Source organism: Nocardiopsis sp. SBT366, assembly GCF_001083815.1.
Taxonomy (GTDB): domain Bacteria; phylum Actinomycetota; class Actinomycetes; order Streptosporangiales; family Streptosporangiaceae; genus Nocardiopsis; species Nocardiopsis prasina.
The window spans coordinates 1-57,671 of record NZ_LAVM01000010.1 but is presented as its reverse complement, the minus strand read 5'-3'; the positions used below and the strand labels follow the sequence as shown (position 1 = coordinate 57,671).

Annotated in this window: 46 protein-coding genes and 1 tRNA gene (1 of these 47 running past the window's edge); 30 read left to right on the top strand and 17 right to left on the bottom strand. The window is 70.4% G+C overall.

What is annotated here, in order from left to right:
• A protein-coding gene (locus ADX84_RS04835; RefSeq protein WP_049568135.1) for an inositol-3-phosphate synthase crosses the window boundary here: on the top strand, positions 1-575 show its 3' portion. It extends 496 nt beyond the left edge of the window; 575 of the gene's 1,071 nt are visible here — the last part of the coding sequence; its start codon lies beyond the left edge, outside the window; it ends in the stop codon at positions 573-575.
• A gap of 682 nt (positions 576-1,257) precedes the next feature.
• On the opposite strand, the gene ADX84_RS04830 is transcribed toward ADX84_RS04835, so the two are convergent.
• Positions 1,258-1,800, bottom strand: coding sequence for a GNAT family N-acetyltransferase (locus ADX84_RS04830; protein WP_049568133.1), 543 nt, complete (start codon positions 1,798-1,800; stop codon positions 1,258-1,260).
• 173 nt (positions 1,801-1,973) lie between these two features.
• Here ADX84_RS04830 and ADX84_RS04825 point away from each other — a divergent pair, with 173 nt between their 5' ends.
• A complete protein-coding gene (locus ADX84_RS04825; protein ID WP_049568243.1) occupies positions 1,974-2,711 on the top strand; it encodes a class I SAM-dependent methyltransferase in 738 nt (245 codons plus the stop codon).
• 35 nt (positions 2,712-2,746) lie between these two features.
• Here ADX84_RS04825 and ADX84_RS04820 read toward each other — a convergent pair whose 3' ends face one another.
• The gene (locus ADX84_RS04820) at positions 2,747-4,270 is read right to left on the bottom strand and encodes a CCA tRNA nucleotidyltransferase (RefSeq protein ID WP_049568131.1); all 1,524 of its coding nucleotides are present in this window, start codon (positions 4,268-4,270) and stop codon (positions 2,747-2,749) included.
• Between the two features lie 343 nt (positions 4,271-4,613).
• Here ADX84_RS04820 and ADX84_RS04815 point away from each other — a divergent pair, with 343 nt between their 5' ends.
• From ADX84_RS04815 to ADX84_RS04790, 6 genes are all read left to right on the top strand, one after another.
• A complete protein-coding gene (locus tag ADX84_RS04815; RefSeq protein WP_049568128.1) occupies positions 4,614-7,193 on the top strand; it encodes a DUF6049 family protein in 2,580 nt (859 codons plus the stop codon).
• A gap of 80 nt (positions 7,194-7,273) precedes the next feature.
• Positions 7,274-9,079 carry a murein biosynthesis integral membrane protein MurJ gene (murJ, locus tag ADX84_RS04810; protein WP_049568126.1) on the top strand — a complete coding sequence of 602 codons (1,806 nt, stop codon included), beginning with the start codon at positions 7,274-7,276 and terminating at the stop codon, positions 9,077-9,079.
• A gap of 161 nt (positions 9,080-9,240) precedes the next feature.
• A complete protein-coding gene (gene murJ / locus ADX84_RS04805) occupies positions 9,241-11,037 on the top strand; it encodes a murein biosynthesis integral membrane protein MurJ (protein WP_049568124.1) in 1,797 nt (598 codons plus the stop codon).
• 246 nt (positions 11,038-11,283) lie between these two features.
• Positions 11,284-12,855 (top strand): protein kinase family protein, encoded by a 1,572-nt coding sequence (locus ADX84_RS04800; RefSeq protein ID WP_049568122.1) that lies wholly within the window; start codon positions 11,284-11,286, stop codon positions 12,853-12,855.
• 31 nt (positions 12,856-12,886) lie between these two features.
• Positions 12,887-13,513 (top strand): RNA polymerase sigma factor SigM, encoded by a 627-nt coding sequence (gene sigM, locus ADX84_RS04795; protein ID WP_049568119.1) that lies wholly within the window; start codon positions 12,887-12,889, stop codon positions 13,511-13,513.
• Positions 13,510-14,376, top strand: coding sequence for an anti-sigma factor (locus ADX84_RS04790; RefSeq protein ID WP_369801054.1), 867 nt, complete (start codon positions 13,510-13,512; stop codon positions 14,374-14,376). The genes sigM and ADX84_RS04790 overlap by 4 nt, the downstream gene beginning before the upstream one ends.
• A 33-nt stretch (positions 14,377-14,409) precedes the next feature.
• Here the strand turns inward: ADX84_RS04790 and ADX84_RS04785 are convergent, their stop codons facing one another.
• Positions 14,410-15,102 carry a response regulator transcription factor gene (locus ADX84_RS04785; RefSeq protein ID WP_049568115.1) on the bottom strand — a complete coding sequence of 231 codons (693 nt, stop codon included), beginning with the start codon at positions 15,100-15,102 and terminating at the stop codon, positions 14,410-14,412.
• A complete protein-coding gene (locus ADX84_RS04780; RefSeq protein ID WP_049568112.1) occupies positions 15,099-16,328 on the bottom strand; it encodes a sensor histidine kinase in 1,230 nt (409 codons plus the stop codon). Before ADX84_RS04780 ends, ADX84_RS04785 begins: the two co-directional genes overlap by 4 nt.
• 171 nt (positions 16,329-16,499) lie before the next feature.
• Between ADX84_RS04780 and ADX84_RS04775 the strand changes: the two genes are divergently transcribed.
• The 3 genes from ADX84_RS04775 to trxA all read left to right on the top strand — a co-directional run bounded on the left by ADX84_RS04775 (position 16,500) and on the right by trxA (position 18,383).
• Entirely contained in the window at positions 16,500-16,943 is a 444-nt protein-coding gene (locus tag ADX84_RS04775) for a hypothetical protein (RefSeq protein WP_049568110.1), read from the top strand.
• A 134-nt stretch (positions 16,944-17,077) separates the two neighbouring features.
• The gene (trxB, locus tag ADX84_RS04770) at positions 17,078-18,010 is read left to right on the top strand and encodes a thioredoxin-disulfide reductase (protein WP_049568107.1); all 933 of its coding nucleotides are present in this window, start codon (positions 17,078-17,080) and stop codon (positions 18,008-18,010) included.
• Between the two features lie 49 nt (positions 18,011-18,059).
• Positions 18,060-18,383, top strand: coding sequence for a thioredoxin (gene trxA / locus ADX84_RS04765; RefSeq protein WP_017545709.1), 324 nt, complete (start codon positions 18,060-18,062; stop codon positions 18,381-18,383).
• A gap of 440 nt (positions 18,384-18,823) precedes the next feature.
• On the opposite strand, the gene ADX84_RS04760 is transcribed toward trxA, so the two are convergent.
• The 8 genes from ADX84_RS04760 to rpmH form a co-directional block, all read right to left on the bottom strand.
• Entirely contained in the window at positions 18,824-19,783 is a 960-nt protein-coding gene (locus tag ADX84_RS04760; protein ID WP_049568241.1) for a ParB/RepB/Spo0J family partition protein, read from the bottom strand.
• A 92-nt stretch (positions 19,784-19,875) separates the two neighbouring features.
• On the bottom strand, positions 19,876-20,703 hold the full coding sequence (locus tag ADX84_RS04755; protein WP_199776472.1) for a ParA family protein: 828 nt from the start codon (positions 20,701-20,703) through the stop codon (positions 19,876-19,878).
• 209 nt (positions 20,704-20,912) lie between these two features.
• On the bottom strand, positions 20,913-21,644 hold the full coding sequence (rsmG, locus tag ADX84_RS04750) for a 16S rRNA (guanine(527)-N(7))-methyltransferase RsmG (protein ID WP_049568105.1): 732 nt from the start codon (positions 21,642-21,644) through the stop codon (positions 20,913-20,915).
• 417 nt (positions 21,645-22,061) lie between these two features.
• The gene (locus tag ADX84_RS04745) at positions 22,062-22,550 is read right to left on the bottom strand and encodes a R3H domain-containing nucleic acid-binding protein (RefSeq protein ID WP_017545704.1); all 489 of its coding nucleotides are present in this window, start codon (positions 22,548-22,550) and stop codon (positions 22,062-22,064) included.
• A gap of 143 nt (positions 22,551-22,693) precedes the next feature.
• Complete coding sequence (gene yidC, locus ADX84_RS04740) at positions 22,694-23,632, bottom strand: membrane protein insertase YidC (RefSeq protein WP_049568100.1); 939 nt, start codon at positions 23,630-23,632, stop codon at positions 22,694-22,696.
• A 28-nt stretch (positions 23,633-23,660) separates the two neighbouring features.
• A complete protein-coding gene (yidD, locus tag ADX84_RS04735; RefSeq protein ID WP_017545702.1) occupies positions 23,661-23,975 on the bottom strand; it encodes a membrane protein insertion efficiency factor YidD in 315 nt (104 codons plus the stop codon).
• Positions 23,972-24,463, bottom strand: a complete 492-nt coding sequence (gene rnpA / locus ADX84_RS04730; RefSeq protein WP_049568097.1) for a ribonuclease P protein component — start codon at positions 24,461-24,463, stop codon at positions 23,972-23,974. The genes yidD and rnpA overlap by 4 nt, the downstream gene beginning before the upstream one ends.
• Before the next feature lie 124 nt (positions 24,464-24,587).
• The gene (gene rpmH / locus ADX84_RS25275) at positions 24,588-24,731 is read right to left on the bottom strand and encodes a 50S ribosomal protein L34 (protein ID WP_014909187.1); all 144 of its coding nucleotides are present in this window, start codon (positions 24,729-24,731) and stop codon (positions 24,588-24,590) included.
• Between the two features lie 614 nt (positions 24,732-25,345).
• Between rpmH and dnaA the strand changes: the two genes are divergently transcribed.
• The 12 genes from dnaA (at position 25,346) to ADX84_RS04670 (ending at position 41,775) form a co-directional block, all read left to right on the top strand.
• Positions 25,346-27,598 carry a chromosomal replication initiator protein DnaA gene (gene dnaA, locus ADX84_RS04725; RefSeq protein WP_255352547.1) on the top strand — a complete coding sequence of 751 codons (2,253 nt, stop codon included), beginning with the start codon at positions 25,346-25,348 and terminating at the stop codon, positions 27,596-27,598.
• Positions 27,599-28,872: 1,274 nt separating this feature from the next.
• Positions 28,873-30,012, top strand: a complete 1,140-nt coding sequence (gene dnaN, locus ADX84_RS04720) for a DNA polymerase III subunit beta (RefSeq protein ID WP_049568092.1) — start codon at positions 28,873-28,875, stop codon at positions 30,010-30,012.
• Positions 30,013-30,117: 105 nt separating this feature from the next.
• A complete protein-coding gene (gene gnd, locus ADX84_RS04715; protein WP_049568090.1) occupies positions 30,118-31,017 on the top strand; it encodes a phosphogluconate dehydrogenase (NAD(+)-dependent, decarboxylating) in 900 nt (299 codons plus the stop codon).
• A gap of 115 nt (positions 31,018-31,132) precedes the next feature.
• A complete protein-coding gene (gene recF / locus ADX84_RS04710; protein WP_049568087.1) occupies positions 31,133-32,263 on the top strand; it encodes a DNA replication/repair protein RecF in 1,131 nt (376 codons plus the stop codon).
• A 79-nt stretch (positions 32,264-32,342) separates the two neighbouring features.
• Entirely contained in the window at positions 32,343-32,822 is a 480-nt protein-coding gene (locus tag ADX84_RS04705; RefSeq protein WP_017545697.1) for a DUF721 domain-containing protein, read from the top strand.
• Positions 32,823-33,294: 472 nt separating this feature from the next.
• Entirely contained in the window at positions 33,295-35,232 is a 1,938-nt protein-coding gene (gene gyrB, locus ADX84_RS04700) for a DNA topoisomerase (ATP-hydrolyzing) subunit B (RefSeq protein WP_082206293.1), read from the top strand.
• 53 nt (positions 35,233-35,285) lie between these two features.
• Positions 35,286-37,895, top strand: a complete 2,610-nt coding sequence (gyrA, locus tag ADX84_RS04695; RefSeq protein WP_049568079.1) for a DNA gyrase subunit A — start codon at positions 35,286-35,288, stop codon at positions 37,893-37,895.
• 101 nt (positions 37,896-37,996) lie between these two features.
• Entirely contained in the window at positions 37,997-38,578 is a 582-nt protein-coding gene (locus ADX84_RS04690; protein ID WP_049568076.1) for a DUF3566 domain-containing protein, read from the top strand.
• 184 nt (positions 38,579-38,762) lie between these two features.
• A tRNA-Ile gene (locus ADX84_RS04685) sits at positions 38,763-38,836 on the top strand.
• Between the two features lie 358 nt (positions 38,837-39,194).
• Positions 39,195-39,518, top strand: a complete 324-nt coding sequence (locus ADX84_RS04680) for a hypothetical protein (protein ID WP_017545693.1) — start codon at positions 39,195-39,197, stop codon at positions 39,516-39,518.
• A 20-nt stretch (positions 39,519-39,538) separates the two neighbouring features.
• Positions 39,539-41,242 (top strand): alpha/beta hydrolase, encoded by a 1,704-nt coding sequence (locus ADX84_RS04675; RefSeq protein WP_049568073.1) that lies wholly within the window; start codon positions 39,539-39,541, stop codon positions 41,240-41,242.
• Between the two features lie 35 nt (positions 41,243-41,277).
• Complete coding sequence (locus tag ADX84_RS04670; RefSeq protein ID WP_049568070.1) at positions 41,278-41,775, top strand: hypothetical protein; 498 nt, start codon at positions 41,278-41,280, stop codon at positions 41,773-41,775.
• A gap of 360 nt (positions 41,776-42,135) precedes the next feature.
• Here the strand turns inward: ADX84_RS04670 and ADX84_RS04665 are convergent, their stop codons facing one another.
• From ADX84_RS04665 to ADX84_RS04655, 3 genes are all read right to left on the bottom strand, one after another.
• On the bottom strand, positions 42,136-42,810 hold the full coding sequence (locus tag ADX84_RS04665; protein WP_049568066.1) for a YoaK family protein: 675 nt from the start codon (positions 42,808-42,810) through the stop codon (positions 42,136-42,138).
• A gap of 243 nt (positions 42,811-43,053) precedes the next feature.
• Positions 43,054-45,165: a HAMP domain-containing sensor histidine kinase gene (locus ADX84_RS04660; RefSeq protein ID WP_049568063.1), complete on the bottom strand. Its 2,112-nt coding sequence runs from the start codon at positions 45,163-45,165 to the stop codon at positions 43,054-43,056.
• Positions 45,155-45,853: a response regulator transcription factor gene (locus ADX84_RS04655; RefSeq protein WP_049568060.1), complete on the bottom strand. Its 699-nt coding sequence runs from the start codon at positions 45,851-45,853 to the stop codon at positions 45,155-45,157. Before ADX84_RS04655 ends, ADX84_RS04660 begins: the two co-directional genes overlap by 11 nt.
• A 205-nt stretch (positions 45,854-46,058) precedes the next feature.
• Between ADX84_RS04655 and ADX84_RS04650 the strand changes: the two genes are divergently transcribed.
• On the top strand, positions 46,059-46,820 hold the full coding sequence (locus tag ADX84_RS04650; RefSeq protein ID WP_049568057.1) for a L,D-transpeptidase family protein: 762 nt from the start codon (positions 46,059-46,061) through the stop codon (positions 46,818-46,820).
• Positions 46,821-46,864: 44 nt separating this feature from the next.
• Positions 46,865-47,185 carry a hypothetical protein gene (locus ADX84_RS04645; protein ID WP_049568053.1) on the top strand — a complete coding sequence of 107 codons (321 nt, stop codon included), beginning with the start codon at positions 46,865-46,867 and terminating at the stop codon, positions 47,183-47,185.
• A gap of 89 nt (positions 47,186-47,274) precedes the next feature.
• Here the strand turns inward: ADX84_RS04645 and ADX84_RS04640 are convergent, their stop codons facing one another.
• On the bottom strand, positions 47,275-47,958 hold the full coding sequence (locus ADX84_RS04640; RefSeq protein ID WP_049568049.1) for a TetR/AcrR family transcriptional regulator C-terminal domain-containing protein: 684 nt from the start codon (positions 47,956-47,958) through the stop codon (positions 47,275-47,277).
• 39 nt (positions 47,959-47,997) lie between these two features.
• On the opposite strand from ADX84_RS04640, the gene ADX84_RS04635 reads away from it, so the two are divergent.
• The 4 genes from ADX84_RS04635 (at position 47,998) to ADX84_RS04620 (ending at position 53,819) form a co-directional block, all read left to right on the top strand.
• Positions 47,998-48,891, top strand: a complete 894-nt coding sequence (locus ADX84_RS04635; RefSeq protein WP_049568046.1) for a CPBP family intramembrane glutamic endopeptidase — start codon at positions 47,998-48,000, stop codon at positions 48,889-48,891.
• A gap of 101 nt (positions 48,892-48,992) precedes the next feature.
• On the top strand, positions 48,993-51,323 hold the full coding sequence (locus tag ADX84_RS04630) for an excinuclease ABC subunit UvrA (protein ID WP_049568042.1): 2,331 nt from the start codon (positions 48,993-48,995) through the stop codon (positions 51,321-51,323).
• Positions 51,323-52,129 carry an LLM class flavin-dependent oxidoreductase gene (locus ADX84_RS04625; RefSeq protein WP_049568235.1) on the top strand — a complete coding sequence of 269 codons (807 nt, stop codon included), beginning with the start codon at positions 51,323-51,325 and terminating at the stop codon, positions 52,127-52,129. Before ADX84_RS04630 ends, ADX84_RS04625 begins: the two co-directional genes overlap by 1 nt.
• Positions 52,130-52,445: 316 nt before the next feature.
• Positions 52,446-53,819 (top strand): MFS transporter, encoded by a 1,374-nt coding sequence (locus ADX84_RS04620; RefSeq protein WP_049568038.1) that lies wholly within the window; start codon positions 52,446-52,448, stop codon positions 53,817-53,819.
• Positions 53,820-53,947: 128 nt separating this feature from the next.
• On the opposite strand, the gene ADX84_RS04615 is transcribed toward ADX84_RS04620, so the two are convergent.
• A complete protein-coding gene (locus tag ADX84_RS04615) occupies positions 53,948-54,616 on the bottom strand; it encodes a triacylglycerol lipase (RefSeq protein ID WP_049568035.1) in 669 nt (222 codons plus the stop codon).
• Positions 54,617-54,734: 118 nt separating this feature from the next.
• Between ADX84_RS04615 and ADX84_RS04610 the strand changes: the two genes are divergently transcribed.
• Positions 54,735-57,539 carry a LuxR family transcriptional regulator gene (locus tag ADX84_RS04610; RefSeq protein WP_049568032.1) on the top strand — a complete coding sequence of 935 codons (2,805 nt, stop codon included), beginning with the start codon at positions 54,735-54,737 and terminating at the stop codon, positions 57,537-57,539.
• Positions 57,540-57,671: the final 132 nt, after the last annotated feature.

Here is a 57,671-nt window from a genome sequence, read left to right as displayed (position 1 = left end):
CCGACCCCGAGTGGGCCGAGAAGTTCACCAAGGCGGGCGTGCCGATCATCGGCGACGACATCAAGTCGCAGATCGGCGCCACCATCACCCACCGGGTGCTGTCCAAGCTGTTCGAGGACCGGGGTGTGATCGTCGACCGCACCTACCAGCTGAACTTCGGCGGCAACATGGACTTCAAGAACATGTTGGAGCGCGAGCGCCTGGAGTCGAAGAAGATCTCCAAGACCCAGTCGGTCACCTCGCAGATCCCCCACGAGCTGAAGGCCGGCGCGGTGCACATCGGTCCCTCCGACCATGTGCCGTGGCTGGACGACCGCAAGTGGGCCTACATCCGTCTCGAGGGCCGCGCTTTCGGTGACGTCCCGCTGAACCTGGAGTACAAGCTGGAGGTGTGGGACTCCCCCAACTCCGCCGGGATCATCATCGACGCGGTACGCGCCGCGAAGATCGCCAAGGACCGCGGCATCGGCGGCCCGATCCTGGAGCCCTCCTCCTACTTCATGAAGTCGCCGCCGGAGCAGTACAGCGACGCCGAGGCGCACACCAAGGTCGAGAACTTCATCGCGGGCGAGTAGCCAGCGATCCGCCCGGGGCCCGTCGGCCCCGGGCACCCTCTCCGGGACACGTCCAGTCTGTGGGCGTGTCCTTCTTCGTCTGGGCCGAACTGCTCGCGCTCGGCTTCTTCCGGGGCGCCATGGCCACCCCCTGGGAGCCGTGGCCACCCCCTGGACGAGCGCCCGGAGCGGCGAGAGCGGGTGAGTCGCCGGTCTGCTCGCCTCGGCCGCCGTCGCCCCGCTGCTGTTCGGCCCGCCGTTCTCCCCGGCCCTTCCCGATCGCCGCCCCAGTCCTGGGCTTGGTGTCCCAGGCGTTGAGGGTCACTGTCGACACGCTGGTGAGGCGACATGTCGACGTACCCACCGGGGCCGGGGGTTCTCCGTCCACGACGTGCTGTGCGACGCCGCGTTCGCACCAGGTGCGGCGATCACCGCTGGCCTGGTCCCGACGTCCGGGGTGAGTGTCCCTGTGGTGTGCGGGGACGGTCCGGCCCACCTCCCGATGGGCGCGGCCCGGACGGTGCGCGCCCGCCGCCCGCGCGCGGGGACCGTTCGCAGTGTTCGGGCCGGCGCCCCCACCCGGAGAGTCCCGCGCCCGCGGAGGGTTCGCGGCCGGATACCGCCCCGGGCGGGGCAGCGGCCGGGGTGGACGTGTCGACATTTCCACCAGTCGACGAGTCGACTGGTTCCGCCTCCCTCTGACCTATCCCCCCGCGCCCTGGACCACGGGCTGCTCCTCCGTGGTCTCCCGGTACGAGCGCAGCCCCCGGGCCCGGTAGTTGGCGAGGGCGTGGTCCCCGTCCAGAGAACAGGTGTGCAGCCACACCCGGCGGGTGGCGTCACGATCCGGCCGCCGGGTGCCCAGGTCCCACGCGCGGCGCAGGGCCTCGGTGAGCATGTGCCCGCCCAGCCCCCGGCCGAGGAAACCGGGCAGGAGGCCGAAGTAGACGACCTCCACCGCCCCCTCGGGCTGGGCCTCCAGCTCCGCGTAGCCCGCTGGCGTGCCCCGGTCGTACAGGACCCACGTCTCCACGTTGGGGTCCGCCACCCGGTCACGCCACTCGCCGGTGCTCCAGGGGGCGCGGTCGATCCACTGGTAGTCGCCACCGACCGTCGTGTAGAGGAACCGGGCGAACTCGGGTCCGGGCACCTCCGCGCGGACGAAGCGCACGGAGCCCTCGGGCTCGCGGCCGGGCCTGAGCTCGGCGGGGTCGGTCGACTCCAGGTACCAGGTGGTGATCGTCATCGCGCCATCCTCGCACCGGAGGTGTCGCCCCGGTCTCGCGGGTCCTTCCGGGAAAGGGGGGAGGTCAGGCCCCATGACCACGAGTCGACAAGTCGCCATCTCCATGAGTAGTCAAAACTTCACTTAAAGTAGTGTCCCCGCAGGCATTCGCGCACGAGCAGGGGATGGTGGCCATGAGCGGCGGCTTCGGACCGGGCGGTTCTTCGAACGGGTTCGGCAACGGGCCCGGGAACAGAGGGGTCGCCAAACGGATCGGGGCGGTCACCCGACAACTCCCCGCCCGGGGCGACCGGCTCCTCGACGTGGGCTGCGGCCACGGCGCCCACACCGTCGGACTCGCCGCGGGCTACGTGCGAGTGGACGCCATCGACACCGACCCCGCGCTGCTCGACGCACTGACCGGACGCATAGCCGGGACGAGCCTGGAGGACCGCGTGGGGGTACACAAGATGGCCCCCGAATCGCTGGCCTTCGACACCAACACCTTCGACCGGGTCACCGCGTTCGACGTGATCGAGCACCTCGACGACCTCGACGGCGCCCTCAGCGAGATCCACCGGGTGCTCAGGCCCGGCGGCGCGCTGTCCGTGACCACGTCCAACCGCTGGTTCCCCTTCGAGACGCACGGGGTCCTCTGGGGCGATCGGCGGCGCTCCGCCCTCACCGCCCCGTTCCTGCCCTGGGTTCGGCCCCTGCACGTGCGGATGTCGGACACCCGGTCCTTCAGCAGCCAGGAACTGGGACGCCTGCTGCGCGGCCACGGGCTCCGCGTGCGCGCGATCGACTACCTCATGCCGTCCCTCGACCGCCGTCCCCCGGCCGCGCGCGGCGTCTCGGACACCCTGGAGGGCACCCCGCTGCGGGTGTTCGGCGCGGGGATGGCGGTCACGGCGATCAAGCCCGGGCTCTGAGCGGCGGCGCCCTCCGGCGCCCCGCCCCGCGCGGCCTACCCGTCCTGGCGGCCGTCCTGCCCCAGGTGGTCGACCGCCCAGGAGCGCAGCTCCTCGACGACCTTCTCCTTCTCCATGGGGCCGTTCTCCAGGCGCAGCTCCAGGAGGTACCTGTAGGCCTTGCCCACCAGCGGACCGGGCTTCACGCCCAGGATCTCCTGGATCTCGTTGCCGTCCAGGTCCGGGCGGATCCGGTCCAGCTCCTCCTGCTCGGCCAGTTCGGAGATGCGGCGCTCGATGTCGTCGTAGGAACGCGCGAGCGCGACGGCCTTGCGCCGGTTGCGGGTGGTGCAGTCGGCCCTGGTCAGGATGTGCAGGCGCTCCAGCTGGTCTCCGGCGTCCCGGGCGTACCGGCGCACCGCCGAGTCCGTCCACTCGCCCCGGCCGTAGCCGTGGAACCGCAGGTGCAGCGCGACCAGCGTGCTCACCTGCGAGATCACGTCCTTGGAGAAGCGCAGCGCGGACAGCCGCTTGCGGGTCATGGAGGCGCCCACCACCTCGTGGTGGTGGAAGGTCACCCGGTTGCCGCCCTCGAAGGCGCGGGTCCGGGGCTTGCCGATGTCGTGCAGCAGGGCGGACAGGCGCAGCACGAGGTCGGCTCCGTGACCACGTCGGCGCTCCAGGTCCATGGCCTGGTCCAGGACGGTGAGCGAGTGTTCGTAGACGTCCTTGTGCCGGTGGTGCTCGTCGATCTCCAGCCGCATCTTGGGGATCTCGGGCATGACGTGCTCGGCGATGCCCAGATCCACCATGAGTTCGATCCCCCGGCGCGGGTCCGGGCTGAGCATGAGCTTGGTGAGTTCGTCCCGGACACGCTCGGCCGAGACGATGGACAGCCGGTCCGCCATGCCCCGGGCGGCCTCGGCCACCTCGGGCGCCAGGGAGAAGCCGAGCTGAGCGGCGAAGCGGACCGCGCGCATGATGCGCAGCGGGTCGTCGCTGAAGGAGTCCTCCGGGCGGCCCGGGGTCCGCAGCACCTTGGCCCTGAGGTCGGCGAGCCCGCCGAAGGGGTCCACGAACTCCCGGCTGGGCAGGTGCACCGCCATCGCGTTGACGGTGAAGTCACGGCGCAGCAGGTCGTCGTGGATGTTCGTCCCGTAGGCCACCTCGGGCTTGCGGGACTTGGGCGAGTAGGCCTCGCTGCGGTAGGTGGTGATCTCCAGCTGGAGTCCGCGCTTGCGCAGGCCGACGGTGCCGAACTCGATGCCGACGGTCCACACGGAGTCCGCCCAGCCGTCGATGAGTTCGAGGACGCGCTGGGGAACCGCGTCGGTGGTGAGGTCCACGTCGTTGGAGTCGCGTCCCAGGAGCGCGTCGCGGACCGGGCCACCGACGATGGCGAGCTGCTGGCCCTGGGCGTCGAAACGGTCGCCGAGCTCGTCGGCGACGGGTTGGATCGAGTCGACCAACGCGGCGACCGCCGCTCGCTGCGCGCCGCTGAGTTCACCCGCGGGCGGGCTCACCTCTGCGGACGGGTTCTGGGCGGCGTCGTTCTCACGCGAAGGCTCTGTGTTCGGCACACCACGCAGGTTAGGCGGCCGCACGGGGTGTCCGCGAATCAGTTTGGTACCCCTGCGGGCCTGTGGCGGCCCTGGTGTCGGGCCCCGGTGGATGAAAGGGTGGGTCGATCACGTCCCCGAACAACGGTCCGCGTCAGAACCGGGGTTCGGGGAACGCGGTATCTTCGGGTGGAGTGGTGGCATGTCACGGTCAGTCCGAGGCCACCAGCCCCGCTTGGGCCGAGCGAGCCGCGCGGGCACCCCGACCGACCCCGCCCCACCTTCCGTATCCCTGGCGGGACGGACACCTGGACCCGAATCAGGAAACCAAGCGTTGCGTCGAACTGCTTCCGCGGCCGCGGTCATGGCCATGACCGCCGCTCTGCTTCCGATACCGGCCACCCTCTCTCCCGCGTCGGCCGAGCCCGACGAGGAGGGTTCGGCCGCCCCGCTCGTCGTGGACCGGATCACCCCGGACTCCGTGGACGAGGACAGCACCCTGCGCGTGGCGGGCGAGGTGACCAACACCACCGGGGAGACCGTCGAGGACGTCACCGTCCGCATGCGCTACTCCCGGCACCCCTTCACCTCGCGTGACGAGCTGGACGACTTCTCCACCGGCGAGGACTGGCAGCCCAGCGCCTCCGGGCCCGACGAGGAGTTCGAGGGGGAGCTGGAACCGGACGGCACCCTGGAGTACTCGCTGAGCACCGCCGCCGACGACCTCGGGCTGACCTCCTACGGGGTGTACCCCATGGTCATCGAGGCGGTGGACGGCGACGGCACCACCCTCGGCTCGCAGTACACCTTCCTCCCCTACACCGGTGACGACGACGTCCCCAGCCTGGACCTGGCCTGGGTCTGGCCGCTGATGGACTCCCCCCAGCGCGCCGACGACGACACCTTCCTCGACGACGAGCTCCATGGCTCGGTCGGCGCCGACGGGCGTCTCGGACGGCTCCTGGAGTCCGGCGCGCAGGTGCCCCTGTCCTTCGAGGCCGGGGACGAGGACCTCGTCGAGGAGCTCGGGCTGGAGGAGGACGAGGAGGACCCGGACGAGAGCTCCCCGACCGCTGGCGAGGAGGTCACCGCCGAGGAGAGCGCCGACTCCGTCTCCCCCGAGGCCACCGAGGAGGGCGCCGACGAGGACGAGGCCCCCTCCGACGCACCCGACGAGGAGGACGAGGGCGAGGAGGAGGAGACGCCGTCGCGCACCGAGGGGATCCCGGTGACGTGGTCCGTCGACCCCGGCACCCTCGACGACATCCTCCGCATGGCCTCGGCCGACCACGAGGTCCTGGAGGGCGCGTTGGACGACCCGGCCAAGGAGCCGGGCCGCCGTGACCAGCCCGCGGACCCGGCCGCCCAGGTGTGGCTGCGTGAGGCCCGCGGGGTCCTGGCCGCCGACACGGTCGTGGCCTCCCCCTACGCCAGCGCCGACCTGGTCGCGCTCCTCCTCAACGACATGGAGGGTGACGCCGAGGCCTCGCTGAGGCTCGGCCAGGAGTCCGTAGCCCGGGCGCTCGAACTGGAGGCGGACGACCGGTTCGCGGTGCCTCCTGGCGGACTCATGGACGAGCGCGTCCAGGAGCTGTACACGGAGCACGGAGCCCAGCGCTTCCTGCTGTCCGAGGAGGGACTCCCTCCCGCCTCGTGGATCTCCACGACCCCCGGCGCCGAGGCCCCCCTGCCCGCCAGCGGCGACGAGGCGGAGGGTGAGGAGCCCCACGCCCTGGTGAGCGACTCCGGCCTGACCGACGTGCTGTCGATGCCCTCGTGGGAGCCGGGCGAGTCCGCCCTGGCCCTCCAGCGATTCGCCGCGGAGACCGCGATGATCGCCGGGGAGAGCGGCGCGGGCGACCGCGTGGTCGTCGCCGCCCCCGAACCCGGTTGGGACCCCAGCCCCGAGTTCGCCTCGGGCGTGCTGAGTGCCACGGACGAGCTGCCCTGGCTCTCCCCCGAGCGTCTGGACCGGGTCGAGCTCCCCGACTCCAAGGACCGGGAGGAGACCCGCCAGGACCTGGACTACCCCGACGACGCCTACGGTGACGGTCTCAGCTCCACCTACCTCGGCCAGATCGAGGACGTCAGCCGGGACGTGCGCCTGTTCAACAGCATCCTGGTCGGTGACAGCGACCCCTTCCGCCCCGCGCTGGTACGCCTGGAGTCGGTGCACTGGCGGGACCGTGAGGCCCTGGCCGGAGCCACCCGCACCCTGGTGGTCAAGTCGGTCCAGAGCCGCAGAGAGGACGTGCGCGTCATCCCGGGCGAGCCGGTCACCCTGGCCAGCAGCACCGGGACCACCGGCGTGCTCGTCGCCAACGACCTCCAGGACGAGGCCGTCCACGTGTACCTGTCGCTGTACTCGGAGAACTCCGAGCGGCTGAGCGTCGGCGAGTACACGCACCACTTCGAGATCGATCCCGGCGCCAAGACCACGGTCTACGTCCCGTTGTCGGCCCGGATCAACGGCAGCACGAACGTGCACGTCAGCCTCCAGAACGCCGACGGCGAGCCGATCAGTTCGCAGGACACGCTGATCCAGGTGAACGCCACGGGTCTGGGCACGCAGGCGCTGCTGATCAGCGGGATCGGCCTGCTGATCCTGATCGCGGCGCTGGCGCCCCGGGCGCTGCGCAAGTGGGCCCGCAAGCAGACGGCCAGGGCCGGTGCCGCCGAGACCGGTGCGACCGGGGACGGGCCGAAGGAGGGCGAGGAGTCCGCCGGGTCCCAGGACCCCGGCGAGCCCCAGGACGTCGGCGCAGCCGCCGCCACCAGCGAACCCGGGTCGGACACGCCCGAGGGCGACAAGGAGGCCGAGGGCACCGCACCGGGCGCCCCCGCCGACAAGGAGCCGGGCGACGGCGTCCCGGCGGACGACGGCGCCTCCGACGGCACCCCCTCGGCCAAGGACGACCCGGACGACAGCGGCTCCGGAAAGTGACCGCCACACCCTGATCCGCGGCGCCGTCCCCAGGCGCCGCGGCCCGAACCCTCCCCAGACGAAAGGAACCCTGATCCACGGTGGTCACCGACTCCCCGAACGGCGACGAACAGTCCTCCCGTTACACGCCCAAGCACAGCAAGCTCCCCCACGAGGGCGCCATGCCCGGTGACAGCGCCGTACGCCCCGCCGGTGGACCCACACCCTCGTACGAGGAGGGTGAGCTCCCCGAGGCCGAGGCGCCCGCCCAGCAGGAGGACTCCGGCTCCGGCGGCATGATGCGGTCCAGCATGATCATGGCCGTGGGCACCATGGCCTCCCGTATCTCCGGGTTCGCCCGCACCATCGTGCTGGCCGCCGCCATCGGCACCCACCTGCTCGGTGACGCCTACCACACGGCGCACACGATCCCCTTCATCCTGAACGACCTGCTCATCGGCGGCCTGATGGCCTCCGTGGTCATCCCGTTCCTGGTCAAGCGGCGCAAGCGCGACGCCGACGGTGGCAAGGCCACCGAGGACCGCCTGTTCACCTCCATGGTGCTGGCGCTGCTGCTGGTGACCACGGTCGCGATCCTGGCCGCCGAGGCCCTCATCTGGCTGTACGGCTCCCGGTTCACCCCGTTGCAGTTCGAGGCGTCGGTCTACCTGGCCCGCTTCCTGCTCTCCCAGATCTTCTTCGTGGGCCTGAGCGGCCTGCTGAGCGCCATGCTCAACACGCGCGGCAAGTTCGGCGCGGCGGTCTGGGCCCCGGTGCTCAACAACTTCGTCATCATGGGCGTCGCCGCGATGTTCCTGGTCGTGGCGGGCCCGGGCCGCACCCCGGAGAACGTCTCCACCAACGAGCTCACCCTGCTGGGCGCGGGCACCGCCGCGGGCATGGCGCTTCAGGCCCTGGTGCTGTTCGTCGCCCTCACGCGGACCGGCTACCGCTGGCGGCCGCGCCTGGACCTGCGCGGTTCCGGGCTCGGCGAGGCGCTGCGTACCGCCGGGTGGATGATGCTCTACACCCTCCTGACCCAGGCGGGCCTGTGGATCACCACCAACATCGCCAACGCCGCCAACGTGGCCAGCATCGAGCAGGGCCTGGACGTCGGCGCCGGTATCAGCGCCTACAACCTGGCGTACCAGCTCTTCCAGCTGCCCTACGCGATCATCGCGGTCTCGCTGATCACCGTCCTGCTGCCCCGCATGAGCGCGCACGCCGACGACCACGACTGGGACTCCGTCCGCTCCGACTTCTCCCGCACGCTGCGGATCTCCGCGTTCGTGCTCGTCCCCGTCGCCTTCGCGGTGGCGATGTTCGCCGAACCGCTGTCGGTCCTGGCGTTCGCCCGCGGCTCGGTGTCGGTCGCCGACGCGTCCGCCATCGGCCAGATCCTCGCCGTGATGTCGCTCGGGCTGCTGCCGTTCACGGTGTTCCAGCTCATGCTGCGCGTGTTCTTCGCCATGGGCGACACCCGAACCCCGGCCCTGATCGGTCTGGCCAACCTCGCCGTCCACAGCGGTCTGGCCCTGGTCGCCTACCTTCTCCTGCCGCCGAACCTGGTGGTCGTCGGCGTCGCCTCGGGCTTCATGATCTCGTTCCTCTCGGGCCTGACCATCGCCGGCCAGATCCTCAGCCGCCGTATCGGGGGACTTGACGGAAAGCACGTGATTGGAACATTGTTGCGGCTGCACCTGGCCGTCGTTCCCAGCATCGCGGCGGGCTTCGGTGTGCTCTGGTTCTTCGAGACGCGGGTCGGCGACGGTCTGGCCACCAACATCGGCGCTCCCCTGGTGGGCTGTGCCGTCGGTGCCCTGCTCTTCCTGGTCTCCGCCCGACTGCTGCGCGTCCCCGAGCTGAGCGCCGCCGTGGAACTCATCCGCGGCCGCCTGCGCCGTTAGATGCCGTGACCCCTTCCGGCCCCGCCCCCGCCGGAGACCTCCAGCCACAAGAGTCAGAAGAAGAGGACCACCCCACGGTGTCCAGCGATCACCCCCGTCAGTACGCCGACGGTCCGGATCCCGGTCCAGAGGAAACCCGCGAGCGCCCGTCCCGCCGTCACATGGTGATGCCCGAGGACGTGCTCGACGCCTACGAGCGGGCCGAACCCGGCACCGAGCCGGAGACCGGGCTGAAGACGCTCCGGGACCCGAGCGAGATCGGTGACGTCGGCACCGCGGACCGCGCGGGTCTGGAGGACGGCGACGAGATCGGCGGTGCCACGCACACCGGTCCGGGCAACATCGCCAAGTCGACCGCGATCATGGCGGTCGGCACCATCGCCTCCCGGGTGACGGGGTTCGTCCGCACCATCGTCCTCGCGGCGGCGATCGGCACCCAGATGCTGGGTGACGCCTACCAGACCGCCGGCATGGTGCCGTACATGATCTACGACCTGCTCATCGGCGGGTTGCTGGCCAGCGTGTTCGTGCCGTTCCTGGTCAAGCGGCGCAAGCTGGACGAGGACGGCGGGGACAGGACGGAGCAGCGTCTGGTCACCCTGATGCTGCTCGCGCTGTTCGTGCTGACCCTGGTGTCGGTGCTGATCGCCGAGTGGTTCATCCGGATCTACGCGGGCGGGTTCAGCGGGGCCCAGTACGAGGTCTCCGTCATCCTCGCCCGCTACCTGGTGCTCCAGATCTTCTTCATCGGCGCCAGCGGCCTGGCCAGCGCGATGCTGAACGCGCGGAACAAGTTCGGTGCCCCCATGTGGGCGCCGGTGCTGAACAACGTCGTCATCATCGGCGTCTGCCTGTGGTTCCTGTCCCTGGCCGGGCCCGGCCGGACGCCGGACACGATCACCGCCAGCGAGCTCGCGCTGCTGGGCCTGGGCACAGCCGTCGGCCAGGTCGTCCAGGCCGCCGTTCTGGTCTGGGCACTCGCCGCCGCCGGCTTCCGCTGGCGGCCGCGCCTGGACCTGCGCGGTTCCGGGCTAGGCGAGGCGGCCAGCGCGGCCTCGTGGATGATGCTCTACATCGTCGTCGCCCAGGTGGGCGCGCTCGTCTCGACCAACGTCGCCACCCGCGCCGGTTCGATGGCCGCCGACCTCGGCTACGAGACCGGTTCGGGCATCGCGGCGTACAAGTTCGCGTCGATGCTGTTCCAGCTGCCGTACGCGATCATCGCGGTCTCGGTGATCACGGCCCTGCTGCCCCGCATGAGCGAGCACGTCGCGGCCGGGCGCAAGGACCAGGTGCGGAGCGACTTCTCCCGGGGCTTCCGGCTCTCGTCGGTCCTGATCGTGCCCATCGCGGTGGCGATGATCGTCTTCGCCGTGCCGTTCTGCGTGATGATCTACGCGCAGGGAAGCACCAGCGCCGAGGACGCCGCTGCGATCGGTCGCATCCTCATGGTCTTCTGCGTGATGTTGATCCCCTTCACGCTGTTCCAGCTCCAGATGCGCGTTTTCTACGCGCTGGGCGACACGCGCACCCCGGCCCTGGTGTCGATCCCCTCCGAGGCCGCCCACGCCGTCACCGCGATCAGCCTGCTGTACTTCATGGCGGACAGCCCGCAGAACATCGTCGTGTGGCTGCCCGTGCCCTACGGTCTCTACTACGTCGTGGGTTCGATCATCATGTGGTATCTCCTCAACAGGAGGCTGAACGGGCTCGACGGCCGCAGGACCGCGGCGACCCTGTTCAAGCTGCACGTGGCCACGGTTCCGGCGGCCGCGTTCGGCGTCCTGATGATCTTCGCCCTCGGCGGCCTGCCGGGCGACGTGTGGCCCGCCCTCGCGTCGATGGTGGCCGGAGGACTGGTCGGTGCCGTACTGTTCGTGGTTGCCGCCAAGTTCCTCAATGTGACTGAAGTCACAGCGTTCCTGGATTTGGTCAGAACACGGCTGCGACGCCGCTGATCACCTGGAATGGATGACGTTGGGTGGTCGCGCCCGGGTACGCCCCGGAAGATGCGTGACCATCCGGTGTCCTCCAAAGAGGCTGTTCACGCGTCCTAGCATGGACAGACACCGCTTTACCGCCAGAGCATCGTTTATCCGAGCTGCCCGAAGGGAGGCTGGGGACAGCCGACAGCGCCGGACCCCCGCGCGTGCGCCCGTGACGGCGCCACGCGATCCACGGCACTGTCACCCGTCACTCCCATCATGAGCACCTTCCTGATCGAACCCGGGGCGAAGCTGGCCAACCGCTACCGACTCGACACCGTGGTGAGCGAGACCGGTGGCGCGACCCGGTGGAAGGCCACCGACGAGACGCTCGCGCGCCCCGTCGCGGTGTGGACCTTCGCAGAGGGATTCCCCCGCACGTCCGAGGTGGTGCGCGCCGCCCGGGCCACGAGCCGTATCCCGGACGCCCGCGTCACCCAGGTCTTCGACGCCGACGACACCACCCCCGTCCCCTACGTCGTCGAGGAGTGGGTCATCGGCTCCTCCCTCGCCGAACTCCTCGCTCAGGGTCCGATGGAGCCCGAGCGCGCCGCCGGCCTGGTGGCCGAGGCCGCCGAGGCCATCGCCGCCGCGCACGCTGGCGGCCTGCACCACCTGTGCCTGACCCCCGGCAAGCTCATGTGGAGCAGCGGTGGAGCGGTCAAGGTCACCGGAATCGGCGTGGACGCCGCCCTGCTGGGGAACAACGTGCCCCAGCCCGCCGCCGTCGACGCCCAGGGGCTGGGAAACCTGCTCTACGCGGCCCTCACCGGGTACTGGCCCGGCGGCCCGCAGAGCGGCCTGCCCGGCGCCCCCCAGGGCCCCATGGGCCCCTATCCGCCCGGACAGCTCAGACAGGGCGTGGGCGAACCCCTGGCCTCCATCACCACCCGGGCGGCCCTGCCGCAGCTGGTGGGACAGATGGTGCCCGGCCCGGCCATCACCAGCCCGGCCGACTTCTGCGCCGCCATGGCGGAGGTCCCCCGCCTCATTCCGCTGCCGGTCTCCCCGGCGGAGTCCGCGCCGCCCGAGCCCGGGACCTCCCGGCGCACGGGTGAGTTCGACGCCACCAACAACCAGCGCCGCACCAGTCGTACCGCCTCCGCTCCGGCCCGCGCCAGTGCGCGTCCGGCGGCCTCCCGCATGGACCAGAGGGCTGCGACCTCCCGTGAGGGGAGTCTGTCCACCAAGCGCGTCCTGGTCGGCGCGATGGCGGTGGTGCTGTTCGTGGCGGTCGTCGTCGGCGCCTGGTCGTTCGGGTCGATGATGAACTCCGGCACGGACGGCGAGGCCGACCCCAGCGTCAGCGCGACCGAGGACACCCCGGAGGAGTCGGACCTCAACGTCCTCGACATCACCGGGTCCGACGGGTTCGATCCGCTCGGCGACAACTCCGAGCACGGGCAGAACGCTCCCCTGGCCCACGACGGCGACCCCGGCACGGCCTGGAACACCGAGGGCTACAACGACCCGATGGGCACCGAGAAGTCCGGTGTCGGTCTGATCCTGGACCTCGGGGCGAGCCAGGAAGTGCACGAGGTCGACCTGACCCTGCCGCAGCAGGACTACGGGGTCCAGATCCGGGTCGGCGACAGCGACTCCGTCTCCGACGACGCCAGCCTGGACGCCAACCTTCCCTCCGCATGGGAGGGCCAGGTCAGCGGTGAGCAGACCATCACCCTGGACGAGGCCGCCACCGGCCAGTTCGTCCTGATCTGGTTCACCGACCTGCCCTCGGACGACGGACGCTTCCGTGGGACCATTAACGAGGTCGAGGTTCGCGGGACCTAGTTCTACTTTGTGGGGTATGTGATCAGCGCTGATGGACGCGGCCCAGGAGCTTCCTGACACGGAGCTGTTGTCGAGGCACGCTCAGGGTGACGAACAGGCGTTCGCGGTACTGGTTCGCCGTCACCGTGAGCGCCTGTGGGCTGTCGCCGTCCGGATGATGGGTGACCCCGAGGAGGCCTCGGACGCCCTCCAGGACGCCTTCATGTCAGCGTTCCGCGCCGCCGACCGGTTCCGGGGGGAGTCGCAGGTCAGCACCTGGATGCACCGCATCGTGGTGAACGCCTGCCACGACCGCCTCAGACGCCGCAAGGTGCGTCCGGCGACCCCGACCGAGGACGAGACCCTCGACGTCATCTCCAACGACCGTCTGAGCCGTTCTGGGGGCGGGCACGACCACGCCTCCCAGACCGAGGCCCGGTTGGACGTCCACGCCGCCCTGGACCTCCTCCCCCTGGACCAGCGGATGGCGCTGACCCTCGTGGACATGCTCGGCTACCGGGTGGACGAGGCCGCTGAGATCCTCGAGGTCGCTTCGGGCACGGTCAAGAGCCGGTGTGCGCGGGGTCGCGCCAAACTTCTTCCGTCGCTCTCCCATCTAAGGAACCCTCAGCCGCCGCGAGACGTCACATCTGGGAGAGGAGGTGCCAACCCATCGTGACGTCCCATCCTGACGTGGAGGCACTCGCCTTCTTCGCCGAGGACCTCCTGGACCCCGACGAGGAACGCTCCGTTGCCACACACATAGAGACCTGCGCGTCCTGCGCCACGGTCCTCGACGAGCTCTCGGGGGTCACCCGCGTCCTCGCCGAGGAACCCCTGCCGGCGCTGCCGCAGGGCGTCGCCGACCTCCTCGACAGCCGGATCGCCGAGGCCGTGAGCGAACGCTCGGCGACCTCCACGGCCGGGGACGGCCCTGCCCGCGACGCCGAGGAGCCCGAGGCCTCCGAAGCGCCCGCGGCGGACACGTTGGCACCGGTGGTCCCCCTCAACCGACGGCGGGGCTTCGGCCTGCCCCACCTCATGGCGATCGCGGCCGTGACCGTGTTCGTGGTCGGCGGCGGAGCCGCGATCCTCAACGGGATGATGAGCGAGCAGGAGACCACCGCCGCCTCACCCCTGCTGGAGGAGAGCGAGTCCGAGTCCGCCCCCGACACCGCCCAGTCCTACTCCGCGAAGTCGGTGGCGAGCGGCACGGTCTACACCGAGGACGGGCTCGGCGCCCAGGCCTCCAAGGTCCTCTCCGCAGAACGCGAACCGGAGGGCACCGATGAGGAAGCGGGCACCCAGGCGCTCACCCAGCTGACCACCGAGGCTCAGGAGTGCGTCACCCGCTTCGAGCAGGAGAGTGGCGTCCGGGTCACCCTGGTCGACGACGCCCTCTTCGACGCCGGTGACGGCGCCGGACCCGCGTGGGTCCTGTTCACCCAGGACACCGACGGCGCCGGTGTGGTCGTGCTCGACCCGGGCAGCTGCGCGGACGGGAGCCCCGCCGAAGGCGTGCTCGCCCAGCGGCCGCTGTAGACGGGCTCCGCACCGGCGGTCGCGCCCACGGTCTCAGCGGTCGTCTCCGGCGCGCACCAGCCCGCTCTCGTAGGCCAGCACCACCAGCCCCACGCGGTCGCGCACCCCGAGCTTGGCCAGCAGACGGCCCACGTGGGTTCGCGCGGTGGCCGGGCTCAGGTACAGCTCCGCGCCGATCTCCTGGTTGGACATCCCCCGCCCGACCAGACCGAGGACCTCGCGCTCACGAACGGTGAGCCCGTCCAGGCGATCGGCGGCCCCGGGTGGCAGCTCGGTACCGGCGAGGCGTTCGATGACGCGGCGGGTCACCCCGGGCGACAGCAGCCCCTCCCCCGCCGCCACCGTGCGGACCGCGTCCCTCAGATCGCGCGGTCTGGCGTCCTTGAGCAGGAACCCGGCCGCGCCCAGGCGCAGCGCGGAGAACACGTTGTCGTCCTCGCCGAAGGTGGTGAGGACCACCACCCGGGTGTCGACATGTCGGCGCCCCGACGTGTCGACACGTCGACGTTCCAGCTCCCGCAGAACGCCGAGCCCGTCCAGGACGGGCATCTGGAGGTCCAGCAGCACCACGTCGGGTCGGTGGCGGTCGATCTCGACCACGGCCCCGCGCCCGTCGACCGCCTCCGCCACCACCTCGATGTCGCCGTCCCGCTCCAGCAGCGAACGCACCCCGGTCCGGACCAACTCCTGGTCGTCCACGAGCAGGACCCTCGTCGGCGCGCTCACGCCCCGCCCCCGAGTGGCAGCCGCGCGCGTACCCGGAACCCCCTGCCGGGTACCGGTCCCGCCTCCAGGGTTCCCTCCACCATCCTGACCCTCTCCCTCATCCCGGCCAGTCCCGATCCGCAGCGCTCCCCGAGTGCCTCGCCCGGCAGCGGACCCGTCCCGTCGTCGGTGACCGTCACCGTGAGCGATTCCTCAGCGCGTTCGAGCACCACCTCGGCGGCCTCGGCCCGCGCGTGCCGGAGCGTGTTCGTGAGCGCCTCCTGGACCACCCGGTAGGCGGTCGCGTCGACCAGTCCGGGCAGCCCCGGACCCGGCTGCCCGGTCACGTCGACTCCCAGTCCAGCCGCCCGCACGGAGGCCACCAACTCGTCCAGGTGCGCGAGCCCCGCCACGCGCTCGATCCCGTCCCCGGCCCCCTGGCCGCCCCGGGGGTCGCGCAGCGCCCGCACCGTGGAGCGCAGGTCGCGCAATCCCTCCCGCGCGGCCTGCGCGACGTGGTCCAGCTCGGCACGGGCCACGGGAGGGTCCATGGCGCCCTCCTCCAGGGCTTCGGCCGCCACCGAGGTGTGCAGGGAGACCACCGACAGGTGGTGGCCCACCGCGTCGTGCAGGTCGCGTGCGATCCGGGCGCGTTCGCGGGCCAGGAGCTCGGCCGACTCCGCCTCCCGCGCCTGGGCGTCCAGGACCGCGATCAGCTCGCGTTGGCGGGCGCCCTCGGCCCTCTGGCGGACCCCGTCTCCGAACGCGATCGCCGCACCCATGATGGCCACGGTCGACACCAGTTCGAACCCGAGGAGGAAGGCCGGGTCCTGCCCCTCCCCCAGCCTCGCCACGGTGGAGACGACGACCAGCGCCGCCGCCGTCCCCACGGCCCACCGGGTGCGGTCGAAGACGGCCGCGGAGTACAGGGCGGCGGCCACGGGCACCGCCAGACCGATCACCGGCAGGTCCACGACGTAGTAGGCGATGAGGAGGACGGCGGTGAGCAGGAGGACCGCCAGGGGCCATCGGCGCCGGAACAGCATGAGCAGACCGAGGACGGCCGCGAACCCGTAGGCCAGGACCGCGGGGAGGTCTCCTCCGCCGATTCCCGCGCCGATGGCGATGGCCACCACCGCGAAGACGGCGAACCCCAGGAGGGCGTCGACGACGACGGCCTGACGGCGGGCGGGGTCGGTGTGGCCGGACTGGTCCTGCTGGCCTGGCGGGCCGGGGCGGTCGCGCATGCGGCGATTCTACGGAGCCGAGCCCCGGCCGCACCGGCGCTCACGTGCGCGTCCGGCTACGCGTTTCGACGTACCCGGAGGAGACCCGGGACGGACGCCCGGCGGCGGTCCTCACACGTAGCTTTCCGGGGTGTCGGGCGAGCACCGCCCGCGGTCCACGAGGGGAACACCATGAACCGCCACCCGTCCCCGTCCGCCAGTGCCCCACACGGCGTGTCCTGGCCCCTGGTCCTGAGCCTGGGCGCACTGGCCCTCGTGCGCCCCCTGATGAACGTCACCGGGATCACCGAGGCGATCGGCTCACCCTGGGCACAGTTGAGCGCCACGCTGCTGGTGACCCTGGCGTGGGTGACGGCCGTGCTCGTGGCGCAGGTGCCCCGCCCCTTCCTCACCCTCGTCTGCGCGGGTGTCGCCTACGGGGTCCTCGCGATCCTGCTCAGCGCCGTGCTGTCGCCGCTCCTCGGAGAGGGCCTCCAGGGGCCGCTCACCAACCCCTTCGCGATGGTCTCGGTCCTGGCCGTGAACGCCGTGTGGGGCGCGGTCGCCGGGGGGCTGGCCCTCGTCGTCGGGACGGCCCTGGGACGCGGGTCCGGGCGGGTGTCCGGGAGAGGCTGAGGCCCATACCCCACCCCCGTACGCTGCATCGATGTCGGACCGGGAATGGCGTGCGCCTACCATCGGTTGTGCTAACCATCTTTCCCCTGTCACACCACCGTGGCCGGGCAGCGACTGTGTGAAGGGCCTAGAGCGTGAGTGACGTCCGCAATGTCATCATCATCGGTTCCGGACCGGCGGGTTACACCGCTGCCGTGTACGCCGCGCGCGCGGAACTGCGCCCGCTGGTGTTCGAGGGGTCCATCACGGCCGGCGGTGCGCTCATGAACACCACCGACGTGGAGAACTTCCCCGGTTTCCCGGACGGGATCATGGGCCCTGACCTCATGGACAACCTGCGCAAGCAGGCCGAGCGCTTCGGCGCCGAGCTGGTCCCCGAGGACGTCACCGACGTCGACCTGACCAAGCCGGTCAAGGAGGTCACCGCGGGCGGCGAGACCTTCCTCGCGCACACCGTCATCCTGGCCACCGGCTCCGGCTACCGCGAGCTCGGCGTCCCCGGTGAGAAGGAACTGTCCGGCCGGGGCACCTCATGGTGCGCCACCTGCGACGGCTTCTTCTTCCGCGACCAGGACATCGCCGTGGCGGGCGGCGGCGACACCGCCATGGAGGAGGCCCTCTTCCTCACGCGCTTCGCCAAGTCGGTGACGGTCATCCACCGCCGTGACGAGCTGCGCGCCAGCAGGATCATGGCCGAGCGCGCGCTCGCCAACGACAAGATCACCTTCGTCTGGGACACCGAGGTCACCGAGGTCGTGGGTGAGGACCGCGTCAGCGGCCTCAAGCTGGTCAACAACAAGACCAACGAGACCAGCACGCTGGACGTCACCGGTCTGTTCGTCGCGATCGGCCACGACCCCCGCGTGGAGCTCTTCCAGAAGCAGATCGAGCTCGACGAGGAGGGTTACGTGAAGGTGGACGCCCCGTCCACGCGGACCAACCTCGAAGGCGTCTTCGCCGCCGGCGACGTGGTCGACCACCAGTACCGCCAGGCGATCACCGCCGCGGGCACCGGCTGCTCCGCCGCCCTGGACGCCGAGCGCTTCCTCGCCGCCATCGGCAACTAGCTTCCCCGACCCCCTCGTCCGGTTTCGTCGAACCAAGGAGAACCAAGCAGTGTCCACCGTCAAGAACGCCACCGACGCCTCCTTCGAGGAGGTCGTCCTCAACAACGACAAGCCCGTCCTGGTGGACTTCTGGGCCGACTGGTGCGGCCCCTGCAAGCAGATGGCCCCGGTCCTGGACAAGCTGGCCGCCAACCATGGCGACAAGATCGACGTCGTGAAGATCAACACCGACCAGAACCCCGAGACGCCGCGCGCGTACAACGTCCTGTCGCTGCCGACCATGAACGTCTACAAGGGCGGCGAGGTCGTCAAGCAGATCATCGGCGCCAAGCCGACGCGTCTGCTGGAGAAGGAGCTCGCGGAGTTCCTGTAACCCGAAGCACCGCACACACGCACGAGAGGCTCTCAGGTGGACCCTGGGGGCCTCTCTGCGTTCCTACGAACTCACCCCGGGGTCGAGCCCCCACGGCCGCCCTGCGGCCCCTGTGGCGCCTCGCGGTCGGTTCAATGAGTCTCTGACGGCTGTTTCACGTGAAACAGCCCTTCGGGGCGTCGTCGTTGGGGTCACCGATGCGCCCCACACGCCACACCCAGCGCCGGGCCCCGGCGGGCCGAAGCACCGAGCCCGTGACCACGGGCCGCTGCCGGCCCTCGTGGACGTCGAAAACGTCGAAGGTGAATCGCGGCGCCAGCAGGGGCGGCGGGGGTGTGCCTCGTCGAACGGGGCCACACCACCTCTGGGCCACCGGGCGCCGGACACGACGATGGCGGTGTTTCACGTGAAACACCGCCATCGCTCGCGAGGGTGGAGGGTCAGTTCTCGCGGTCCATCTGACCGATGATCCGCTCCAGGTCCTCCATCGTCGCGAACTCCACGACGATCTTGCCCTTCTTCCGGCCGATGTCCACCTTCACGGTGGTGTCGAGCCGGTCCCCCATCCGGGTGGCCCACTCCTCGATCTGCGGGGGGTTGTCGATCCGCCCGGCGGAGGCCCTGCGGGGCTTGTCCTCCTCCGGGATCTCCCGGAGGGCGACGATCTCCTCCAGGGACCGGACGGACAGTCCCTCGTCGTTGACCCGCTTGGCGAGGCGCTCCTGCGCCTCCGGGTCGTCGATCGACAGCAGGGCCCGCGCGTGTCCGGCGCTCAGCACCCCCGCCGCCACCCGAGTCTGCACCCTCCCCGGGAGGTTGAGCAGACGCAGCGTGTTGGCGATGTGCGAACGAGACTTGCCGACCTGCTGGGCCAGCTCCCCCTGGGTGGTGCCGAAGTCGTCCAGCATCTGCTGGTACGCGGCCGCCTCCTCCAACGGGTTGAGCTGCTGCCGGTGCAGGTTCTCCAGGAGCGCCTCCCGGAGCAGTTCGTCGTCGTCCGTCCGGCGCACGATCGCGGGGATGCGTTCGAGCTCCGCGAGCTTGCTCGCCCGGAACCGCCGCTCCCCCATGATCAGCTCGTAGCGGGGTTCGCCCTCGCCCTCGAGCTTGCGAACCACGACGGGCTGGAGCAGGCCGACCTCGATGATCGAGTCCCGCAGCTCGTCCAGGGCCTCGTCGTCGAAGTAGGTCCTGGGCTGCCGCGGGTTGGGGGTGATCGAGGTGAGCTCGACCTCCTCCATGTACGTCCCGTCCGGCATCTCCGTCGGGCCCTGGACCGCAGGGGGTTCAGGGACGGACACCATCGTGTCGCGAACGCTCTCCACCGGTGCGGGGGCCGTCGGCCCCTGCGGGATGAGCGCCCCCAGCCCCTTGCCCAGTCCGCGCCGCTGCTGGCTCACCGGCAACTCCCTCCACACTCCTTGTGAGTTTCCGCCCGTCCGGTCGACCGCGCCGACCGGACGGGGTGTTTCACGTGAAACAACCGCCGCCGTCAGCCGGGGTTGAGCGCCTCGGCCCGGAAGGCGATCTCTCGGGCCGCCTCCAGGTAGGCCACGGCCCCGGTCGACCCGGGGTCGTAGGTCATGACGGACTGCCCGTAGCTGGGCGCCTCGGAGACTCGGACGCTCCTCGGCACCAACGACTTCAGGACGAGCTCTCCGAAGTGCGAGCGCACCTCGTCGGCAACCTGCTGGGCGAGCCGGGTCCGACCGTCGTACATCGTCAGCAGGATCGTGCTGACGGACAGTCCCGTGTTCAGATGCGACTTGACCAGATCCACGTTGCGCAGCAGTTGGCCGAGCCCCTCCAGCGCGTAGTACTCGCACTGGATCGGGATCATGACCTCGTCGCACGCCACCATCGCGTTGACCGTCAGCAGGCCGAGCGAGGGCGGGCAGTCGATGAGGATGTAGTCGAGGTCCGAGGTGTCATAGGCCGCGAAGGCCCGCTTGAGCCGGGCCTCCCGCGCCACGAGGGAGACCAGTTCGATCTCCGCGCCCGCGAGGTCGATGGTGGCCGGGGCGCACCACAGGTTGGGGATGTCCGGAACCGGCTGGGCCAGCTTGCGGATCTCCTCGTCCTCGACGAGGCAGTGGTAGATGGACCGGGTCTGGTTGTCGCGTTCCATGCCGAGAGCGGTGGACGCGTTCCCCTGGGGGTCGAGGTCGACCACGAGGACGCGCTGACCGTTCATGGCGAGGGCGGCGGCGATGTTCACCGTCGTGGTGGTCTTGCCGACCCCGCCCTTCTGGTTGGCGACGCTGATGATCCGGCAGGACCGGGGGCGAGGCCAGGGGTCCTCGTGTCCACGGCCCGTCATCGCGGCACGGGCCGCTCGGGCGAGAGGTGTGTCGGGGACGCTGTCGGGGGCCGCCTCGCCACTCCATGTTTCACGTGAAACAGGGGGCTGGCCCACCGTGGAGTCCATCGATGTTTCACGTGAAACATCGAGCAGGTCTCCATAGGCGCCCGCCGGTGTTTCACGTGAAACACCGGCGTCGTCGGCTGGGTTCTGGGGCACGAATGAGTTCACCTCTTCCGTCCGCGCTTCTTCTTGCCGTTCCGCGCCTTCTTCTGGGAGCCTCCCGACGCGAGCGGACCACCGTCGGATGTCACCGTGACGCGAACGACCGTGGTAGCGGGATCGACTTTACCCCGACCCACCCTGATCACATCGCTCACACCAGGGCGCAGTTTCGAAACGTCTTCCTTCGCCTCCGCCAGCTCGGCCTCCGCCTGCTCCCCCTTGAGGGCCAACAGGCTTCCGTCCTTGCGCAGCAGGGGAAGTGACCAACCGGCCAGTCGGGCCAGCGGGGCCACCGCGCGAGCGGTGACGAAGTCGGTGTACAGATCGCCGTGCGCCTCCTCGGCTCGCCCTCGGCGCACCTCCACGTTGGTCAGTCCCAGGGTCCTGACCGCCTCATCGAGGAAGACCGTCCTCCGCAGCAGGGGCTCGAGGAGGATCATCCTGATGTCCGGGCGCAGCAGACCCAGCACCAGACCGGGCAGCCCGGCACCGGAACCGATGTCCACCACCTCGGCGCCCTCGGGGATCAGCTCCTCGACGACGGCGCAGTTGATGAGGTGCCGCTCCCAGAGGCGGGGCACCTCGCGCGGGCCGATCAGCCCGCGACGCACCCCGTCGTCGGCGAGAAGCTCGGCGTAGCGGGTCGCCACGGGCAGGGTGTCGCCGAAGACCGTCACGGCCTGCGGGGGCGGGGCGGGGAGCGTAGCGCCGGGCTCCTCAGTGCCCGAGGTCATCGGTCACCACCTGTCGGAACTCGTCCATCGTCACTTCCATGAACCGTTGGGTCGTCATGTCGACCTGTCCACAAGGGGACAGGGACCGAACGACGCGGGAAGCGCGCGGCGGATCGCGGCCTACCGCGCGCACGGGGGTGGTCCCCTCCCCCACACGGATCGTGCGGTTCGCGACTCCACTCGCGGAGCCACCCCGGAGGTCCCGAAGGTGGGACGACTCGTGGTGGGAAGGTCCCCGGAGACGATCCTACGCGGGGGCCGCACCCGTGTTTCACGTGAAACACCCCTTGCGTCCGACTCTCACATCGGACCCCCGGGACGCCCCGGACCCACCACCGGGGTCGTCCCACTCCCGTGGGCATGACGAAGGGGCGGTGTTTCACGTGAAACACCGCCCCCGGTCTGTCCGTTTGTCGACTAGTCGGCGGGGTGGACCACCACGTAGCGGTTGGGCTCCTCGCCCTCGGACTCGCTGCGCAGCCCGGCCGCGGCGACCGCGTCGTGCACCACCTTGCGCTCGAACGGGGTCATCGGCTCCAGCGGGTGGACCTCACCGGTCTCCTTGACCTTCGTGGCGGCCTCGGCGCCGATCTGGAAGAGCACCTTGCGGCGACCGTCACGGTAACCACCGATGTCCAGCATCAGGCGGCTGCGCTCACCGGTGGCCCGGTGCACGGCCAGGCGGGTCAGCTCCTGGAGCGCCTCCAGGACCTCGCCCTCCTGACCGATCAGCTCGTCCAGGGTCGCCCCGACGACGGAGACCATCGCGCGGTCGCCCTCGACGTCCATGTCGATGTCACCGTCGAAGTCGGCGATGTCGAGCAGACCCTCGATGTAGTCCGCGGCGATGTCACCCTCGTTCTCCAGGGCCTCGACGTCGATTCCGCCCTCAGGTGCGTCAGCCACCGCCACGCCACCGCTCTCTTCCTCGCTACTTCCCACAGCGATCCCGTCTCCTCAATCCGTCAGTCCCTGGCCGCCGTACGCCTCAGGGGCATTCTCGCCTGCGCACTCGAAAGTCGTGGACGCCGACACGAAGCCGGGAGACCCTACTTGGGCCCGCCGCCGCGCTTGGAACGCGCCTGCTTCTTCGGCTGTTTGCGTTCGATCTTAGGCTGTTCCTGCGGCTCCGGAGCGGTTTCCGGAGCCTTCTTGCGGCCGAGCATGCCCTTGGCCGAACCCTTGGCGGAGGAGCCCTTGGCGGTCTCGGCCTCCGTGCCGGGCGCGGGCTGGTTCCGGTACAGGAAGTGCTGCTGCACCATCGTCCACACGTTGGAGGTGACCCAGTAGACGAGGACACCGATCGGCATCATGAGGCCGAAGAGCCCGAAGGCGGGCGCCATGTACATCATGATCTTCTGGGTCTGCATCATCGGGTTGTCAGGCTGCTGCGCGATGCTGCGCTTGATGCTCTGACGCATGGTGAGGAAGGTCGTGACGCCCATGACCACACACGCGATGGCGATGACGACCTTGGCCATGATGGGGTCGGTCGCGCCCAGGGCCCGCAGCTCGTCCGGCGGGGTGTTGAACTGGGCGGCGATCGGGGCGTGGAAGATCAGCGCCTCACGGGCGCTGTCGGCGAGTTCCTGGGTGAAGCCGAACTGCACCTTGCCCTCAGCGACGCTGCGCAGCACGCTGAACAGGGCGAAGAAGACCGGCATCTGGAGAAGCAGCGGGAGGCAGCCCATGATCGGGTTGGTGCCGCTCTCCTGGTAGAGCTTCATCGACTCCCGCTGGAGCCGCTCCTTGTCGTGCTTGTAGCGCTCCCGAAGCTTCATGATCTTCGGCTGCACTTCCTGCATCTTGCGCTGCGTGTTCATCTGCTTGACGAACAGCGGCACCATCAGCAGACGCATCAGGCAGGTCAGCAGCACGATGGACAGGCCCCACGCCCACCCGCTGTCGGGGTTCAGGCCAACGATGGTCAGACCCGAGTGGATCCAGACCAACACGTGGCCGATGATGTTGTAAAGCCAGTCCAGCACCGGCCAACTCCTCGGTGATTCGGTTCAGCTACTGGTCCCCGGAAGCGGTGCCGGTGTGCCCGGTTCCGCCCGTAGACTCCTCGGACTCCTCGTTCCGGCGCCCCTTGGGCGGCGGAACCGGATCAAGACCCCCCGGGTTGAAGGGGTGGCAGCGGGCGATACGCCTGACCGTCAACCACAACCCGCGAAGTCCCCCGTGGACGCGCAGCGCCTCGACGCCGTACGCACTGCACGAGGGGTAGAAACGACAGACCGGGGGGAAGAGCGGGCTGATGAAGCGCTGATAGCCACGGATGGGCAGGATCAACAACCGCGCGAACGACGTCGGTCTGTGCTCGGTCATTGCTTCGCCCACCGTTCTGCGCCCTGTTCAGGGCGACGGTCACCGTCTGCTTCACTCTTCGCCGACCCGACCGGTTCGGGGCGTTGGCCCCTGCGGCCGCGTCGGCGCTTGTCGGCCCCACGGGGACGCTGCGCCGCGGCGATCGCGCTGTCGAGTTGTACCGCCAGGTCCTCCTGCCGCAGGGTCGCGGCCGAGGGCTTGGCCCGCACTACCAGCAGGCTACCGTTTGGCAGAACAGCCAACCGTGAGCGCATCAGGTGGCGCAGACGCCGCTGTACGCGCTTGCGGACGACGGCTCCCCCGACGGCCTTGCTCACGACGAAACCGACGCGCGGCGGTGCCGCTGCGTCGGTCTGGTCGGGGTCGCCGGACGGTTTCCGGGGGGCGAGGTAGATGACGCCCAGGGCGTCACGCGAGGAGCGCCGACCGGAACGCATGACCGTCCCGAACTCGGCGCTGTGGCGCATCCGGTTCTCCGGCGACAACATCGGGGTTCCTCCGGGAGAGGGGTGCGGCACGGCCCCCGGCTACCGGTTCCGTGCCCCACGACAAAGGGACCGACCGGCGAGAAGGCCGGACCGGTCCCAGTGAAGACTTGAGGCTTGACGTGGCCTAGTGGCTCACGGTCAGCGCGGCGCGTCCCTTACGACGTCGCGAGGCGATGATGGCGCGACCGGCGCGCGTACGCATGCGCAGCCGGAAACCGTGGACCTTCGCGCGACGCCGGTTGTTCGGCTGAAACGTACGCTTGCTCACTACTGGCTCCAGGGGCGTGTCAGGAAAGTACTACGACAGACCCCCAGGATATGCGGGGCCTTACAGTGCGTGCGACGAGGCCGCGACTCCGTGGCGTACACGAGCGCAGGCAGGATCGTCGGCATAAGCATATAGAACATACGACCTGGTCGGGTCGTGGTCAAATCAGCCCTGCTGACCGTCCCGCGAGCGACGTCGTGGTCGGGCTCCGGCCCGTGGCGGACGCCACCGGCCACAGTCTACCCGCCTCCCTGTGGACAACCGGTTGTCCACAGCGTGTGAGACTTCCACAGGGACCGGGGTCTGTGGATAACCTCAACCTGTGGATAACTCTCCCCCGGCGCCGCCCACAGCCCCGAAGAAGTTGTGGAAAAACGCTGTACACACCCTTTGAACTGGGGATTGTGGATAACTTCCCGAAACCCACAGGCAACTGTCATCCTGTGGATAAACCTGTGGACAAGGTGTGGACAACCTCCTGAAGCTGTGGATACCCAGAGGTAGTCGAACACCTGACCGCCAACGGCCGCTCCCGTTGTCCACAGGCAGCGAACGACCGGAAAGTCCGCCCTCGAACCGGAACCCCGGCCCGGCACCTCCCTCGGGGGAGGACAATGGGAGGCACGGGACCCTCGTGGTGCCCGCTTCCCGGAAACACGCCGACCCGAAGCCCCCCGTCCCCTCACCGCCTCCAACCCGCACCGAACAGATCCGCACCGAAGGGACAGCAACCATGGCAGGTCACCTTGGCTGAAGCACAGGTCAACCTCGCAATGGTCTGGTCGAGCGTGCTGGACGGGATCGATCACGACTCGCTCCCCGCACACCAGCGTGCCTGGCTGCCGCAGACCCGCCCGCTGGGTCTGATCGAGGACACGGCGCTGATCGCGGCGCCCAACGAGTTCACCAAGAAGGTCCTGGAGACACGCCTCTACCCGGCGATCAGCAAGGCCCTCTCCGCCCACCTGGGACGGGAGATCCGGGTCGCGGTGACCGTGGACCCCACCGCCGTTCCCACGCCGCCCCCGACCCCCTCTCCCTACGGTGTGAGCAGGGACACGGGCGGGCACACGTCGCTCTCCGCCCCGCCGGAGCAGCCCCCGTTCCCCGGCCGCGCCGAGCAGCCCTCCGTCCACGAGCCCCGGGGGCAGCACGCCCGGCCGGCCGCACCGCACCCCCACGAGGCCCACCAGCGGTCCGAGCCCCCGCATCCCTCAGAGGCGCTGGGGGCCCACCCCGGGCACGCGCGCGCACAGGAGGCCCAGGCCGACCTGCTCGGCCCCGCGCCCTCCGTCCAGGGCCCCCGGCCCGACGAACGCGGCCAGGCGCCCCGCCAGCACGGCCACGCGTACACCGGTGACCAGGGCTCGCCCGCCTCGCAGCGGCCCGCCCAGGGGCCGCACTCCGCTCCCTCCGCACCGGTTCCGCACGCCACGGAGACCTCCGCGCCCCAGCAGCCGCTGCCCGCCCCCCCTGCGCAGTCCCACACGGGGCAGCAGGGGGCGTTCCACGGCACCGCGTCCGGCTGGGAGCAGCCCGCCCAGCAGCCGCTGTGGCAGCAGCAGAGCTGGGCCGACGCCTCCTGGGACGAGCCCAACCGCTGGGAGAGCCCGGCCGCGCGGGAGCCCCGCCCCGCGCCGAGGTCCGCGCCTGGGCCCGCGCACGCCAACGAACGGCCCCCGAGCGAGCCCGAGTCCGTCCCGGCCCCCGGGGAGCGGGCAGCGGAACCCGCGCCGGTCCAGGAGACCGAGCCGGAGGCGCCCGCTCCCTCGACGGCGCCCGCGGCCCCGGCCTCTCCCCCGGGCCGGTCGCAGGAGATCCCTCCCGGTGAGCACGCACGGCTGAACCCGAAGTACACCTTCGACACGTTCGTCATCGGGTCCAGCAACCGCTTCGCGCACGCGGCCTCGGTCGCGGCCGCGGAGGCTCCCGCGAAGGCGTACAACCCGCTGTTCATCCACGGCGGCTCCGGGCTGGGCAAGACCCACCTGCTGCACGCCATCGGCCACTACACGCACCGGCTGTACGAGGGATCCCGGGTGCGGTACGTGAGCTCGGAGGAGTTCACCAACGAGTTCATCAACTCGATCCGGGACGGCAAGGCGGACGGGTTCCGGCGCCGCTACCGGGACATCGACGTGCTCCTGGTGGACGACATCCAGTTCCTGGAGAACAAGGAGCAGACGCAGGAGGAGTTCTTCCACACCTTCAACACGCTCCACAACTCCGACAAGCAGATCGTCATCTCCAGCGACCGGCCGCCCAAGCAGCTGACCACGCTGGAGGACCGGATGCGTAGCCGGTTCGAGTGGGGTCTCCTGACGGACGTCCAGCCGCCCGAGCTGGAGACCCGGATCGCCATCCTTCGCAAGAAGGCCGCTCAGGAGGGTCTGGCCGCGCCGCCCGAGGTCCTGGAGTTCATCGCCAGCAAGATCTCCACCAACATCCGGGAGCTGGAGGGCGCGCTCATCCGCGTGACCGCCTTCGCCAGCCTCAACCGGCAATCGGTGGACCTGGACCTGACCGGCCAGGTTCTGCGGGACCTGGTCCCCAACGCCGAGGTCCCCGAGGTCACGGCCAGCGCGATCATGTCCCAGACCGCGGCCTACTTCGGGCTGAGCCTGGAGGACCTGTGCGGTACCTCCCGTTCCAGGGTGCTGGTGACGGCCCGGCAGATCGCCATGTACCTGTGCCGGGAGCTGACCGACCTCTCCCTGCCCAAGATCGGCCAGCAGTTCGGCCGCGACCACACCACCGTCATGCACGCCGACCGCAAGGTCCGGGCGCTCATGGCGGAGCGCCGCTCCATCTACAACCAGGTGCACGAGCTGACCAGCCGGATCAAGGACCAGCCCTCGCTGACCTGACCGGCCCGGACACGTACGACGACAGGAGGGGGCGGCCCCGCCAGCACGGCGGCCGCCCCCTCCGTCGTGTCCGAGGGGCCCCGGGAGGGCCCGTCTCCGCCTCCGGGGGCTCCGCCGCCGACGAGTCCCCCGCTCGCACGCCCGTGTCCGTGTGTCTCCCAGTCGACGTGTCACCGAGTCCACTCGTCGACGTGTCGACTTCTCTCCTTGTCCCCTGCTTCGGACCCGTCACCGGGTCCCCTCACCTCTCTCGCCCCTCCGTGCGACGGTTCCGCACTTGTCCACAGTCGCCGAGGCTCCCCCGGGAACCGCCCACACCGAGTTATCCACAGGCTTGTGTGGGTGTTGGCACCCCGGGGAGAGGTAAGTCCGTCTCGTCGCCGAGCCGCACCGTCCGTGCCGGACACGCACCGTTTCCCCTGGTTTCCAGGGCATCCGGGGTCTGTTGCCCTGGCCACAACGGAGTTCGCGGGGGGTCTGGCCTGGGCCGCGACGGAGTTCCGGGCAGGTGGTTCGACAAGGGCCTGTGGAAAACCCTGTGCACAGAGTCTTTGTCCAGGTTCGCGCGGTCTGCGTCGGGCTCCGAAAAAAAGTTTTGGGATTTCTCGGCGAAGTTATCCACAGGGAAGGGTCGAATTCTGTGGACAACCCTGTGGATAACCTGTGGACAACAGCTTCGAGCCTGTGGGTAACCCAGGGTCGCCCTGTGGACACCGTCGCCGATGGTCGGACCACCGAACCACAGGGCACTGTGGACAACTTGGGGAAAAGCTGTGGACGAACCTGTGGACGGTCTGTGGACAAGCTGTGGGGCCCTCGACTTGTCCACAGGAGGCCCGAGTTACGCACAGGGTCATCCACAGGGCCTGTGGACAAAAATTCGCGGTCTGACCTGCGAGAACAAGGGTTATCCACATTATCCACAGGCCCTACTACTACTACGCACCTTCAGTAACCAAGATGTGGCGTCAAAACAGCTTCGCGGAAAATCTGTGGACAAACGCCTGAGATCGAGGTGACGGCGGGTCAGTCCGGAGCTGGCAGCGGCAGCGGGTGAATCCGGGTAACGTGTGGTCTCGCCCCTGTCCTCCGCCGCCCGGTCTGAGCGGTGACCCCTACGGAGTCCGAGACCGCTCCGGCGGCACGGTCCGCCCTCGCTGCGGACGCCGTCCACACCCTGGGGAAACAACCCCCCGGCGGACCCACGAGACACCCACGAGCTGCAACGTTGAGGCTGCGACCGGTCCCCGGTCGGGCGGAAAGAGAGTCGGAAAGTGAAGTTCCGGGTCGAACGCGACGTACTGGCCGACGCTGTCGCCTGGACAGCGCGCACACTGCCGACGCGCCCCTCTGTACCGGTCCTCGCCGGAATCCTGCTGGACGCCGGTGAGGTCGACGACCGCCAGCGCGTCCGCCTGTCCGGCTTCGACTACGAGGTCTCGGCGCAGGTCTCGGTGGACGTCGAGATCGAGGAGCCGGGGCAGACCCTGGTCTCCGGCCGTCTCCTTGCCGAGATCACCCGCAACCTTCCTCCACAGACTGTGGAGATCTCCACGGACGGCCCGAAGGTCGTCGTGAGCTGCGGAAGCGCCAAGTTCACCCTGAACACCATGCCGGTCGAGGACTACCCGTCCCTCCCGGAGATGCCCGGCGTGAGCGTGACCATCGGCAGCGACGCGTTCGCCGCCGCCGTCAGCCAGGTCGCCGTTGCGGCCGGCCGTGACGACACGCTCCCGATGCTCACCGGCATCCGCGTCGAGATCGAGGGCGAGACCATCACCCTCGCCTCCACCGACCGCTACCGCCTCGCCGTCCGCGAGCTCAGCTGGAAGCCGGAGAACCCGGACCTGTCCGCCGTCGCGCTGGTCCCGGCCAAGACCCTCCACGACACCGCCAAGTCGCTCACCTCCGGAGCCGAGGTCGCCATCGCCCTGGCGGGCAGCGAGTCCGGCGAGGGCATGATGGGCTTCGAGGGCGGCGGCCGCCGGACCACCACGCGCCTGCTCGACGGCGAGTTCCCCAAGTACCGCGCGCTGCTGCCGGACACCTTCAACACCGTGGCCGAGGTCAGCCGCTCCGAGTTCGTCGAGGCCGTCAAGCGCGTCTCGCTGGTCGCCGAGCGCAACACCCCGCTGCGCCTGGCCTTCTCCCAGGGCGCGCTGGTCCTGGAGGCGGGCACCGGCGAGGACGCGCAGGCCGTGGAGACCCTGGAGGCGGACCTGGACGGCGAGGACATCCAGATCGCCTTCAACTCCGGGTTCCTGCTGGACGGGCTGGGCGCCATCGGCACCGACGTGGCCCGCCTGCACTTCACCACCTCGACCAAGCCCGCGATCCTCACCGGGAAGCCCGCTGAGGAGGGTGCTTCCCCCGAGTACCGCTACCTGATCATGCCGGTCCGCCTCTCCGGCTGACCGGAACGCCCGTTCCACCGACGAGCGTCCGCCGCCCGGCCCGTGCACAGCGCCACGGGCCGGTCGGCTTCCACATGTCCGCAGGTGCCCTAGGGGAGTCCACACATGCAACTCGGAATGATCGGTCTCGGCAAGATGGGCGGCAACATGGCCGCCCGCCTGCGTGAGAAGGGGCACGAGGTCGTCGGCTACGACGTCTCCCCCGGTGAGCGCGACGTCGAGACCCTGTCGGAGCTCGTCGGCCGCCTCGAAGCCCCCCGCGTGGTGTGGGTGATGGTCCCGTCCGGCGACCCGACGGCCACGATCGTCTCCGAGCTCGGCGACCTCCTCTCCGAGGGCGACATCGTCGTCGAGGGCGGCAACACCCACTACGTCGACGACGCGCCACGCGCCGAGGCGCTGGCGGCCCGGGGTGTCGGCTACGTCGACGCGGGTGTCAGCGGCGGTGTGTGGGGCCGCCAGAACGGCTACGGGATCATGGTCGGCGGCCGAGCCGAGGACGTGGAGCGCCTGCGCCCCGTTTTCGACTCCCTGACCCCCGACGACGGCGGCGGCTTCGTGCACGCCGGTGCGGTCGGCGCGGGCCACTTCGTGAAGATGGTCCACAACGGCATCGAGTACGGCATGATGCAGTCCTTCGCCGAGGGCTACGAGCTGATGGTCGCCTCCGGGATCGTCAAGGACGTCCCGGGTACCTTCGAGAGCTGGCGTGAGGGCACCGTCGTGCGCTCCTGGCTGTTGGACCTGCTGGGCCGCGCCCTGGAGGAGGACCCGGACCTGTCCGAGCTGCGCGGGTACGTGCAGGACTCCGGCGAGGGCCGCTGGACCGTCCAGGCCGCCGTGGACCTCGCGGTCCCCGCCCCGGCGATCACCGCGTCCCTCTTCGCGCGGTTCGCGTCCCGTCAGGACGACAGCGAGGCCATGAAGGTCGTGGCCGCCCTGCGCAACCAGTTCGGCGGGCACGCCGTCACCAAGGCCGGGCCCAAGGACTCCGAGCAGGGCTGACCGCGCCCGCTCCGCCACCCGGGGTCGGTCCGGGACACCGGACCGACCCCGGGTGGCGTTTCCACTCGGACCCTCCCCACCGTTTCCCGCTCCCCCGTTCCAGGAGGAAGGCCGGATGTACGTCGCCCACCTGCAACTGGCCGATTTCCGCTCCTACGAGACGGCCCAGTTGCGACTCGAACCCGGCGTGAGCGTGTTCGTCGGGTCCAACGGTCAGGGCAAGACCAACCTCGTCGAGGCGATCGGGTACGTCGCCACCCTCGGCAGCCACCGGGTCTCCTCGGACACCCCCCTGGTCCGCCAGGGTGCTCCGCGCGCCATCGTCAGCGCCAAGGTCGTCCGTGACGGCCGGGACATGCTGGTCGACCTGGAGATCAACCCGGGCCGCGCCAACCGCGCCAGGGTCAACCGTGGGGCTGCCGGGCGCCCCCGCGACGTGCTGGGCATCCTGCGGACGGTGCTCTTCGCCCCCGAGGACCTGGCCCTGGTCAAGGGCGACCCCGGGGAGCGGCGCCGGTTCCTCGACGACCTCCTGGTGGCGCGCGCTCCCCGGATGGCGGGGGTGCGCTCGGACTACGAGCGGGTGCTCAAGCAGCGCAACGCCCTGCTGAAGTCGGCCTCGGCGCGGCTGCGTCAGCGGGCCACCCCGGACCTGAGCACGCTGGAGGTCTGGGACTCCCACCTGGCCGAGACCGGGGCGGAGCTTCTGGCGGCGCGACTGGCGCTGGTGGAGGAGCTGCGTCCGCTGATCGCGCACTCGTACGCGGGGCTTACCGACTCCGGTGGCCCGGCCGTGCCCACCTACCGGAGCTCCTGGATCGAGGAGGGCGGAGAACTCCCGCACGATCGCCCACAGCTCGTGGACCTCCTGCGCGAGGCCATGGAGCGAACGCGTGACCGGGAGCTCCAGCGGGGCGTCAGCCTGGTCGGCCCGCACCGCGACGACCTGCACCTCCAGCTCGGTGACCTGCCCGCCAAGGGGTACGCCAGCCAGGGTGAGTCGTGGTCGTACGCCCTGTCGCTCAAGCTGGCCGCGTTCGAGCTGCTGCGGGCCGACGGTGACGACCCGGTCCTCATCCTGGACGACGTCTTCGCCGAACTGGACTCCGAGCGCCGCCGCAGGCTGACCGAGCGGGTGCGCGACACCGAGCAGGTACTGGTGACGGCGGCGGTCGCCGAGGACATCCCGGTGGAGCTGGACGGTGCGCGGTTCGGCGTGCGTGAGGGGGTGGTCGAGAGTGCGTGAGGGTTCTCCACAGCCTGTGGATCCCGCCTCCGGCCGTGACGTCGCCGGGGCTCCGTCCGGCGCGGTTCGTCCACACCCTGTGGACAACGGTTCGCCGACCGCGCCGCAGGCCCCCCCGGTCCCTGACACTCCCCCGGCCTCCGGCGCCGACCTGGCGCGCCAGGCTCTGGCCCGGGCTCGCGCGGAGGCCCGCGAGCGCGGCGCCGTCCCCCGGGGCATGAACCGGAACCGCAGGCGTGGCCGGTTGCGGTCACGAAACGAGCCGCAGTTGTTCGGCGACGCGGTGCGCACCTGGCTGATCGAACACGGCTGGCAGGAACAGGTCGCCATCGGCGGCGTGTTCGGCCGCTGGGCGGACATCGTTGGTGATTTCAATGCCGAACACCTGCGGCCGGAGAGTTATTCGGAAGGCGAACTCGTTGTCGTCGCCGATTCACCGACGATGGCGGCCCACGCGCGAGCGATGGTTCGGGACCTGATGCGCCGCCTGAACGAGGAACTCGGCGACGGCACGGTCATCGCGATCAAGGTCAAGGGGCCGGGTTTTCGTCGACGGTGACACCGTCCGGATTGCCCCCTGTTGCCCTCGGCACGTCTGTGACCTGGGAGTCCCGCGCGGTACACCGACGTCCGCTCCGACGCGCGCTCCCCGGGTGCGAGACCCCTTCCCTCCAGTGGCGTCGTACCGGGCAGGCGCGGAGGCCTTGCGAAGGCCACTCAACCGCGCCGGGACTTGCGCAAGGGGTCTCCCGCGTGTAGGGACTCGGCTCCCGCCCCGAACGTTCGTTCTGGAGCGGCACAGGGCCGCCAATGCCACTTTGTCGCACCGGGCGGGGTATCATGGAGACGGTTCTTCAGACGCCTGTAGCCGGTATCACGCTCCCATGTAGAGGGTGGGCGGACGGCCCGTGCGGCGAACGGTGATCCCCCAGGTGTCGCGGCAAGTCGGCCCTCCGATCACCCTGTCGTGGGTTGACCGTCGTCCGCTCGACCGCTGCCGACAGGCGTCCCCAGCAGGAGGGTGTTCCCACTTGGCCTACGACGCAGGATCAATCACGGTTCTCGAAGGGCTCGAGGCAGTACGCAAGCGCCCGGGTATGTACATCGGCTCCACCGGCGAGCGGGGTCTGCATCACCTGGTCTACGAGGTGGTCGACAACTCTGTCGACGAGGCCCTGGCGGGCTATGCCGACGCCATCGAGGTGACGCTGCTCGCCGACGGCGGGATCAGGGTGGCCGACAACGGCCGCGGCATCCCGGTCGGCATCCACCCGGTGGAGAAGCGTCCGGCCGTGGAGGTCGTCCTCACCACGCTGCACGCGGGTGGCAAGTTCGACGGAAAGTCCTACGCGGTCTCCGGCGGTCTGCACGGTGTCGGCATCTCCGTCGTCAACGCGCTCTCCACGGCACTGGACGTGGAGATCCGCCAGCAGGGTCACGTCTGGCGCCAGCACTACGAGATGACCGCCCCCACGGGCGACCTCGTCAAGGGCGAGGCGACCGACGACACCGGTACCCAGATCACCTTCTGGGCCGACGCGGACATCTTCGAGACCACCACGTTCTCGTTCGAGACGCTCGCCCGCCGGATGCAGGAGATGGCCTTCCTCAACAAGGGGCTGTCCATCACCATCCGCGACGAGCGGCCCGACCACACGGACGAAGGTCCCGTGGTCAACACCTTCCACTACGAGGAGGGTCTGTCGGACTACGTCCGGCACATCAACGCCAAGAAGGAGCCGGCGCACGCGTCGATCATCTCCTTCGAGGAGGACGGCGAGGGCATCGCGGTCGAGATCGCCATGCAGTGGAACCAGTCCTACACCTCGTCCGTGCACACCTTCGCCAACACCATCAACACGGCGGAGGGCGGCACGCACGAGGAGGGTTTCCGCTCCGCGCTCACCACGCTGGTCAACCGGTACGCCCGGGACCAGAAGCTGTTGCGCGAGAAGGAGGACAACCTCACCGGTGACGACATCCGTGAGGGCCTGACCGCGATCATCTCGGTCAAGCTCGCGGACCCGCAGTTCGAGGGCCAGACCAAGACGAAGCTCGGCAACACCGAGGCCAAGTCCTTCGTCCAGAAGGTCACCAACGAGCACCTGCGCGACTGGTTCGAGCGCAACCCCGGCGAGGCCAAGGACATCGTGTCCAAGGCCAGCCAGGCCGCCCGCGCCCGCGTGGCCGCCCGCCAGGCTCGCGACCTGACCCGCCGCAAGACCCTCCTCGAGACCACCTCCCTCCCGGGCAAGCTGTCGGACTGCCAGTCCACCAAGCCGGAGGAGTGCGAGGTCTACATCGTCGAGGGTGACTCGGCCGGTGGCTCCGCCAAGGGTGGTCGCAACCCGCACAACCAGGCCATCCTGCCCATCCGCGGCAAGATCCTGAACGTCGAGAAGTCGCGGATCGACCGCATCCTCAAGAACAACGAGGTCCAGGCGATCATCACCGCCCTGGGCACCGGAATCCACGAGGAGTTCGACGCCGAGAAGCTGCGGTACCACAAGATCATCCTGATGGCCGACGCCGACGTCGACGGCCAGCACATCAGGACGCTGCTGCTCACCCTGCTGTTCCGCTTCATGAAGCCGCTGGTCGAGGCCGGGAACGTCTACCTGGCCCGCCCGCCGCTCTACAAGATCAAGTGGGACCAGAAGGGCAGCGACGCCAGCTACGCCTTCTCCGACGCCGAGCGCGACCGGGTCATCGAGGCCGGGATCGCCGATGGCAAGAGGGACCCGCGCCCGCGCGACATGGTGCAGCGCTTCAAGGGTCTGGGCGAGATGAACGCCAACGAGCTGTGGGACACCACGATGGACCCGGACCGCCGTGTTCTCGACCAGGTCAACCTGGAGGACGCGGCCCAGGCCGACGAGATGTTCAGCGTGCTCATGGGTGAGGACGTCGAGTCGCGGCGCGCCTTCATCCAGCGCAACGCCAGGGACGTCCGCTTCCTGGACATCTAGGTCCCCCGCTCCCACCCGTGCTCCAGCAAGCTTCGTAGAAGGGATCGACATCCGTGACGGATGCGAACAACCCCGACGCCCCTGAGGGCGGGGACTCCAGTGTCGAGTCCCTGTCGCGCGTGACCGACCGGATCGAACCCGTCGACATCCAGGTCGAGATGCAGCGCAGCTACCTCGACTACGCGATGTCGGTCATCGTCGGCCGGGCCCTCCCCGACGTCCGTGACGGCCTCAAGCCGGTCCACCAGCGCGTGCTGTACGCGATGTACGACGGCGGGTACCGTCCCGACCGCGGTTACTTCAAGTGCGCCCGCGTCGTCGGTGACGTGATGGGTAACTACCACCCGCACGGTGACAGCGCCATCTACGACACCCTGGTCCGCCTGGCCCAGTGGTGGTCGATGCGGATGCCGCTGGTCGACCCGAACGGCAACTTCGGCTCGCCGGGCAACGACCCGGCCGCCGCCATGCGCTACACCGAGTGCAAGCTCGCACCGCTGGCCATGGAGATGCTCCGGGACATCGACAAGGAGACCGTCGACTTCCGGCCCAACTACGACGGCCGCTCCTCCGAGCCCGTCGTGCTGCCCGCCCGCTTCCCGAACCTGCTGGTCAACGGCTCCTCGGGGATCGCGGTCGGCATGGCCACCAACATCCCGCCGCACAACCTGCGCGAGGTCGCCGACGGCGTCAACTGGTACCTCGACAACCCCGAGGTCGAGGACGAGGAGCTGCTCGACCAGCTCATCGCCCGGGTCAAGGGCCCCGACTTCCCCACGCGCGGACTCATCGTGGGCAAGCGCGGGATCGAGGAGGCCTACCGGACCGGGCGCGGCTCCATCACCATGCGCGCCGTGGTCGAGGTCGAGGAGGACGGCCGGGGCCGCCAGACCCTGGTCATCACCGAGCTGCCCTACCAGGTCAACCCGGACAACCTCGCCCTGAAGATCGCCGACCTCGTCAAGGACGGCAAGATCACCGGCATCGCCGACGTGCGCGACGAGAGCAGCGGCCGCACCGGTCAGCGCCTGGTCATCGTGCTCAAGCGCGACGCCGTCGCCAAGGTCGTGCTGAACAACCTGTACAAGCACACCCAGCTCCAGGAGACCTTCGGCGCGAACATGCTGGCCCTGGTCGACGGGGTGCCGCGCACCCTGCGCCTGGACCAGATGATCCGCCACTGGGTCAAGCACCAGGTCGAGGTCATCGTCCGCCGGACGAAGTACCTGCTGCGCAAGGCCGAGGAGCGGGCGCACATCCTGCGTGCCCTGCTCCGGGCGATGGACCGGATCGACGAGGTCATCGCCCTCATCCGGGGCAGCGCCTCGGCCGACGACGCGCGCACCGGCCTGATGGGCCTGCTGGAGATCGACGACATCCAGGCGCGCGCCATCCTCGACATGCAGCTGCGCAAGCTCGCCGCGCTGGAGCGCAACGCTCTGACCGCCGAGTACGACGAGCTGATGGCGCTCATCACCGACTACAACGACATCCTCTCCTCGGACCCCCGCCAGCGGACCATCATCCGCGATGAGCTGGGCGAGATCGTCGACAAGTACGGCGACGAGCGGCGCACGCACATCATCCCGTTCGAGGGTGACATGCGCATGGAGGACTTCATCGCCGAGGAGGACGTGGTCGTCACGATCTCCCGCGGTGGGTACGCCAAGCGCACCCGCATCGACAACTACCGTGCGCAGAAGCGCGGCGGCAAGGGCGTGCGGGGTGCCCAGCTCAAGCAGGACGACATCGTCCAGCACTTCTTCGTCACCACCACCCACCACTGGATCCTGTGCTTCACGAACCAGGGCCGGGTGTACCGGACGAAGGCCTACGAGCTGCCGGAGGCCGCTCGTGACGCCCGTGGCCAGCACGTCGCCAACCTGCTGCCCTTCCAGCCGGGTGAGGAGATCGCGCAGATCATGGCGCTGCGCGACTACGAGGCGGCGCCGTACCTGGTGCTGGCCACCCGCGAGGGCCTGGTGAAGAAGTCGCGCCTGGAGGACTTCGACTCCGCGCGCGCGGCGGGCATCATCGCGATCAACCTCCGCGAGGAGGACGAGCTGATCGCGGCGCGCCTGGTCTTCCCCGACGACGACCTGCTGCTGATCTCCAGCGACGCCCAGGCGATCCGCTTCCCGGCCTCCGACGAGTCGCTGCGGCCCATGGGCCGCGCCACCAGCGGTGTGATCGGCATGCGGTTCCTGGAGGGCGACTACCTGCTCTCCATGGACGTCATCCGCCCCGACGACGGTTCCACCGACGTGCTGGTCACGACCGAGAACGGGTACGCCAAGCGGACCCCCTCGGAGCAGTACCCGGTGCAGAACCGCGGTGGCAAGGGCGTGCTGACCGCCAAGGTCGTGGAGGCCAGGGGCAAGCTGGTCGGTGCCCTCATGGTGGACCCGGAGGTGGACGAGATCTTCGCGATCACCTCCGCCGGCGGGGTCATCCGCACCGGCGCCGCCGAGGTGAAGCGCTCCGGGCGCACCACCATGGGTGTCCGGCTGATGAACCTGGACAAGGGCAACAAGATCGTGGCCGTCGCCGCGAACGCCGAGGCCGCTGAGGAGGCCGAGGCCGAGGAGGTCGCCGACGCCGTCGAGGCCGCCAACGCCGACACGGGCGAGCGGGTCGCGGGTGAAGGCAACCCCGAGGCCTAGACTGCGCGTTAAGCCCAGTACGTCCCGTGGGGTGCGTTTCGGCGGCCCCGCGGGACACATGGATCGACTCGTCTCAACGAAAGTCCAGCGGTAACGTTTCTATGTCTGAGAACCAGCGGAACACCACCAGCAACGAGTCCGACGCGGCTGCCACCGCCGGTGACGCGGACGTGGAGACGGCGGGAGCGACCGCTGAGGACTCCTCGGAGGCCGTGACCCCGGAGCCGGAGGCAACCGAGTCGCGTGCCGAGCCCGAGGAGGAGTCCACTCCCGCGGGCCCGAGCGCGGTCAAGGCGACCCTGGCGAGCCGCAAGGCCCACCTGACCGTCTCCCGCGTGGAGCCGTGGTCGGTCATGAAGTTCGCCTTCGTGGTCTCCCTCGTCTGTTTCATCATCCTGTTCGTCGCGGTCGCGGTGATCTACGCGACGCTGTCGATGCTGGGTGTGTTCGACGAACTGACCAACATGATCAACGCCCTCCTGGAGGGTGACGGCGGAGAGGACGAGTTGGGCCTCAACCCGGCCGCCTGGTTCTCCCCGGGCCGCGTGCTCGGCTACACGGGTGTGATCGGCGCGCTGAACGTCGTGCTGATCACGGCCCTGTCCACGGTGGGCGCGATGCTCTACAACCTGGTCTCCGACCTGGTCGGTGGCGTCGACGTCACGCTCTCCGAGGCCGAGTAGCCCTCCGTCTCGGGCCGGGCCCGGTCCCTCTCCGAGGGGCCGGGCCCGACCCGTCCAGAGCACTCCCGAAACCCGCTAAAATCGAAGGTGAAGAGGGACGCGGCAGGGCCGCGCACCTCCTCTCCACCCGAGGTTTCCGGTTCGCTCCGCCCCTCGGGATGCGGTAGAGTTCCACACGGAACGCGGGCGTATAGCTCAGTCGGTTAGAGCGCATCCCTGATAAGGATGAGGCCCCAGGTTCAAGTCCTGGTACGCCCACCCAGCGAAAAGACTCCCTTCGGGGGGTCTTTTTTCATGCCCTGAGTGGACACGGACCTCCCACGACCAAGCGGACTGGCCGGGGTCGCCCGGGCGCTTTGTCGACACCACGCCGAGTCGCCATGTCGACTCGTGCCGCCCGGTGGGAGTGGCGGCGGATCCGGTCGCGGAACCCGTCCAGGGGCCTTGGTCCCTCCCGGCGGGGAGGTGGCCACAATCGGCCCCGGTCTTGCGTTCTCACCCGAGTGGTCATCCATGCAGCTCAGGGCGAAGACGCGAGACAGATGAGCTCATCCCTCACCTGTGTTCCGATGAGTACGGTCGGCGTAACCCCTGCCCCCCACCCCCCGGGAATCCCATGTCCGACGAAGCCGGCGTGAGTGTCGACGCCCTCCCCCAGGCGGAAGCGGCCGAACTGCTCGCCGAGACCATGGCCCTCCTCGGTGGCAGGTTCGAAACGATCCTGGAGAGCCTGCGCGGCCCGGTGTCCTCCTACGTGACCTCGGGCCTGTCCACCTACGGGGACAACACCCTGGAGGACATCCAGGCGACGGCCCGTAGCGGTATCGCGCTCGCGCAGAACGTCCAGGGATCGGTCCTGGAGATCGCCGCCACGGACTCCGAGAACGCGGACGAGTTCCGAGAGGGGCTCGAAGAACTCGACATCCCGATCAACTTCTGACCCCCTGAGAGAAGTCCCCCATGACCAGTGTCGAGGACATGACCCTCGGTCTGCCGGACACGATCGAGGCCGACCCTCCGACGATCCGCTCGGGCGCCGAAGAGCTCGATGAACTGCACGCGGACATGCTGGGCCAGTCGGGCGACACCGACAGCCAGATGCGTTCCTCCGCGAACCAGTTCACCGACCGCATCGCCTGGGACATCAGCTCCGCCTCCGCCGACGAGCTCATGGCGTGGGAGGAGGCCTCCAAGGCCCTCACCTACGGCGCCGGGATCCTGCGGCTGTGGGCCGGGGACATCGACACCTACCTCACCGACCGTGCCGACATCGTGCAACGCTGGCAACAGGCCAAGGCCGACATCCAGGCACTCAGGGGCATGGGCTCCGAATACGTCATCGGTCAGGCGGTTCTGGAGCTGTTCGGCGGCGAGACCGAGGCCGATCGGCTGGCGGTCACTCGCGAGGAACTGCGCTCGGAGCACGCCGGTATCTGGGGCACTCTGATGACCCGCGCCGAACGGACCAAGATCGAGCTGCGCACCGGGCCCAGCAAGGAGACCCTGGAGCGCATGGTCGAGGCGGGGCTGCTCACGGCCGGGCAGATCGCCACCTACGGGGACCACTACCCCGCGATGGTGCCGGACGAGATCGACGGCAGCGAACCGCCCCACCTGGTCAACGCCTGGTGGGACTCCCTGTCCGAAGAAGAGCGTGAACAGGCCATGGCCGACGACCCCGACCTCCTCCGGGAACTGGACGGCATCCCCGCCGACGTACGCGACCAGCTCAACCGCGACCACCTGGCAGAGGAACCCGACAGGATCGACACCGAGATCGACGACCTCAGGGAGGAGCGGGAAGCCCTGAGCAACGGCCCCGGCCACGACGGACAACGACGGATCCTGGACAATCAGATCGAGGAGCTGGAGGCCGAGAAGGGCGTCGTCGAGACACTGCTCAACGACCTCGGGGACAGCTCGGTCGACACCGGCCAGTACCTGTTGGCCTTCGAGAGGGGGGACAACGGACGCGCCATCGTCTCCCACGGCAACCCCGACACCGCGGACAACGTCGCGACGATGGTTCCCGGGACCACGAACACCTGGGAGAACGTGAACGGTCGATCGGGTAACGCTGCGGACATCGCGGACGAGGCCAACCGATTGAGCGAGTCCGAGCAGACGGCGGTCATCAGTTGGATCGGCTACGACGCACCGTCGGTGACCGAAGCCGTGTCCGAGGATCGTGCCGAGGGCGCGGTCGACGAACTGAGTCGCTTCCAGACCGGGCTCCGTGCCACCCACGAGGGGGCCTCGCCCTCGCACAACACGGTCATCGGGCACAGCTACGGCAGCACCGTGGTCGGGCACACTGCCATGAGCGAGCAGGGCCTGGACGCCGACCAGATCGCCTTCGTCGGAAGCCCCGGCGTCAAGGCCCAACACGTCTCCGAACTCGGGTTCCTCCCGGAGGACGTCCACGTCTCCACGGCCGAGAACGACAAGATCAACGACCTGACCCCTGACTTCATCCACGGCCCCGACCCGTTCGCGGAGGAGTTCGGAGCCACCACCTTCGAGTCCAACGAGGGGTCCACGGGCGGATCGTTCCCGTTCGGACCCGCGCACTCGGAGTACTACGACCCGCCCCAGGAGTCCGGCAACGACGCGAGCGGCAAGTCCGTCGAATACTTGGGAGAATTCGTTCGAGGCGTCCTCTGACCCGCCGCGAGCGCCGATGGAGAACCAGGAACGGAATGACGAACTGGAAGACTGTGGCCGCTTTCTCCGTACTCGCCTTCACGGTGGCGGGCTGCGGATCCGCACCCGAGACCGAAGCCACACCCGACCCCGTTGCGGAGGACCTGATCAACGAGGACGAGGCCGTTGAGAAGATCGACGAGCACATCAACGACGCGGTGGCCGTACTCCCCGGGGACGTCCGGTTGGAGCCCCTGGGACAACCGAACTTCGGTGGCTGTGAGGGCGGCGGCGAGAACGAGCCCGTCTCCGCCAGCCACATCTACTGGCTTCGCGACCTCGATCCCGAAGACAACGATGCCAACGCCGAGGCACTGCACCAGTACTGGTCCGACAACGGGTACGAGGTCACGAGTGACCGACGTCCCGACAAGCTCTCGATCTCGGTGCGCAACGTCGAGGACGGGTTCGGGATGACCCTGCGTGTGAGTGACGAGGGCACTCTCTCCGTGGGAGCCTCCTCGCCCTGTTTCCACCCCGAAGAGAGGTCGTGAGACCTGCCGCCCGCCCCATTGGGGCCTGGTGAGCGTTCCTGACATCCTTCCCGGCACCGGGGACACCTCTGCTCCCCCGAGGGGACGGACGGGGGCGGAGCGCACCGCCAGCTCCAAACGGCGTTGTACCGTGAGGGCCCCGCACGGCGATCACCGACATCAAGACCTGGCCGGATACGCTCCGCCTGCCTTTGCGAGGGAAACGGACCAGCGGTGCGACGTCGCTCGGTTCGACCCACGGGACCCGAGCGGCAGCCTTCTCTGCTGCGCGCCCGCCGCCGTCCGCTCGTCACTCGCGTAGCCCCTGGCCTTCTCCCCAAACCGCTGCCCCCGGCGGCCAGGGGACGACCCGCAGGGGTCTCAGCGGCGTTGGCGCCGCGCTGCGGCCAGCGCGAGGGTGCCAGCGCCCATGCACACGCCACCGACGAGCAGGGCCCCCGCACCGGACCAGAAGTTCACGAGGATCGCGCCGATCGCGCCTCCGGCTCCCATGGAGACCACCGCACCGGCGCGGCGCACCCACTTCTCCCCCGTGCCACCGGCCAGCGGACTGTCCAGGGCGAAGTTCACCAGCGTGCTCGTGATGACCACCGTGTTGACGTCGGGGATCGCCGCGCCCCGGGCGGCGACCGCCTGTATGCCCATCGCCACCGCGAGGAACGCGGTCAGGCCCAGGAGCCATCCGCCCGTGAGACCGCCCAGCAGGAGCCAGGCGAGGCCGATCCCCACGACCGCGACCGAGGTACCGGTGAGCAGCAGCAGGTGGGCGGTCGGTAGTCGCGTCTCGTGCGTCCGGCCGCGCACGAGGCGTCCGGCGGCGATGGCGCCGGCGAGGAACCCGGCGAGGGCGGTCGCGTTGCTCAGCAGGGGAACACTGTCGGATCCGCCGATCCCGAACCCCACGAAGAGCACGTTCCCGGTCATGTTGCCGGTGAAGACGTAGTCCAGTGCGAGGTAGCTGACCGCGTCCACGATTCCGGTGGCCACGGTCAGCGCGAACAGGCCCACCAGGTAGGGAGCGTCCCGATCCGTCATCAGCCCGCGTTTCGTCAGTCGAACGTTCGTTGGAAGGCGTGGGTGCTCGCGGGGCGACCCGTGGTCGCCGGGGGGTGGGAGCGTCACCGCCGCGTCGCCGTGCCCTGCGGGGCGGTTTCGCGGTGCCGACGCGACCCTAGTCCCCCTGGAAGCCAGGGCGCCGTACCGGCTCCGCCCTCGTGTGTCGCCGGATCGACTCGGCTCTTTGTCGACACCCCTCCGAGTCGCCATGTCGACTTGCGCCTACCCGGCGGAGGGACCAGCGAGGGGCATCCTGAGGCTGAAGGCCGTCCCCTCCCCGACCGTGCTGTCCGCCGTCACCGAACCACCGTGCAACTCCACGAGTCCGCGCACGATGGCCAGCCCGAGGCCACTGCCTCCGGTACGTCGGTTGCGGGACCGGTCCGCCCGCCAGAACCGGTCGAAGACGTGCGGCAGGTCCTCTTCGGCGATGCCGACCCCGGTGTCGACCACCCGGATCACCGCGTCCGGGCCCGCCCGGTACACCTGCACGGTGACGGTCCCGCCCTCCGGGGTGTGCCGTAGCGCGTTGCCGACCAGGTTCCCCAGCACCTGGAGCATCCGGGTGCGGTCGGCGACGAGGGTCACGTCGCGCGACTGGTCGACCAGGCGCACCCCGGCCTCCTCCGCGCGCAGCTCGTGGCCCGCGATCACCCGGCCGACGAGCGGACCGACCTCCACCGGTTCCGGGGCCAGGCGCAGCCGCCCGGAGTCGGCCAGGGCGAGGTCCTGGAGGTCGTCGATGACCGCCTGGAGCAGCAGGGTCTCTCCGAGCAGCATCTCCATGCGGTCCGGGTCGGGATCGACCACTCCGTCCTGGACCGCCTCCAGCCAGCCGCGCAGGTTGCTCAGCGGCGTCCGCAGCTCGTGCGACACGTCGCTCACCATCGCCTTGCGTTGGTCCTCGGCCCGCTCCAGGTGCTCGGACATCTCGTTGAACGCCTCCGCGAGGCGGCCGATCTCCCCGGCGTCGCGGACCTCCACCCGGGCGGTGGGCCCACCACCCGCCCTCATGTGGTTCACCGCGTCAGTGAGCGCGCGCACGGGGCGTAGCAGCCGGGTCGCCAGGGTGGTGCTCACCACCACGGTCAACACCAGGATCAGCAACACCACGCCACCCAGGCGCAGGGCGCCCTCACGGGACAGTGAGAGCCCCGCCTCGGGTCCCTCGGCGGGGTCGTCGATGAACAGCAGCGCGGCGGGAGCCACGTGGGGGTCGAGCTGGGCGCGTCGGGCGGCGTCCAGGCAGGCGGCGGCCTCCGGGCCCAGTTCGACCCTCGACCACGTCAGGCTCTCGGCGCCGACGGGGCCCGGGTCCTCCTCGCCAGGGGACGTCCAGGCCTCCGGAGCCTCCTCTGCCGGTCCCGTGTCCGGTTCGACTGGACCCGGTGCGTGCGAGGGAACGGCGGGCTCCTCCTCGTTCGGGTGCGCCGGTCCGGGGACGGGGACCTCCTCTCCCGGATCGGCGGCCTCCGGGGGGTCCTCCGGATCGGGAGCGACAGGCTCCTCGGGCGCGGCCGGTGGGCGGGCGTCGTCCGGGACCGGCGCCGGCACGTGCGGGCTCCCCGTGATCACGAGGCCCCCGGTGCGGCCGTCCATCGCGTAGGTGAGTTTCGCTTCGGGGTCGCCGCAGTCGGAGGCGCGCGCGTTGAGGTCGGCCAGCGCCTCCTCTTCGCCGCCGACCGGCTGATCGAGCGTGTCGAGGCCGCAGTCGGCCCAGATGTGGGCGTCCCCGCGTTCCGACTCGACCGCGGGGCGCCCGGTCGGCCCGGTCACCACCTCGGCGGGGATGGCGTGGATCTCCTCCAGACAGGACGCCCCCTGTTCGGCCTGGGCGCGCAGTGACCCGCGCTCCTCCTCCGTGAGGGCGAAGGGACCCACCGCGCGCGGATCGATGCGGTCACCGTTCCCGGCGACCAGGGTGACGTCCACCGCCAGAGGGTCCACCACCGACGACGTCCGGGAGGGCAGCGGAGGGGGGTCCCCCGCTCCCTTGGCCAGGACGGCGGAGTCGGTGACGACCGCCCGACCCTCGGTGGTGAGGACGATCCGCCGCCCGGTCTCCTCGGCCAGGTCCCGGACGGCCCCCGACACTCCCGTCCAGTCCTGGTGGGTGGCCGCGTATCCGAGGAGGGTGTCGTGGATGTGAGTGTCCACCGTCAGGGTCTCCCCTTGCTGGGTGGTGATGGACTCCGAGGTCCGCTGCACCGACAGCCAGGCCGTCGCCGTGATCGAGCAGACCGCCACCAGGACCGAACCCGCCAGCAGACGGAACAGGAGGCCGTGCCGCAGGGAGGCCCATCGTGCTCCCCCGCACGGCCGGTCAGCGGACACGTTCGGGCACCGCGAGCTTGTAGCCCACGCCGTAGACGGTGACCAGCCGGACCGGTTTCCGGGGGGCGGGCTCGATCTTGCGACGCAGGTTCTTCACATGGACGTCGATGGTGCGTTTGGTGATGTAGCCGCTGATCCCGTGGATGAGCTCCAACAGCTGGGCCCGGCTCAGCACCCGGCCCGGTCGGACCGCCAGGGCCTGGAGCAACTGGAACTCCACGGGGGTGCACTGCACCGGTTCCCCGTCGACCCGCACCATGTGCCGGGCCGGGTCCACGGTGATGGGGCCCGCCTCCAGCACCCGCTCCTCGTCCCGGACCGGGGTGCGGGAGCGGCGCAGCAGCGTGCGTACCCGCGCCATGAGCTCGCGCGGGCTGTAGGGCTTGGTGACGTAGTCGTCCGCTCCCAGGTCCAGCCCGGTGAGCAGGTCCTCCTCGGTGGACCGGGCGGTCAGCAGCAGCACCGCCACGTCGGACTCGGCCCGCAGGACACGGCACGCCTCCAACCCGCTCATCACCGGCATCATCACGTCCATCACGATCAGGTCGGGGCGGTCGCGGTGGTGTTCCTCCAGCACGGACCGGCCGTTGTGGACCACACGGACGGTATGGCCCTCGTGCTCCAGGTAGCGCCGGATGAGTTCGGCCTGGTTCACGTCGTCCTCGGCCACCAGGACATGCGCGCACACGTGAAGGGCCTCCGTTCGCCGACCGGGGACGGGACCCCCGGCACCGACGATCGTACGACCGCCGAGAGCTGGGCCAACTGGAGTGTCGGGGGACGCCGCAGGTCACCACATGGGACGCACACGGCGACCACACGGGTTCTTCACATTCCTCGGCCAGTCTTCATGGTGTCCGGCGCGGAGAGATCCGCCGGACTCCCTCGACCGGATGGACCCCATGCGCCGATCCCTGATACCCGGTGGACCCGTCGGGAGACTTCCCGTCCTGGCCGCCGTCGCCGTACTGGCCGTCGTGACCGCCTGCTCGTCGTCGGGGCCCTCGGAGGAGGTCCCCGTGGAGTCGGCTGGGACTGAGGTGGCGGCGGAGCCCGAGGGTGCGTACGTCGCTACGGTCCTCGCCGACGAGATCGAGGTCCGCTCCGAGCCGGACGGCGGCGAGGTCGTGCACACCCTCGCCAACCCGAACGACTTCGGCGCGGACCGGGCCTTCCTCGTCCAGCAGGTTCGGGGTGACTGGCTGAAGGTGCTCCTGCCAGTGCGGCCCAACGGATCCACGGGCTGGATCGAGGCCGACGACGTCGAGATCACCGTCACCGCGTACCGCGTGGTGGTCGACATGTCGGAGTTCTCCCTCACCGTCACCGAGGGCGAGGAGGAGGTCCTGACCGGCCCGATCGGCATCGGTACGGGCGACACTCCGACGCCGCCCGGTGAGTACTACTTCACCGAGTTGCTGCGGCCCTCGGACCCCGACGGCGAGTACGGGGCCTTCGCCTTCGGCCTCAGCGGGCACTCCGACACCCTGGAGAGCTTCGCGGGCGGCCCCGGCCAGCTCGGGCTGCACGGCACCGACGACGAGTCGGGCCTGGGAGGCGAGGTCAGCCACGGCTGCATCCGGGTGTCCAACGACGACGTCACCTGGATGGCCGAACGCCTGCCGATCGGCACTCCGGTCGAGATCAACGAATGACCGCTCACCGAGCGGCCACCCGAACACACGACAAGAGGTCAACCATGCGCGTGAAGTCCCGAGTGCTCATCGTCGCCGCGATGGCGGCCGCCTTCTTCGGCGCCGCCCCGGCGTTCGCGTCGGACGAGTCCCCGGCTCTCCCCGCCCCCGAAGCTCCGGCGGAGGCCCCGGTCACCCCGGAGGACCCCTCCGTCGAGGAGCCCACGCCCGCTCCCGAGGAGCCCACGCCCGCTCCCGAGGAGCCCACGCCCGCTCCCGAGGAGCCTGCTCCCGCTCCGGCCGAGCCGGAGAGGGTGTCGGAGCCCACTGTGGCCGAAGCCGGCCCGGTCACCCCGATCGAGCAGGACCCCAACTACACCGGCTGATCCCTCGCAGCACGCGGAGGCCCTGTTCCCCCCAAGGGGGAGCGGGGCCTCCGTGGTTCCCGGCGTCGGACACCGGGCGTCCTGCTCGGTCAGGCCTCGTCGCCGGCCCTGATCCCCCGCACGATGAGGTCCAGCGTCTGGTCGAAGAAGGTGTTCTCCACGGCCAGGGCGTCCGGCTCCGACAAGGCCGTCGTGACGGCACCCTCGTGTTCCTCGACGCGGTCCGCCCTGGCCACGCTCATGGCGACGGCCGAGGTGGCCGCGCCGAGGATCTGGTTGGACACCGCGCGGATGGCCACCGCCTGGCGTTCCTCCTCGCCGCCGAGCACTCCGAGCGCCTCGATGATCCGTCTCGACAGGGCGACCGCGTTCGGGCCGATGAGAGGGCGTGAGCCCGCGAACTCGGCGGCCCAGGTGTGCGAGGTCAGCGCCGTGTAGAACCGCTGGGCCGTCTCCTTGAGGGCGTTGTCCCAGGGGGTGTCGGCCGCAGGCAGCCCGGCGGCCGCCTCGGCCAGGACCTCGTCCACGGCCAGGTCGACGAGGTCCTCCCTGCGCTCCACGTACCAGTAGAGGCTGGTCGCGTGCACCCCGAGTTCGGCGGCCACCTTGCGCATGGTCAGCGCGGAGGCGCCCTCGCGGTCGAGCAGCGTGATGGTCGCGGTGACGATCCGTTCCCTGTTGAGCGCGGGTTGTGAACGGCGGCGGCGTTGGGGGCGGTGGAAGACGCTGTCGATCCGCTGGTCGGAGCCTTGTTCATCCATGTCCAACAGCATACAAGCAATCATACGTTGTCGGATTCTATCCAACAGTGTATGTTTCTCTGCATGGCAACCGAGATCTCCTCACCACGTCCGAACACGCCCGCTCCCGTCACCGCACCCGACCCCTCGCGGACCACCGCCGTCGACCCGCGAGGCCTCACCGCCTTCCTGGTCCTCGCCTTCGCCTTCTCCTGGACCGCCTGGTGGTTCGGCGCTCGGCTCCTTGACGGCGGCGACCCCACACCCGCCGTCCTCGTCGGAGCCTTCGGCCCGATGGTGGCCGCGATCCTCGTCACCGCCTTCACCCAGGGCCGTTCCGGAGTGGGCGCCCTCTTCCGGCGCCACTCCCTTCGCCGCCGGGGAGGCGTCCGGCCCTACGCCATCACCGCGCTGATCGTCCTCGCCATCGCCGCAGCGGCCGCTCTCCCCGTGTTCCTGGGGACGGCCACGGTCGAGGAGGAGGCGCTCAGGGCGGCGCTCCTGGGGGTGCCGGTCCAGTTCGTGCTCATCGCGCTGGTCGGCGGCGGCAACGAGGAGCTGGGCTGGCGCGGGTTCGCTCTGCCCCGCCTCCAGGGGGCGCTGCCCCCGCTGGCCGCCAACGTGGCCCTCGGCGCGATCTGGGCCGTGTGGCACGCCCCCCTCTTCGAGATGGCGGGTACGGTCCAGTCAGAGGTGTACTTCCCCGCCTATGCCCTGCTCTGCGTGGGACTCACAGTCGTCCTGGGCCACATCTTCAACTCCGCGCGCGGCGGCGTGATCGCCGTCGTGATCGCCCACGCCGCCGTCAACGTCGTCTCCGGACTCAAGGGCATGCTCGTGGGCGACCCCGCCGGGACGCTCGAGGTCACCGCGGTCCTGGCCGTGGCCGTGTTCCTCGCCCTGTTCACCCGCGGCCGTCTGGGTCTGCGCCGCACCGACGACGCCCGAGCCACCACCGGGTCCTGACCCTCCACGCGTCTCCGAACCCCCGCGGAACCGGGGGCGGCCCGACCCCGGGCCGCCCCCGTCCGTCGAGGTGACGGGCCCGAGCGGGTACATCTGGGGACATGACAGAGTTCGACGACCGCATCCGGGTGCGCGGCGCCCGCATCCACAACCTGAGGAACGTGGACACGGAGCTGCCCCGTGACGCCCTGGTCGCCTTCACCGGCGTCTCGGGTTCCGGGAAGTCCTCACTGGCCTTCGGGACCCTCTACGCCGAGTCCCAGCACCGGTACCTGGAGTCGGTCGCGCCGTACGCACGCCGCCTCCTCCAGCAGCTCCCCGCCCCGGAAGTGGACGACATCACCGGCATGCCGCCCGCCGTGGCGCTCGCCCAACCGAGGACCGCGCCGTCCGTGCGCTCCACGGTGGGCACCCTGACCACGGTCTCCAACACTCTGCGCATGCTCCTGTCCCGCGCGGGGACCTATCCGCCCGGCGCGGAGCACCTGGACTCGGACTCCTTCTCCCCCAACACCGTGGTCGGGGCCTGCCCGGTGTGCCACGGCGAGGGGATCGAACACGAGGTCACCGAGGAGTCGCTGGTCCCGGATCCCTCCCTGAGCATCGCCGGCAGGGCCGTCGCCTCCTGGCCCGGGGCCTGGCAGGGCAAGAACCTGCGCGACATCCTCGACACCCTCGGGTACGACATCCACCGCCCCTGGAGGGAACTGCCCCAGAGCGAGCGCGACTGGATCCTCTTCACCGACGAACAGCCCGTGGTGACCGTCCACCCCGTCCGGGAGGCGGGCCGGGTCCACCGCCCCTACCAGGGCAGGTACAGCAGCGCGCGCAGGCTGGTGCTCAAGTCCTACGCCTCCTCGGCCAGCGAGACCAGGCGGCGCAAGGCGGCGGAGTTCATGGTCAACCGCACCTGCCCGGAGTGCGGAGGGCGGCGGCTGCGGCAGGAGGCCCTACGGGTCACCTTCGCCGGACACACCATCACCGAGCTGGCGGCGCTGCCCCTGTCCGAACTCTCCGATCTGCTGCGCCCGTGGCGGGAGGGGGCCGGGGCCGCCGCGACCCTGGCCGGTGAGATCACCGGTCGGGTGGAGGTCCTCGAGGAACTGGGCCTGGGCTACCTCAGCGTGGACCGGCCGGCGCCGACCCTGTCCACCGGCGAGTTCCAGCGGATCAGGCTGGCCACCCAGCTCGGCACGGGCCTGTTCGGCGTGGTCTACGTGCTGGACGAACCCTCGGCGGGGCTGCACCCGGCCGACTGCGAGGCGCTCACCGGCATCCTCCGAAGACTGCGCGACGGCGGCAACACCGTGTGCTTCGTCGAGCACGACCTCGACATCGTGCGCGGAGCGGACTGGATCGTGGACGTCGGCCCGGACGCGGGCGAGCACGGCGGGCGGGTCCTGTACAGCGGGCCGGTGGCCGGGCTGCGCGACGTCCCGGAGTCGGTGACCCGCCGCTACCTGTTCCACCGCGCCCTGCCCGAACGCCGACCGCACGAGGCGCGCGGCCGCCTGGAGCTGCGCGGGGTCACCAGCAACAACCTGCGGGGGCTGGACGTGGACGTTCCCCTCGGGGTGTTCACCACCGTCACCGGGGTGTCCGGCTCTGGCAAGTCCACGCTGCTGGCCCGGATCGCCGACGAGGCCGCCGAACACGGGCGCGTGGTGTGGGTCAGCCAACAGCCCATCGGTCGGACTCCGCGCTCCAACCTGGCCACCTACACCGGGCTCTTCGACACCGTCCGCAAGCTGTTCGCCGCGACCGACGACGCCCGCGCGTACGGCTACGGTCCCGGCCGCTTCTCCTTCAACGTGGTGGAGGGCCGCTGCGCGACCTGCGAGGGCGAGGGGTTCGTGTCGGTCGAGCTGCTGTTCCTGCCCACCACCTACGCGCCCTGCCCGACCTGCGGCGGCTCCCGCTACAACGACGACACCCTGCGCGTGCGGTACCGGGGGCTCACCGTCGCGGACGTGCTCGCCATGTCGGTGGAGGAGGCGGCGGGATTCTTCACCGAGGAACCCTCGGTACGCCGGGCCCTGGACACCCTGGCCGGGGTGGGGTTGGGCTACCTGCGCCTGGGCCAGCCCGCCACCGAGCTGTCCGGCGGCGAGGCGCAGCGGATCAAGCTCGCCACCGAGCTCCAGCGCCGTCGGGTCGCGGACACCGTGTACCTGCTCGACGAACCCACCACCGGCCTGCACCCCCACGACACCGACGTCCTCATGGGCCGCCTGCGGGACCTGGTCGCGGCCGGGGCCACGGTGGTGGCGGCCGAGCACGACATGCGGGTCGTGACCACAGCCGACCACGTCATCGACCTCGGCCCCGGCGGGGGCTCGGAGGGCGGCCGGATCGTCGCCCAGGGCTCCCCGGAGCGGATCGCGTCGGTCCCCGACAGCCGGACCGGTGTCTACCTGAAGGGGCTGCTGTGATGCGTCGCGCCCTCTACCTGCCGCCGTTCGGGGAGCTCGCCGATTCCCGTGTGCTGGCCGATCTCGCGTCCCGGGCCGAGCTGGCCGGGTTCGACGGCGTCTTCCTCTGGGACCACGTCGTGCGTCCGCTCCGGCCCACCCTGCCGGTCTGTGATCCCTGGATCGCCCTGGCAGCCATGGCCGCGGCCACCGAGCGGATCATCCTGGGCACCCGGGTCACGCCGCTGTCCCGGCGCAGGCCGCAGGTGGTGGCCCGGCAGGCCGTCGCCCTGGACCAGCTCAGCGGGGGACGGTTCGTCCTCGGCGTGGGCCTGGGCGGGGACAACGGAGGAGAGCTGGGCAGGCTCGGCGAGACCACCGACCCCCGGACCCGGGCCGGGATGCTCGACGAGGGGCTCGACCTGCTGGAACGGATCTGGAGCGGCGACGTCGTCCACCACGAGGGCGAGCACTACCGGGTGGACGGTCTGCGCTTCCTGCCCACCCCCGAGCGGGCGGAGGGGATTCCCGTGTGGGTCGCCACGCAGTCCACCAGGGGTGCCCCGCTGCGACGCGCGGCCCGCTTCCAGGGGCTGTGCCCGGAGGGCTCTCCGGAGGACCTCGCGGCGATGCTGTCCGTGATCGCCGAGCAGCGGGGCGACCTGCGCGGGTTCGAGGTGGCCGTGGGCGGGCCGCCCGGTACGGATCCCGAGCCCTACGCGGAGGTGGGCGCGACCTGGTGGCTCCACCAGTTCCCCGAGGTGACCGCGCGGGCCGAGGTCGAGGAGGTCGTCGCGGCGGGCCCCGGAGGGCCGGGGTCGACATGACGACGTGTCGACGGGGCGACACGTCTCACCAGGCGGACAGCGTGGAAACTTCTTCGGTTCGTGACCGGGCGGTCGCGTGCTGCCAGGCTCCCTTGTCAGACGGGGTTCCCAACCGACCGTTCGGTAAGGACAGAGGCATCTAGCTGGGAAAAGCAGGACCCGCTGTAGAAAGTGCACTGCATCACATGGCATGGTGTGCTGGAGCTCATGGTTTGTCCCGGTATCCGCCGCTTCCGTGTTCGGACAGGGATGTCCGGCGACCAGGGCCCGAAAGTGAACTCGGCCCCCCGGCCGGTAGAGAACCTACGGAGCAGCAATGGCGACTTCCGACGCCACGGTCCCAGGACCCGGTGGAACCCTCGATCCCAAGGAGAAGCGCAAGGTCCTCGCGGGGACCATGGTCGGGACCACCATCGAGTGGTACGACTTCTTCATCTACGCCCAGGCAGCGGGCCTGGTGCTGGCCCCTCTCTTCATGGCGCCGCTGGCCGACGCCAACCCGGCCGTGGCGCAGGTGCTCTCCTTCGCGACCATCGGTATCTCCTTCCTCTTCCGTCCCCTGGGCGCGATCGTCGCCGGGCACCTCGGAGACCGCTTCGGGCGTAAGAAGATCCTGGTGTTCACCCTCGTCATGATGGGTGTCGCGACCTGTGCGATCGGTCTGCTCCCCACCTACGCCCAGATCGGCATGGCAGCGCCGATCCTGCTGATCCTGCTGCGCATCGCGCAGGGCTTCTCCGCCGGAGGCGAATGGGGCGGCGCCGCCCTGATGTCCGTGGAGCACGCGCCGGCCAACAAGCGCGGCTTCTTCGGCGCCTACCCGCAGATCGGCGTTCCCTGCGGCATGATCCTGGCGACCCTGGTCCTGTGGGGCATCACCACGGCCATCGGCCCGGACGCCTTCCTCGAGTGGGGCTGGCGCATCCCGTTCCTGCTGTCCTTCCTGCTGATCATCATCGGCCACCTCATCCGCAAGACCGTGGAGGAGTCCCCGGTCTTCAAGGTGATGCAGACCCGCCGCGCCAAGTCCTCCGCGCCGCTCGGCCAGCTGTTCCGGAAGAACACCAGGGAGGTCGTGCTCTCCGCGCTGATCTTCGTCGCCAACAACGCCGCCGGTTACCTGGTGATCGCCTTCCTGGCCACCTACGCTTCGCGTCCGGTGGAGGAGATGGGCCTGGGCATGGACCGGGGCCCGGTCCTGCTCGCCACCGCGCTGGCTTCCTTCGGCTGGCTGATCTCCACCCTGTACGGCGGTTGGGTCTGTGACCGGATCGGCCGGGTGCGCACCTTCCAGATCGGCTACGTCCTGCTCGCCGTCTGGGCGGTCCCGATGTGGTTCATGGTGGACACCGGCAACATCGTCATGTACTTCCTGGGCGTCTTCATCTTCACGTTGACCTTCGGCCTGAGCTACGGCCCCCAGTCGGCGCTGTACGCGGAGATGTTCCCCGCCGAGGTCCGCTACTCGGGTGTGTCCATCGGCTACGCGCTGGGCGCGATCCTCGGAGGTGCCTTCGCCGCCATGATCGCGGAGATGCTGCTGACCTCCTTCGGGGCCTCGTGGACCATCGGCGTGTACATCATCGGCCTGTCGGTGATCTCCTTCGTCGCGGTCTCCCTGGTGCCGAAGAGCATCCAGGGCGTCGACCTGCACGTCGACGACAGCGACCCGGCCCCCGCCGCCAAGTAGAAGCGGGGGCGCGCACGCGCGGGCGGGGTGGCGGTCGAACCGTCACCCCGCCCTTTCTGTCGCCCTGTCCCCTTGTCGACACGGCGACAGAGCGACAGGGCGACACGGCGCCCTCAGCTGGAAGCGGGTCAGCTGACGATGCCGCGCACGTGGTCGATGACCTCGCCGTTCCACATCATCGAGACGTGCTCGACGCAGCCCACCTGGATGTTGTCGGCTCCGGGCAGCGACGTGCTGTCCGTGGGCGAGATGACGATGTCGCAGGGGGACCGCAGGGTCGTGTACCGGACCGGCCCGGGCGTCGGGTCGCCGTCGTTGAGGCCGTTCAGGAAGTCCGACCCGTGCCGCATCTCCTCGCAGGGCGTGATGGGCGACGGGCAGAGGTTGGCGATGTTGGTCCCGTTGTTGGGGCCGCCGATGGAGATCCACTGGTCGACGGCGTCCGTTCCACCCAGGTTCTTGATGAAGTAGCGCGAGGACAGGCCGCCCATGGAGTGGGTGACCAGGTGCACGCGGTCCGCCCCGTGCTGGGATCGCACGCCCTCGACGTGGTCGGCGAGCTGTCCGGCGATGGTGGTGTTGGACCGTGCCCAGTCGTAGGAGAAGACGTGCAGGCGGTCCTCGGGGTGACCGGCGTCGACGAGGGCGGCGCGCATGTCGTCCCACTGCCCGCCCTTGCCCATGAACCCGTGGACGAAGACGACCGGGGTGTGGGTGTTCGCGGTGGCAGGGGCGGCTTGGAGGGCCGTGGTGAGGGCGAGGACGAGCCCGCACAGGAGGGCGGTCAGGCGTCTCATGTGATCTCCGAGGGTGGGGGAAGCGGGGACCCCGATTGTGTGCCTCCGGTCACAGGGTGCGCATCGGCTGAATCGCCGGTCCCTTTACTCGGACTTAACCGGCGAGTAACTTGAGGGGGTGATCAGCGTGAACCCGCTCACACGCCCGACGCCCCTCCGCGGGCGCGACCACGAACTGCTCACCGTCCGGCGCCTGCTCGACACCGCCCGCTCAGGGCGCGGCGGCGGCCTGCTCGTGACGGGTGCCGCCGGTGCGGGCCGGACCGCCTTACTGGAACGCGCCGAAGGGGAAGCGCACGGCTTCACCGTGCTGCGCGCCCGCGCGGCCCCTGGCGAGGGCCGCCTCCCCCTGGCCGGTCTGCACCAGCTCCTGCGCCCCGCGCTCCCACTGCTCCCGCGCCTTCCCCGAGCCCAACGAGAAACACTCACGCGCGCCCTGGACACCGGCGACCCGGGTGAGGCCTTCCCCCTGGCAACCGCGGCCCTCGGGCTGATCGCCGAGGTGGCCGCGCGGAACCCGCTCCTGCTCTGCGTGGACGACTTCCACCTGCTCGACCCTCCCTCGCGGGAGACCGTGGCCTTCGCCGCGCGCCGCCTCACCCATGACGGCGCGGCGGTCCTGCTCAGCGCCCGGGACGGCGACCCCGATCGGCTCACCGGGATCCCCGTGCTCCGGCTGCGCCCCCTACCCGAGGAGACGGTGCTGGACCTGCTCTCCGACGCCTGCGGGGACCTGGCCGCGGAGGGCCTAACGGTGCCCGTGGCGGTGACACTCGCCGAGGCCGCGGAGGGAAACCCCCGCGCCGCACTGGAACTGCTGGAGGGGACCGACCCGGAACAGCGCTCCGGGGCCGTCGCCCTGGACCAACCGCCGCGTTCCCGGGGCGAACTCACCGACGCCTTCGCCACGGAGCTGGCCCGACTCCCCCGGGCCACCCGGATCGCCCTCGTGCGGGCCGCCGCCGATCCCCGCGCCCCGGACCCCGACGGTTCCGATGCCGATCCGTTCGAGCCCGCCCGCCGCGCCGGACTGGTCGCTGACGCCGGGGCACGGACGGGCCTCACTCACCCGCTGGCCCGCTCCGCCGCCTCCCACCACGCCTCCCCCGTCCAGCGGCGCTCTGCCCACCTGGACCTGGCCCGCGCCCATGAGGCGGCCGGGGACACCGGCCGGGCGGTCCGGCACCGGGCCCTGGCCGGTGGCGCGCCCGACGAACGCGTCGCCGCAGCCCTCCACGAGGAGGCCCGCCGCACCGTCGACCAGGGCGGGCACGGGCCCGCCTCCCTCCTCCACGAACACGCCGCCCGGCTGACCCCCGACCCCGCCCTCCGGGGGCTGCGCCTCACCGACGCCGCCCGCTCCGCGTGGCTCTCGGGTGACCCTGACCGGGCCAAACGGGTCCTCGCCCGCGTGAGTCCGGACCAGAGCACCACGGGCCCCGGCCGCGCCGATGGCGAGCACACCGTCCAGGCCCGCGCCGACCTGCTCCGCGCCGAGATGGACCTGCGCTCGGGCGTGGCCATCGACGCCTTCCAGCGCCTCGGGTCCACCGCGGACCGCCTGGCGCTCAGCGACCCCGGCGCGGCGCTGCGGGTCCTGCTCCAGGCGGGTGAGGCCAGCTGCCTGACCGGTGACCACGAGCGCTTCTTCGCCACCGCCCGCCGGGCCCGTGACCTCATGGAGGAGACGGCTCCCGGGGCAGCCGTCGGGCCGGAGGGCGCCGACCAGCCCTGGGACAGGTTGGTCCTCGACTACATGAGCGGCAAGGCCGCCATGTTCCAGGGGCGCCACCGTGAGGGCGTCGCGCTCCTGGAGAGGGCCGTGGAGACCGCCGACCGGATCGGGGACCCCCAGGCACTCGTCCTGGGCGCGATCGCGGGGCTGCTCCGCGGCGACCACGTGCGCACGCGGGCCCTGGCCGGTCGGGCGGCGTCGGTGGCCCGCCGCACCGGTGCGCTCACGCTGGTCCCCCAGGCTCTGGAGTTCCTGACCTACGCGGAGATGTGGTTCGGCCGTCTCTCCCTTGCGGAGGGGAGCGCCGCCGAGGGGCTGCGGGCCTCACTCGGGTCCGGGCAGGACAACTGCGCGAGCCACCACCGGGGCGGGCTCGCCTTCGTCGCCGCGATCCGAGGGGACGAGGACGCGTGCCGGGAGCACGCGGGGACCGCCCTGGCCCTGGCCGGGGAACACGACGTGGGTCTGCCCGCCGGGCTGGCGGCCTGGGCGCTGGCCCTGCTCGACCTCGGCTCCGGGCGCACCTCGGAGGCGGCGATGCGGCTGCGCGCCCTGGCCCGGTCCGGCCCCGGCAGCGGCCACGCGGCGGTGCGGCTGCTGATCACGCCGCACCTGGTGGAGGCGTCGGTGCGCGGTGGGGTCGCGGTGCGTGTGAGCGAGGCGGTGGAGACCTTCGGCAGCTGGGCGGAGGCCACCGGTCAGGACACCGCGCGGGCCCAGGTGATGCGCTGCCGTGGACTGCTGGGGGAGGGTGAGGAGGCGAACGGGTACTTCGAGAGCGCCCTGGACCTGCACTCCTCCGGGTACTGCGACTTCGAGGAGGCCCGGACGCGGCTGCTGTACGGCGGGCACCTGCGCCGCTCCCGTCACCCGGGACGGGCCCGCGAGCACCTGCACACGGCGATGGAGGTCTTCGACCGGTTGGGCGCCCGGCCGTGGGCGCGGCAGGCCCGGGAGGAACTCCGCGCCGCGCGGGGCAGCACGGCGGCGCGCGAGGTCGGCGGGGTGGACCTGCTCAGTCCGCAGCAGCTGCGGATCGCTCGGCACGTGGCGGACGGGGCCACCAACCGGGAGGTCGCGGCGCGGCTCTTCCTGAGCACCCGCACGGTGGACCACCACCTGCGCAACATCTACAGCAAGCTCGGCATCCGCTCCCGGGTGGAGCTCTCCCGCCTGGTCGACCGCTAGGTCGTGGTGGCTTCTCCCGCCCACCCGTCGCCCGCCACCACCCTCAACGGACGCCTGCGGCGCGGTGCTTGCCCTCTTCGTCGCCCGCCACCACCCTCAACGGACGCCTGCGGCGCGGTGCTTGCCCTCTTC

Bases quoted from the DNA above. Each gene is read 5' to 3' on its own strand.
- ADX84_RS04830 (WP_049568133.1), bottom strand. From the start codon at position 1,800: ATGACGATCACCACCTGGTACCTGGAGTCGACCGACCCCGCCGAGCTC.
- ADX84_RS04690 (WP_049568076.1), top strand. From the start codon at position 37,997: ATGTCTGAGAACCAGCGGAACACCACCAGCAACGAGTCCGACGCGGCT.
- ADX84_RS04620 (WP_049568038.1), top strand. From the start codon at position 52,446: ATGGCGACTTCCGACGCCACGGTCCCAGGACCCGGTGGAACCCTCGAT.
- sigM (WP_049568119.1), top strand. From the start codon at position 12,887: ATGGACGCGGCCCAGGAGCTTCCTGACACGGAGCTGTTGTCGAGGCAC.
- ADX84_RS04780 (WP_049568112.1), bottom strand. From the start codon at position 16,328: ATGCGCGACCGCCCCGGCCCGCCAGGCCAGCAGGACCAGTCCGGCCAC.
- ADX84_RS04815 (WP_049568128.1), top strand. From the start codon at position 4,614: ATGGCCATGACCGCCGCTCTGCTTCCGATACCGGCCACCCTCTCTCCC.
- dnaA (WP_255352547.1), top strand. From the start codon at position 25,346: ATGGGAGGCACGGGACCCTCGTGGTGCCCGCTTCCCGGAAACACGCCG.
- ADX84_RS04615 (WP_049568035.1), bottom strand. From the start codon at position 54,616: ATGAGACGCCTGACCGCCCTCCTGTGCGGGCTCGTCCTCGCCCTCACC.
- yidD (WP_017545702.1), bottom strand. From the start codon at position 23,975: ATGACCGAGCACAGACCGACGTCGTTCGCGCGGTTGTTGATCCTGCCC.
- ADX84_RS04670 (WP_049568070.1), top strand. From the start codon at position 41,278: ATGACGAACTGGAAGACTGTGGCCGCTTTCTCCGTACTCGCCTTCACG.
- ADX84_RS04635 (WP_049568046.1), top strand. From the start codon at position 47,998: ATGTTTCTCTGCATGGCAACCGAGATCTCCTCACCACGTCCGAACACG.
- ADX84_RS04680 (WP_017545693.1), top strand. From the start codon at position 39,195: ATGTCCGACGAAGCCGGCGTGAGTGTCGACGCCCTCCCCCAGGCGGAA.
- ADX84_RS04775 (WP_049568110.1), top strand. From the start codon at position 16,500: ATGAACCGCCACCCGTCCCCGTCCGCCAGTGCCCCACACGGCGTGTCC.
- recF (WP_049568087.1), top strand. From the start codon at position 31,133: ATGTACGTCGCCCACCTGCAACTGGCCGATTTCCGCTCCTACGAGACG.
- ADX84_RS04650 (WP_049568057.1), top strand. From the start codon at position 46,059: ATGGACCCCATGCGCCGATCCCTGATACCCGGTGGACCCGTCGGGAGA.
- ADX84_RS04630 (WP_049568042.1), top strand. From the start codon at position 48,993: ATGACAGAGTTCGACGACCGCATCCGGGTGCGCGGCGCCCGCATCCAC.
- ADX84_RS04645 (WP_049568053.1), top strand. From the start codon at position 46,865: ATGCGCGTGAAGTCCCGAGTGCTCATCGTCGCCGCGATGGCGGCCGCC.
- gnd (WP_049568090.1), top strand. From the start codon at position 30,118: ATGCAACTCGGAATGATCGGTCTCGGCAAGATGGGCGGCAACATGGCC.
- ADX84_RS04800 (WP_049568122.1), top strand. From the start codon at position 11,284: ATGAGCACCTTCCTGATCGAACCCGGGGCGAAGCTGGCCAACCGCTAC.
- ADX84_RS04755 (WP_199776472.1), bottom strand. From the start codon at position 20,703: ATGACGGGCCGTGGACACGAGGACCCCTGGCCTCGCCCCCGGTCCTGC.
- ADX84_RS04640 (WP_049568049.1), bottom strand. From the start codon at position 47,958: ATGCTGTTGGACATGGATGAACAAGGCTCCGACCAGCGGATCGACAGC.
- ADX84_RS04665 (WP_049568066.1), bottom strand. From the start codon at position 42,810: ATGACGGATCGGGACGCTCCCTACCTGGTGGGCCTGTTCGCGCTGACC.
- ADX84_RS04625 (WP_049568235.1), top strand. From the start codon at position 51,323: ATGCGTCGCGCCCTCTACCTGCCGCCGTTCGGGGAGCTCGCCGATTCC.
- ADX84_RS04825 (WP_049568243.1), top strand. From the start codon at position 1,974: ATGAGCGGCGGCTTCGGACCGGGCGGTTCTTCGAACGGGTTCGGCAAC.
- rsmG (WP_049568105.1), bottom strand. From the start codon at position 21,644: ATGACCTCGGGCACTGAGGAGCCCGGCGCTACGCTCCCCGCCCCGCCC.
- ADX84_RS04675 (WP_049568073.1), top strand. From the start codon at position 39,539: ATGACCAGTGTCGAGGACATGACCCTCGGTCTGCCGGACACGATCGAG.
- rnpA (WP_049568097.1), bottom strand. From the start codon at position 24,463: ATGTTGTCGCCGGAGAACCGGATGCGCCACAGCGCCGAGTTCGGGACG.
- murJ (WP_049568124.1), top strand. From the start codon at position 9,241: ATGGTGATGCCCGAGGACGTGCTCGACGCCTACGAGCGGGCCGAACCC.